This is a genomic window from Streptomyces sp. NPDC030862 (genome assembly GCF_055571835.1).
Genome location: NZ_JBVIEN010000004.1, coordinates 104,556 through 162,226 on the forward strand (window position 1 = coordinate 104,556; position 57,671 = coordinate 162,226).

The window sequence follows — 57,671 nt, forward strand, 5'->3', positions numbered from 1 at the left end:
ACGACCTGGACACCGCCCTGCCGCTGTACCGGTCGCTGCACCCGCTGCTGCGCTGGGACTCCCGACCGGAGTTCGTCCAGGCCATCAAGGCCTCCATGGACCTGGCCGGCCGCCACGGCGGACCGTGCCGCCCACCCCGTACCCCCCTCGACCAGGAGCGGTACGCCGCCGTCCGCGCGGCCACCGGCAAGGCGCTCGCGGAGGGACTCGCCTGACCATGCGCACCCGGCACGTCTACCACGCCGTCGACTCGCACACCGAGGGCATGCCGACCCGCGTCGTCACCGGCGGCGTCGGCACCATCCCCGGCGCCACCATGGCCGAGCGGCGCCGCCACTTCGCCGCCCACCTCGACCACCTCCGCACGCTGCTGATGTACGAGCCGCGCGGCCACGCCGCCATGAGCGGCGCGATCCTCCAGCCGCCGACCCGCCCCGACGCCGACTACGGCGTGCTGTACGTCGAGGTCTCCGGGCTGCTGCCGATGTGCGGCCACGGCACCATCGGCGTGGCGACCGTGCTCGTCGAGACCGGCATGGTGCCCGTCACCGAGCCCGTCACCACCGTCCGCCTCGACACCCCGGCCGGACTCGTCTCCGCCGACGTCCGCGTCGAGGACGGCGCCGCGAAGTCCGTCACCCTCACCAACGTGCCCGCCTTCTGCGCCGCCCTCGACCGCACGGTCGACGTCCCCGGGTACGGCACGGTCACCTACGACCTCGCCTACGGCGGCAACTTCTACGCCATCGTCCCGCTCGACGCGCTCGGCCTGCCCTTCGACCGCGCCCGCAAGGACGACCTCCTCGCCGCCGGACTCGCCCTCATGGACGCCGTCAACGCCGGCGACCGCCCCGTCCACCCCGAGGACCCGGAGATCGGCGGCCTCAAGCACGTGTACCTCGCCGCCCCCGGCTCCGACGCCGTACGCTCCCGGCACGCCATGGCCATCCACCCCGGATGGTTCGACCGCTCCCCGTGCGGCACCGGGACCTCCGCGCGCATGGCGCAGCTGCACGCGCGCGGCGCGCTGCCGCTCGGCCGCGACTTCGTCAACGAGTCGTTCATCGGTACGGAGTTCACGGGGCGGCTCGTCGCCGAGACGACGGTCGGCGGCCTGCCCGCCGTCGTACCGACGGTCACCGGCCGCGCCTGGATCACGGGTACGGCACAGTACTTCCTCGACCCGGAGGATCCGTTCCCGGCGGGCTTCCTGCTGTGAGCGCCGAAAGGAACACCGACACCATGACGACGACCGGACCCACAGCCGCACGTCCGACCGGACCCACGGCCGCACCTCCGACCGGACTCACGGCCGCACCCCCGACCAGACCCCCCACCGTCTCCACGGCCCTGACCACGCTGGCCGCCCACGAGCGGCTGAGCGACCGCGTCGCGCACGCCCTGCGCGCCGCCTTGATCGCCGGCGAGCTGCGCCCCGGCGAGGTCCACTCGGCGCCCGGCCTCGCCGCCCGCTTCGGCGTCTCCGCGACCCCCGTGCGCGAGGCGATGCTGGAGCTGGCCCGCGAGGGCCTGGTCGAGCCGGTACGCAACAAGGGCTTCCGGATCACCGAGGTCAGCGAGCGGGACCTGGACCAGTACACACAGCTGCGGGCGCTCATCGAGGTGCCGACCGTCGGCGCCGTCACGGGCGCGGCCACCCGGCGGCAGCTGGAGGAGCTGCGCCCGGTCGCCGAGGAGATCGTCGTCCGCGCCCGCGACCACGACCTGATCGGCTACCTCGACGCCGACCGGCGCTTCCACCTCTCGCTGCTGGGCCTCTTCGGCAACGACCGCCTCGTGGAGACCGTCGGCGACCTGCGCAAACGCTCCCGCCTCTACGGCCTGACGGCCCTGGACGAGCGCGGCCTGCTGGTCGCCTCGGCGCAGGAGCACCACGAGCTCCTCGACCTGATGCTGGCGGGCGACGCGGCGGCGGCCGAGGCGTGCATGGCCCGGCACCTGGGGCACGTGCGCTCCACGTGGGCCCGGTCGCGTACCGCAGGGCACTAGCGGTTTGCCTCGATTTGTCCACCCGTTCGGGTGTCGATAGGTTGACAGAGCGGCGGCACATCACCCGCGGAGGCTGCCATGACCACCCTCACCGACCAGACCGTCGGCTCCCTGCGCGACCGCCTCGAAGGACGGCTCGTCACCCCCGCGGACCCGGACTACGACCAGGTCCGCTCCCTGTGGAACGGAGCCATCGACCACCGGCCGGCCCTGGTCGCCCGCTGCGCGTCACCGCAGGACGTCGCCACGGCGCTGCGCTTCGCCCGCGACGAGCACCTGGAGATCTCCGTCCGCGGCGGCGGCCACAGCTTCTCCGGCGCCTCCGTCTGCCCCGACGGCCTGGTCGTCGACCTGAGCGACATGAACCGCGTCGAGGTGGACGCGGACGCGCGCACCGTGCGCTGCGGCGGCGGCGCGAAACTCGGCGACCTCGACGCCGGGACCGCCCCGTACGGCCTCGCCGTCCCGGCCGGAACGGTCAGCCACACCGGCGTCGCCGGCCTCACCCTCGGCGGCGGCATCGGCTGGCTGACCCGCAAGCACGGTCTGACCATCGACAACCTGCTCGCCGCCGACGTGGTCCTCGCGAACGGCGGCCTCGTCCGCGCGAGCGACGACGAGAACGCGGACCTCTTCTGGGCCCTGCGCGGCGGCGGCGGCAACTTCGGCGTCGTCACCACCTTCACCTTCCGCGCGCACCCCGTCGGCCCCGAGATCCAGCTGGCCCTCTTCTTCTGGGACCTCGCCGACGGCCCCGAGGCGCTGCACCTCATCGCCGACCTGGTCCCCGGCCTGCCGCGCACCGCCGGAGCCCTCATCGGCGTCGGCCTCAGCGCCCCGCCCGCGCCCTTCGTCCCGCCCGAACACCAGGGCAAGCCGGGCCACGCCCTGATCATCGCCGGCTTCGGCACGCCCGACGAGCACGCCGAAGCCCTCGCCCCGCTCGCCGACGGCCTCCCACCGCTCTTCGAGCTGCGCACCCCCATGCCGTTCACCGCGCTCCAGTGCATGCTGGACGACTCGGCGCCGACCGGCATCCTCTCGTACGACAAGGGGCTGGCCTACACCGACCTGAACGACGACGTGATCGGCCTGCTGAGCGAGTACATGCCGCGCAAGACCTCGCCGATGTCCTTCTGCCCCACCTTCCACGTGGGCGGCGCGTACACCGACCCCGACGAGGACGCCACCGCCTTCGGCGGCCTGCGCGAGCCCATGTACGTCATGAGCTGCTCCGCCATGAGCCCGGACCCCGACATCCTGACGGCCGACACGGCCTGGGCCCGCGCCCTGTGGACCGAGCTGACACCGCACGCGGCGAACACGGGCGGCTACGTCAACTTCATGGTCGAGTTCGAGGAGGACCGCGTCCGCAGGTCCTACGGGCCGGAGAAGTACGACAAGCTGTCCCGCATCAAGGCCGCCTACGACCCGGACAACGTCTTCCACCGCAACGCGAACATCGTCCCGGCGGTCGCCGCCTGAGCCTCCTCACGGCCGGACGGCGAGATGTCCTATATGTAAAGGAAGCAAAAAATCGGCCTTTATGTCTTGACCATGGCGAGCGTCGGTGAGGAGGGTGGGGAACAGAAGGACTTCCGCGAGGCCGTCCACTCCGCAAGGACGTAAGGGGTGTGCGATGTCCCTTCGCAGCGACCGGGCCCCAGCGCCCGCCCCGCCGCCGCATCCGCTGCGGCGCGCCACGGACTGGCCCGCAGCCCGCTCACCCGGCCGACGCGCGGACGGGCCGGGCCCGAGGACCCACCCGGCGCGGCGCGCCTCCGACCGGCTGACCGCCCGTCCGCCGGTACGCCGGTTCCCGGTCCTGGCGCCACGACGTCCGGCCGCCTCCGGACGGCGCAGGCGAGGACGGCCGACGGCGCCCCGCAGGCCCGGCGGCCGGCGCACGGACGACCCCGCGGGTCGCCCAGGCCACTGCGACCACCGATGCCCTGTTCCGGCCCAGTGCCGGGCAGGGCTTCTCCCGTCGTGGGGCAGGGCGTCATGAAGCGCCGCCGACGCCTCACCACGGTCTTCGTCATCCTTGCGGTGCTGGCCGCCGGCGGGGTCTACGCCGCGGTCGCCCTGATGCGCGACACCGCCACGGTCGCCTTCGCCCCGTACGTCTACGTGCCCCCGGACGAAGTGCCGTTCGACCTGCCGGGCACGGCGGAGGAAACCGGTGTCGACGAGTTCCACCTCGGTTTCGTCATATCCGCTGACGGGAGGTGCGTACCGAAGTGGGCCGGACACCAGGCCTTGGACGCCGAGCCGATAGCCCGTCAGATCGATACCCTCCGGGAGCGGGGCGGCGACGTCCGGGCTTCGTTCGGCGGACAGGCGGGCACGGAGCTGGCCCGAGCGTGCCCTTCGGTCGGTGCCCTCGAGGAGGCGTACCGCCACGTCATCGACATCTACGGGCTCACGAAGGTCGACTTCGACATCGAGGGCGAACGCACGGTCGCCGACACCGCCGCCAACACCCGGAGGGCCCAGGCCATCGCGCGGCTCCAGGCGAACTATCCCGGCCTCGACGTGAGCCTGACCTTGTCGGTGACTCCGCGCGGCATGCCGGACGACAACGTGGAACTGCTGGCCAACGCCCGCCGGAACGGTGTCTCCCCGTCAGCGGTGAACATCATGGCCATGCACTACGGCCCCGCCTACGACGGCGACATGGGCGCGTACGCCGTTCAGGCCGCGACCGCCAGCCAGAAGCAGGTGAAGCAGGCGCTGGGGATCAAGGACGACGCGACAGCCTGGCGCAGGCTCGCCCTCACCTCCATGATCGGCGTCAACGACGCCTTCACCGAGGCGTTCACCGTCGAAGACGCCGAGCAGCTGAAGAAGTTCGCCGACGAGAAGGACCTCGCCTGGCTGTCGATGTGGTCGGTCAACCGGGACCGGCCCTGTCCCGACGGAAGCAAGCTGCCGCAGCCCGCCGATACGTGTTCGGGAGTGCGACAGGACGATCTGGCCTTCACCAGGGCCTTCACCTGACCGGTTAGCCGGATTCCGATGGGTGTCCCACCATGAACGCGCAACGTGCCTCCACCCCACCGCACCCCGTCTTCGTCGACGACACGGGACGCCGCGCCCGCATCGTGTGGGTGGTGGGGACGATCGTGGCTCTCGCCTGCATCGCCTTCGCGTACCTGCTCGCGGTGACCTTCATGGCGTCCCCGGGCGGCACGGACCTGGCTCCCACCGTCGTCGTCGGCCCAGCGGCGGTCGTCCAGCACACGAGCGGGCCGTGACGCGACACAGGCACCGCCGCCATCGCCACCCGAGGCCGGGCGCAGGCCACCACGTGGTGCCCCGCCCACGTGCCGTCCTCGCCCTGTTCTGCCTGGTGGCCGTGGTCGCCATGCTGACGCTGAACACGTACCTCAGCGGCAGTCCCAAAAGCGACCCGGGACCCCTCAAGCCGGGACCCGCCGGGCAGGTGCCCACGTCTCTCAAACAAGGCGGCCCCGTGGTCCACGAGAAGGACGGCAAGCTGGTCAGCCGCAGCATGCCCAGGAAGACCGTCGTGCTGACCTTCGACGACGGCCCGGACCCGCGCTGGACGCCCAAGGTCCTCGACGTCCTGCGCAAGCAGCGCGTCCCCGGCTCGTTCTTCCTCGTCGGCCAGAACATCGTCCGGCACCAGGGCCTGATGCACCGGCTGGTGGCCGAGGGCCATGAGATCGGCCTCCACACATTCGGACACGTCAACCTCACGTACCAGAGCAAGGACCGCGTCGACCGGGAGCTGGCCGAGACCCAGCTGGCGCTGGCCGGGACAGTCGGGGTCACCACCTCCCTCATCCGCACGCCCTATTCGTCGATCGTGACCGCCATCGACAACGACACGAGGCCCGTCCTGGAGTACCTGGCCGACAAGGGCTACGTCATCGCGTTCGTGGACACCGACAGCAAGGACTGGAAGAAGCCGGGCATCAGCAAGATCATCCGCTCCGCCATCCCGCCGGACGACAAGGGCTCGGTGGTGCTGTTCCACGACGCCGGCGGTGACCGCACGCAGTCGGTCCTCGCGCTGAACGGCTACATCGCCAAACTCAAGGCGGACGGCTACACCTTCACGACCATCAGCGAGGCCCTGGGCCTGCCGAAGGCCACCCAGGAAGCGACGGGAACCACCCTGTGGAAGGGGAGAGCGCTGGTCGCCGTGGCGACCGTGACGCTCTACGCCGCACCCACCCTGATGTACCTGGTGTACGTCGTCGGCGCGCTGGTCATCCTCCGCTTCGCCATGATGCTCGTCCTCGCCCGCCGCCACTACCGCACCCGCCACCCCAGACCCCCGCACCCGCCCTTCGCCTGGGGGCCGCCCGTCGCCGCTCCGGTCTCCGTGCTGGTGCCCGCGTACAACGAGGGCAGGTGCATCGCCAAGACACTGTGGTCGCTGTCCACCACCACTCACCCCATCGAGGTGATCGTCATCGACGACGGCTCCACCGACGGCACCGCGGACATCGCCGAAGCACTCGCCCTGCCCCACGTCCGTGTCGTGCGCCAGCAGAACGCCGGCAAGGCCGCGGCGCTCAACAACGGGATCCTCCACGCGCGGTACGACCTCATCGTCATGATGGACGGCGACACCGTCTTCGAGCCGTCCACCGTCCACCGACTGGTGCAGCCCTTCGCCGATCCGCACATCGGGGCCGTCTCCGGCAACGCCAAGGTCGGCAACCGCCGCTCCGTCATCGGAGCCTGGCAGCACATCGAGTACGTGATGGGCTTCAACCTGGACCGCCGCATGTACGACGTGCTGGGCTGCATCCCCGTCATCCCGGGCGCGGTCGGCGCCTTCCGCCGCCGGGCCCTGGAGGAGGTCGGCGGAATGAGCGGCGACACCCTCGCCGAGGACACCGACATCACCGTCGCCCTGCACCGCTCCGGCTGGCGGGTCGTCTACGAGGACCAGGCCCTCGCCTGGACCGAAGCGCCGGGCAATCTGCGCCAGCTGTGGCGTCAGCGCTACCGGTGGAGCTACGGCACCATGCAGGCCCTGTGGAAGCACCGCCGTTCCCTCGTCGAACACGGGCCGTCCGGCCGCTTCGGGCGCGTCGGCATGCCCCTGATCGCGCTGTACTCCATCGCGGCTCCCCTGCTGGCGCCCCTCATCGACGTCTTCACGATCTACGGCATCATCGCCCTGTCGCCCTGGAAGTCGATCGCGGCGTGGAGCGCCGTCCTGGTCATCCAGTTCCTCAGCGCGCTGTACGCGTTCCACCTGGACAGGGAGCCGTACCGCCATCTGCTGATGCTTCCGCTCCAGCAGATCGTCTACCGCCAGCTGATGTACGCGGTGCTCCTCCACTCCTGCGTCACCGCCATCGTCGGCGGCCGGCTGCGCTGGCAGAAGATCCGGCGCACCGGCGATGTCGCCCTGCCGCCGGCCGCGGAGTCCCACACGCCCGCGGGGAGCGGCTCGGCGAGGTGAAGGGGCGTGGTTCCCGTGCACCCGGTGCTGTGGACCGGTTCCGGGCCCCCAGCTCGCCCGTTCCTTCGCCCGGGGTCGGCCACCGGTGCTAGAAAGTGACCATGAGGGAAAAGGGCCTTTTGCGCCCGAAGGGTCCGTGGTGGCGGGCGTCGCTGCACAGCGCCGCGGGGCAGGTGTTCGCTCTCCAGGTCGTGATCGTGCTGCTGCTCGCGGCGGCCGCGGTGACGGCCCTGGTCGTCCAGGCCAACCGCGGCAGTGCGCGGGAGGCCGAGCGCCTGTCGCTCGCGGCGGCCGAGATGTTCGCGAACGCCCCCGGCACGGCGGAGGCGCTCCAGAGCCCGGACCCGACGGCCGTCCTCCAGCCGCGCGCCGAAGCGGCCTGGCGGAGGGCGGGGGTGGACTTCGTCCTCGTCATGAACACCGAAGGGATCCGTCTGACCTACCCCGACCCCCGGCAGATCGGGAGGAAGTTCGTCGGCACCATCCAGCCGGCCCTGGAGGGCCGCACCGTCGTCGAGCGCGCGGGCGGCCCTCCGGTGCCCGCCGGCACGGGAACCGCCGTGCAGGCGGTGGTCCCGGTGCGAGGGGCCGACGGCTCGGTCGTCGGCCTGGTGTCCGCCGGGATCACCGAGGAGAACGTGGGGGACCTGGTCGAACGGCAGCTGCCCATCATCCTCGGCACCGGCGCCGCCGCGCTCGTCCTGTCCACCGCCGGGACCGCGCTGGTGTCCAGGCGGCTGCGGCGGCAGACGCACGGCCTGGGCCCGGCGGAGATGACGCGCATGTACGAGCACCACGACGCGGTGCTGCACGCGGTGCGCGAGGGCGTGCTGATCGCCGACGCGGAGGGGCGGGTGCTCCTGGCCAACGACGAGGCGCGCCGGCTGCTCGGCCTTCCGGCGGACGCGGACCGGCGCAGCCTCGCCGACCTGGGACTGGACGCGGGTACGGCGCGGCTGCTGGCGTCGGGGGACCCGGTCACGGACGCGGTGCGGCTGGTCGGGGACCGGCTGCTGGCGGTGAACAAGCGGCCCACCGCCCCCTACGGGGGGCAGGCCGGCAGCGTGGTGACGCTGCGGGACACCACGGAGCTGGCCGCGGTCACCGGCCGGGCGCAGCTGGCGCGGGAGCGGCTGAAGCTGCTGTACGACGCGGGGGCGCGGATGGGCTCCACGCTGGATGTCACGCGTACCGCCGAGGAACTGGCGGAGGTGTCCGTGCCGCACTTCGCCGACGTCGTCACCGTCGAACTGCTGGAGCCCGTCCTGCGGGGCGAGGAGCCACCGGAGGTGCGCCCGGGAGCGCCCTCGGAGGCGGGCATCGAGATGCGCCGCACCGCCTGCGCGGGCCTGGAGGGGAACCACTCCCTCCACCCGGTCGGCGAGCCGGTCCGGTTCTCTCCCACGGGCCCCGTCGCGACCGCCGTGACCAGCGGCCGAGCGGTCCTGGATACGGCTCCGAACACCGCGGACGCCCCGGACCCGGGCTTCCACTCGCTCCTGACGGTGCCGATCCGGGCACGCGGGGCCCTGCTGGGCGTGGCCGCCTTCCGGCGGGCGGGCGCCTCCCCGCCGTTCGAGGAGCAGGACAAGGCGTTCGCCGAGGAGCTGGCGACCCGGGCGGCGGTCGCGATCGACAACGCCCGCCGCTACACCCGCGAGCACTCCATGACCGTCACCCTCCAGCGCAGCCTCCTGCCCCGGGGCGTGCCCGAGCAGAACGCGCTGGACGTGGCGTACCGCTACCTGCCGGCCCAGGCCGGAGTGGGAGGCGACTGGTTCGACGTCATCCCTCTCTCCGGCGCCCGCGTGGCGCTCGTGGTCGGCGACGTCGTCGGCCACGGCGTGCACGCCGCGGCCACCATGGGCCGGCTGCGTACCGCCGTGCACAACTTCTCCACCCTCGACCTGCCGCCGGACGAACTGCTGACCCGCCTGGACGAGCTCGTCGCCCACATCGACGCCAACGAGACCGCGGGTGATGTACGCGCCGGCGACGTGCGCGACGGCGACGTGCGCGACGGGGACGGGATCACCGGGGCCACCTGTCTGTACGCCGTCTACGACCCGGTCTCCGGGCGGGTGGCCGCCGCCACCGCCGGCCACCTCGGACCGGCCGTGGTCCACCCCGACGGAACCGTGGACTTCCCCGAGCTGCCGGTCTCGCCTCCCCTCGGCCTGAGCGCGAGCCTGCCGTTCGAGAGCCGGGAACTCGTCCTGCCCGAGGGCTCCCGCCTGGTGCTCTACACCGACGGGCTCGTCGAGGACCGCGGCAGGGACCTCGACACCGGCCTGGACATCCTGCGCGACGCCCTGACCGGGACCGGCCGCACGCCCGAGGACACCTGCGCCGCGGCCATCGAGGCCCTGGTGCCCGCACGACCCAGGGACGACATCGCGCTCCTCGTGGCCCGTACGCGCCGGCTCGACCCCGCGAACGTCGCCCACTGGGAGGTGGACCGCGACCCCTCGGCGGTGGCCCCGGTCCGCGCCGCCTGCGCCCGCCGCCTGGCGGAGTGGGGCCTGGAGGACATCGGCTTCGCCACCGAACTGGTCCTCAGCGAACTCCTCACCAACGCCATCCGCTACGGCGCCGAGCCCATCACCGTCCGGCTGCTCCGCGACCGGACCCTGATCTGCGAGGTCGCCGACGCCAGCAGCACCTCCCCCCATCTCCGCCGCGCCAAGACGACGGACGAGGGCGGCCGCGGCCTGTTCCTCGTCGCCCAGTACACCGAACGCTGGGGCACCCGCTACACCCCCGCCGGCAAGGTCATCTGGGCCGAGCAGTCCCTCCACGGCGCCCCGGAAGCCGCGGGGCCCTCGGCGGACGCCCTCCTCGACCAGTGGAGCGACGACCCGCTTTGACGGGCTGACAGGGATCTGGCCCGAACGGTTGCACATGCCCTGCACCGCGGGCTGCGCGTTGTCGAAGTACCGAGCAGTGAAGCTCGTGGTAAGTCGAAGACGCCGCGGCACACACCGCAAGACGGGGTCCGTATCTCCGCCCTTCTCTGGCGAGGGCGTCCCTGTAACACGCTGCCTCGCCTCTGGGGGGCGCCGGGTACCGCGCTCCTGACTGTATTGACGGAGTTTGCATCCCCGTGCTAGGTGTGGAGAAGAAGGGCTACACCGCGTATCGCGAGCGGGAGGAGGTCTCGTGTACCCCTCCACTACCTCCTCTGCGGCCCCTGTTTCGTACCCATTGCGGCGGGCGACGGATTGGCCTGCCGCAGGGTCGCGTTCGAGCTACGCACCATTCCGTTACCGCGCGCACCCGGCCCGGCGTGCGTCTGACCGTATTCGCCGCCCGGCTCATTCGACGGTGCCCGCCTTCAGTAGGCGACAGCGGCCGCCCCGTCGGTCGTCCCGTACGTCTCGGGTGCGCATCGGTGTAGGTCGGCGCCGGAGCGGCCGCTCGGACCCAGGCCCTTCCGGCGACGACGCATGTGGACCTCGACCGTCCGCGACCCAAACCATCGCGCCATGTGACCGAACGAGTACACGCGGCCCGGCTCCCCCGGTGAAGGAGGCGGGTCTCGATGATGCCCGCACGATCAGCGCCTTCGCGTAAAGCACTCCGCAGAACGGCTATGCCGCCGGCCTCCCTGTCGGGGGACGTGCCTCCCGTATTGCTGCGCCGACCCGTGGACCTCGAAGTCATCATCCCGGCGTACAACGAAGAACGACGGCTTCCCGACACACTTGCCGCCACGGTCCGCTACCTCGGCGGTAAGGATTGGTCCTCCGCTGTGGTCGTTGTCGACAACGACAGCGCTGACGGCACTCTCGCCGTAACGTCACGCTTCGGTGACGCACGCGTTCCCGTGCACGTCATCGGGTGCAGTGATCGCGGCAAGGGCGCAGCTGTGAGGCGTGGCATCGTCACGTCCAGAGCTCGCTTCCTCGGCTTCGTCGACGCCGACAACGCAACCCCCGTGGAAACACTCGACAGGATCATGCCGCTCTTGCGCGGTGGCCGTGCAGCAGCGGTGATCGCCTCCCGACGTGCGAGGGGAGCGCGCTACGAAACGGAACAGCCCCTTGCGCGTCGCTGCGGTAGCTGGCTGTTCCACCATCTCGCTCCGCCGGAGGTGCGCGACATCGCGGATACCCAATGCGGCTTCAAATTCTTCGACGGACCGCTCATCCGCGAGATCGCTCGGACATGCCGCGTGGACGGTTTCGCATTCGATGTGGAGTTGCTGTGTCGCCTCGCGCAGCGGCAGCTGCCCATCGTGGAGCTGCCCGTCATGTGGTCCGATATGCCCGGCTCCACCTTTTCCGCCCGTCGCGACGGCCTGCGGTCGATGGCCGACCTCCTACGCCTGTCGTTCTCCCGGTGATTCCCCATGGCTGCTCACGTCCTCGACCAACTGGCCCGCACGGATTTGCTGTTCCTGAACTGGCGCGATCCCTCGCACCCGCAGGCGGGGGGTGCCGAAGCGTACTGCTTCGAGATCGCGAGCCGGTTCGCCGAGGCCGATGCGAACGTCACGCTGTTCACTGCTCGGTACCCCGGCGGGGCGGCGGCCGAAATCGTGAACGGTGTGCGCGTTCTCCGCCACGGCAGCCTCTATGGCGTATACGCGGCAGCGGCGCGTCATCTGCTGCGCCACCCGCACGCGTACGACGCGGTCGTCGACTTCCAGAACGGCATCCCCTTCTTCTCCCCCCTGTTCGTCCCGCGATGGACCGCTGATATCTGCGTCATCCACCACGTGCACCAACGGCAGTTCGACCTCCGTTTCCGGTGGCCCCTCAACGCGTTCGGGCGCGTGCTGGAGAAGCAGGTCAGCCGGGCCGTGTACCGGGGCCGTCCAGTGGTCGTCGTATCACCGTCGACCAGGGAGGGCACGCGGCGCGAACTCGGCCTGCACAACCCGGTGCACATCGTCCCCAACGGAGGCCCCCGAAACGGCGCGCTCCCCCCTGTGCTCCGCAGCACCACCCCGCACATCACGCTGGTGAGCCGACTCGTGCCGCACAAGCGCGTCGACTTGGTCGTGCGTGCCGTGCCCGCGGTGCTGCGGCGGGTGCCTGAGCTGCGGGTCGACATCTGCGGCGACGGCCCTGACATGGAAGCACTGCGCGCCCTGGCGAACCGGCTGGGGGTCTGCCATGCCGTCACCTTCCGCGGCCATGTCACGGACGAGCTCAAGCAGGAACTGCTCTCCCGCGCCTGGCTCACGGTCGTACCGTCCGTGGCCGAGGGGTGGGGCCTGACGGTGATCGAGGCGAACGCAGTCGGTACGCCCGCCCTCGTCTATGACGTGCCGGGACTGCGCGACTCCGTGGAGCACCTGTGCAACGGCTGGCTACTCCCGCCGGACGCTGCCCTCGCGGACGGTATCCTCGCGGCCCTTGGCGCCCTGAGCGAAGCCGATGTCAGGGAGCACTTCGCCTCGGCATGCCGTCGATGGGCGCGACAGTTCTCCTGGGACGACAGCGCCGCCCGACTCGCCGCGGTCATCTCGGAGGAGATGCGCCGGGTGCACCGGCGGGTGCACTCACGCAGACAGCCCGGAAACCTCTCGGCCCACGGGCGCTTCCACAGCACCGACCCGGACGCCATGGAACACACCATCGCCCACGGCCTGAGGCTGACCGACAACTGCGCGCGGCACGGTGACTCCTTCGACCTTCTCCTTCACGACTGCGACGAGTTCCGTGCCCACGCGGTGCTGCGGCGGCTCGGCGTGACGGAGGCATCGGTGAGCCTGGCGACGCCCCGCGACATCCTGCTGGGGCATGCGGAGCCCGGGACATGACCGCGCCTCCGCCCAGCAGTTCGGCACCGGCCCGCCGACGGGGCCGACACCCGCTCGGCCGGCGGCCGCCCGGCGAGGAGAGGCGTACCGGCGGACCGGCGAGCGCGGACACGGCCGAGGAACGGCACCCCGTGGGGTCGGCACGGCCGGATCATGTCACCGCCGTCAGCGGGGCGCGCTGGATCACCGCTGCGTCCATCGCGATGGGAGCCCTCAACTACGGCTATGCACTGCTCCTGACACGCGTTCTGGACGCCGACTCCTACGCCGTGTTCGCGGCCGGTGCCAGCCTGGTGCAGTGCGCGACCACCATCGCCATCGTGGCCGTCCCGTGGGTGCTGGCCCAAGCCCTGGTCCGTGCCGCCTCCCAGGTTGAACGGGCGAACGCGATCCGATTCGCCGTGAAGATCGCCGTGATCGGCGGTGTACTGGCCGGAGGCATCGTGGCGGCCGTCGCGGCGCAGTTCGCCGGAGGAGCGACCACGATGGTGCTGGCGGGTGCCACCGTGCTCATCTTCGTCACGCGCGTGACCAACGGATGGCTTCAAGGCACGGAGCGCATGCTGACCCTCGCCGGAGTCCTCGCTGCCGAAGCGGTACTGAAGCTCGTCATCGGACTCATCATGGTGTCGGCGCTGGGCTGGGGTGACACCGGGGCACTGGCCGCCTTCGGAATCGCGGTCCTGCCGTTCTTCCTGTGGTGGCCCTTCCGGGCGTCCCGCGGTGGTGACCGGCGCTGGCTGGATGTGACGGCCCAGCGCGATCTGTGGCGTCGCGCGATGGAACTGTGCTCTGTCCAGGGCATGGTGGCGCTGATGGCGACCGTGGACGTGGTCCTCGTGGCTCTGCTACCCGTCGGCGGTGTGGAAGCCGCCAGCTTCCAGGCAAGCGTGATGATGGGCCGCGCGCCGCTGTTCGTGGCCGGAGCCGTCGCCGTGGCGTTCTTCCCCGCTCTGTCCCGCCGCCGAGCGGGCAGTCCGCTGGCCACCAGCGCCGTGCGGATGTACCTCAGCGTCGCCCTGCCGTTGACGGCCATCTGTGCCACGATCCCCGACGCTGTCATCGGCCGCGTCTTCCCGTCCGAGTACTCGATGATGGGCTCGCTGCTCGTCTTCGCGGCTGTGTCCGGGTTCGCCATCGGCGGCATCCACCTCATCTCGATGTTCTTCCAGGCCGTCAACGACCGCACCTGCGTGCGTGTCCAGGCTGTCGGCCTCCTGCTGTTCGTGGCGGGCCTGCTCGCCGGATGGCGTACCGGAGGCGTACACGGGCTGGCGATGGGCGGGGCGATCGGGGCAGTGGCGGCGATGCTTCTCCTCGGGTACCGGCTGGCCCGTGCCCACGGGTTCTACCTCCACTCCCACCTGCCGCTGATGGAGCCCGTCATCATCATCGGCGTGCTGTTCTTGCTCCGCCCCCTGCCCGTGGTATGGCTCGTCGCCACCACGCTCTGCGGCACGATCGCCGTCAGGCGGTTCCTACGCGAACGCGCGGTGGCCCCGCAGACGGATTCCGGTACGGCGGCGACCCGGCGCAGGCGCGTGGTGATCTCGACGTACGACGACACGGACAACGACACCTATCGAGGCGGCGGTGCCCTCGTCATGGAGAAGGTGGCGCGCAGGCTCTCGGAGGAGTTCGACGTGACGGTACTGTCCGCGGCCCGCCGCCGTGGTACCCAGGTGCGCGACGGAATCCGCCACCGGTCCGTCGCGGTGGCCCGGGCCGGGCCCCGGGCCGGGCAGGTGCTGTTCCAGCTGGCGCTGCCCCTCATGGCCCGCCGTATACCGCACGACGTCTGGCTGGAGAGCTTCGCCCCGCCCTTCGGCACCAGCTTCCTGCCGTTGTTCACGGACGCGCCAGTGGTCGGACTCGCCCATTGCCGCAGCGGTGACCTGATGTGGCGCAAGTATCACGTTCCGGCCTTCCTCGTCGAGCGCCTGGGCCTTCGCCTCTATCGGCACCTGGTCGCCCCCAACGAGACAGACGCCGCCGAACTGCGCCGGTTGAGCACCAGAGCCGACGTACACCTGATCGAGAACGGCGTGGACCGGCAGAACGTCGACGAAGCCGACTTCGGCCGTGGCTCGTACATCGTCTGCCTGGGCCGCATCGAGATGGAGATGAAGGGCCTCGCGCTCCTGCTCTCCGCCTACAAGCAGGCGACCACGACCATGCCACTGCTCATCGCCGGGTGTGGAACACCGGCAGAGGAACGCAAGCTGACCGGACTACTGGCCACGGGGACCGGCGACGTCCGCTGGATCGGCTACGCCGACCCCGCGCGCAAGCACCGGCTGCTGTCACAGTGCGCCTTCATGGTGATGCCCTCACGCCAGGAGACCTTCGGCCTGGTCGCGCTTGAGGCGATGTCGTACGGCAAACCGGTGGTGCACTTCGACCTGCCCTGTCTGCGATGGATGTCGGGAAACGGGGATGTCACCGTGCCGCCCTTCGACGTGACGCGACTCGCCGAACGGATCGACGAGCTCGCCTCTGACGGGCGGGCCCGTAGCAAGCTGGGCAGGCACGCCTACGACACGGCGCAGTGCTACACCTGGGACGAGATGACCGGCCACTACCTGCGGCTGACGCGACAGCTGCTGTCGAGGGGAGGGCCTCCGTGACCGCTGATCCGTTGACTGCCGCGATGGCCCATGGCACACCGCTCGTCGTGCTGTCCCCTCATCTCGACGATGGGATTCTGTCGTGCGGTGCCCTGCTGCGCCATGCTCGGCGTTACGTCCCCGTCACCGTGGCCACGGTGTTCACGGAGGGCTCCCCGCCGCCCTACACCCTCTCGGCGCGGCGCCACCTGCACCTGCTGGGGGCGCGCGACGCGCGGGAGCTGTATGCCGCCAGACGCGCGGAGGACCGCGACGTACTGGAGGACGCGGGCATCACCTGGCGGCACGCCGGCCTGATCGACGGGCTTTTCCGGCGCAAGCCGGGATGGGCACCCGCCGGCCCTCGGCCGGTCAGCACGCTGTTGCCCGAGTTGGCCCACGTCTATCCCGTCTATCGCACCCACCTCATCGCGGGCCGTCTCTCGCCACACGACCGCGACGTGTTGGGGCACGTGGTCCGGTTCATGGACGAAGAGGCTCTGAGCGAGCGGCATCCGCTCTTCCTCGCTCCAGTGGCGGTCGGTGGACACGCCGACCACCTGCTGGTCCGCACAGCCGCCGAGCTGAGCCGCCGCCCCGTTGTTTACTACATCGACTTCCCCTACAACCAGAACCATGCGGTATGCGCCGATTTCTCCCGCCGCCACACACTGGTGCCGATGAGCTGGCGACAGGGCCTGGACGCCAAGGCCGCCATGATCCAGGGATACCGGACGCAGGCCGATGCCCTGTTCCCGGACGGGCGTGTCCCGCTCGTACCCGAGACCTATCTGTACCCGGGAGACCGGTGATGACCGAGGCCATGCCCCGCACCACGGCGGCGCCCGCCCGGGTTCCCGTCCACCGGCGGCCGCGCCGACGGGTGCCGACCGTCCCCGCCGTCGCCGTCGCCGCGTTCATCGTGACCGCGGCGCTGCGCCTCGTCCACATCGGCAGTTCGGCCGACATCTTCACCGACGAGGTGCTCTACCGCGATCTCGGCCACAGCACCGCCCTCCTCGGCTACCCGAACGAGACGGGGCACCCCTTCTTCCTGCATCCCCCTGGATACTTCTACCTGCTCGCCGGCTGGGAGTTCCTGTCCGGACACGAAAGCGACCCGGTCGCTTCCGTCCACGACATGAGGATCCTCAACGCCCTCCTGGCCGGAGCGACAGCCGCGGCTCTGACCGTCCTGGTGGCCCGCGCCTCGCGTTCCTGGCGGGCAGCGGCAGCGGCCGGCGTCCTGTTCGCTCTGGACGCCTTCCTCATCCGGCAGAACGGCCGTGTGCTGCTGGAGACGTCCATGATGCTCCCCGTGGTAGCCGGACTGGCTGTGCTGCTCCCGCTGTTCACCCGCCCGTTGCCCCGCCGGGCGAGCCTGCGGGCCGCGAGCGCCGGCCTCCTCTTCGGGCTCGCCATCCTCATCAAGGACTGGGCCGTGCTGATCACGGTCATGCCGGTGCTCATCACCACGGTCATCGGCAGGCACCCGCCTCGCGTGTTGCTGCTGCGCACGGTCGCCATGAGCGCCGTGCCGTACGCCGTCTATGTGAGCGCGGTGGCCCTGAGCGGACAGCTGGGCTGGTTCCTGGAGGTGAAGGGGCAGGGCGTCCAGCGGTTGCTTGGCGCTGTCCAGGCCACCGGATTCAACTCGGTCGACTCACCATCTGTGGTGACCCGGCTGGTCGAGGAGGCGCCGACCTTCGCCGGCACGTACCTGCTTCTCATCGTGGGCGTGGTCGCGCTCGCGATCCTGCTGTTCCGCGGCAATCCCGTAGAGCGCATGGTCGGGGTGTGGCAGCTGTCGGGCGCCTGCGCCCTCACCTACGCCGTGCTCTTCGGGACGCTGGAGGAGCATTACCTGTATCTGCTGTCCGTACCCAGTGTGGTTGCCGTGGCGGTCGCCGTTCCCCTCGTGCTGCGGTGGCACAAGGGGCGTGGCGCGAGGGTTCGGCGCACCATTGCCACGGCCATGCTGGTGCTGATCACCGGGTTGTCCGGCACGTCCTACGCCGTCGGCAGAACAGAACCGGATGACGGGTACGCGCGGCTGAGAGCCTATGTGACCGAGCACGTTCCGGCGGGTAGCGCCATCACCGTCGTCGACGGAACACCCTCCCTGTCCCCGAGGAGGGACGGCCGGACCAGCGTCCTGGAAGACCGCTACCGCATCGGCCGGTGGACCACGCCGCAGGCGCGGACCGCGGCGATGGTCCAGTACGTGATCGTCCCCTGGAAGGAGGTCCGGGAGGGTTACGCCTACCTCACGGAGGGGGAGACCCGGAGACTCGTCGCGCAGGGCGAGCGTGTTTTCTCGTTCGACGGACGGACGTACGGCACCCTCGCCCTCTACCGCATGCCCCTGCCGGTCCCAGCGGCCACCGATGAGCGCACGCAGCAGCGGCCATGAGTGTCCAGTCCGCTCGTGAGGGGCGCCACATGAAGCAGGTCGGCATCGTGGTCGCTGTCTTGGTCTTCCTGACGTCGATGGCGCTTCTCCTTCAGCCGGTCAAGGACGCCAACTACCATTTCGGTACGCTGCTGACGGATCCGGCGACAGCGCACAAGGAAGCCGACCGAGGTGTGCGAGTGGCGCATCTCGAAGTGCGCTGGGACCGCTTCGAGCCACAGGACGACGTTTTTGACACCCGTTACATCAGCACGCTCGACGAGAGGGCCGACACCTTCGTGGAGGCGGGCATGGCGGTGGAGGTCGGCATCACGATCCATTCGCCGCCCCAGTGGATCCAGGAACGAGAGGAAGCCGACTTCGTCGATCAGCGCGGCAACCACTTCACGGGCGTTCCGAACGTGGTCTTCAGCCAGTCCGTCCGGATGGAGGTCAAGGAGTACGTCGACACGTTCGCCCGGGCACTGTCCCTGGACCGGTTCTGGGCCGTCCGGATCGGTGTGAGCGAGACGGGTGAGTTCAGCTATCCGCCGGCCTCCGCCGGCAAGGGTCGGCAGAATTCCTTCTGGGCGTTCGACACCCGCGCCCAGAGCGCTGCGGGTACTTCCGGTCGGCCCCCCGATCTGCCGTCCAACCCGCTCCCTGGCTGGAAACCCGGTGAACGGACCGTTGCCGGGGAAACCGTGACGAGAGCGGAGGTCACTGCCTGGTTCGACTGGTACCACCACGCCCTCACCCAGGCGGTGAACTGGCAGATCGATCTCTACAAGAATCTCGGCTACGAGGGCCGGATCAAGGTTCTTGTGCCGGGCACCGGTATTCGCCCGCACGAGTACGAAAAGGCCATCGGCAGCTACCTCGACGGCTCCGTGCTGCCGGATCTGGCGGGCCGGGGAGTGGGCTACTTCAGAAGTCTCGCGAACATTCGCCACAGCGAGAACGTCGAGATCGTCTCGACCTCGCTCGTGGACGGATCGGGGAAGCCGGGCAACAACGGCTGTACCCCCTCCGACCAGGACTACGACCTGCTGGACCCCTCGAACAGCGAGATCATCGGCAACTGGTCGTCCACGCGCTGGGTCGCCAATCTTGCCCGTTCCTACGGGCTTGCGCTCAACGGAGAGAGCGCCGGGCCTCGGATCAGCCCGTACTACGACGGGGTGATGGAGGACGCCGTCCACCAGATGACTTCCTGCGGGCTGAGCGGCCTCATGTGGGCCTTCGACGAGAACCTTTACGACGGCACCGAAGGATCGTCGCTCCAGGACTACGCAGAGGCCATCGAGCAGCTGAACTGAGGAGCTGAGCCATGGATGTCACGGTCATCCACCCACGGGAACTCGGTGCGGCCGAGGTCACGGCTTGGCGGAGCATGCAGAACGCAACACCGGACCTGGGCAGTCCTTTTCTCTCTCCCGAGTTCACCCGAGCCGTGGGCAACTGGCGGCCAGCCGCCCGGGTAGCGGTCCTGTCCGAAGCAACCGGGCCCGTTGGTTTTTTCCCTTTCGAGCGGCGGCCCTTCGGTCTGGGGCTGCCGATCGGCAGCGGCGTGTGCGACTGCCAGGGCCTGATCCACCTCCCCGGTCTCGACTGGGATGCCGCCGATCTGCTCCGCTCCTGCGGACTCGACCTGTGGCATTACGACCACCTGGCACAAGGTCAGGCGCCGTTCGAGACCGACGTCGTCGTACATACCTCGTCTCCCGTTATCGACATCGGGCAGGGTTACGAGGCCTATGTCGACGGCCACGCCTCGTCAACGGCCAGGTCCAAGAGCTTGCGGCGCGCCGAACGGAAACTGGCGCGGCGGACGGGTGACGTGCGGTTGGTTTTCGACGACCACCGCCCCGAGGCACTGGAGGAGCTCATCCGATACAAATCCGCCAATTACCGGGCCAAGGGGCAGTTGGACATCTTCTCCCGGCCCGGTCCGGTCGCCTTGATCCGGGAGCTGGGCTCGTGCAGGCAACCGACCTGCACAGGCGTCATCTCGGTGCTGTATGCGGGCGACCGGCCGGTGGCCTGGCTCTTCGGAATGCGGTCCCAGCGCCTGTTCCACGGTTGGTTCGCCGCCTATGACCCGGCTGTGGCGTCCTTCTCACCAGGCATACTCCTGCACACGAAATTCGTGAAGGCCGCGGCATCCGCGGGCATCGCGCTCATCGACCTCGGCAAGGGTCCGGAGCCGTACAAGGACACCTTCAAGACCTCCGATGTGCCCCTCGCAGAAGGCTGGGTGGAGCGCGCCACGGTCCCCGCCAAGGTCCGCCGGACGCAGCTGGAAGCAGCAGCTCGACTGCGTGCGGCGATAGCCGGTCGTCCTGCCCTGCGTCGAGCCGCGCTGAAGACCATCGACGCACTCCCACGGATTCAGCGCCTTGTCTCGCACTGACGTACCGACGCAGCCGCGCTGCCCAGGGCGCACAGTCCGAGAGACGTCCCACGGGTGCCGCCGCACCCGGTGGCCAGCAGTCATGCAGGCCACGCGGGGTGCGGCGGCATCCGTGACTCAGATGTCCCGGAAGATCTCGATCTGCGCGCCCACCGAGTTGAGCCGCTCCGCCAGGTCCTCGTAACCGCGGTTGATGACGTAGACGTTGCGCAGGACCGACGTGCCCTCCGCCGCCATCATCGCCAGCAGCACCACCACCGCCGGGCGCAGGGCGGGCGGGCACATCATCTCGGCCGCGCGCCAGCGGGTGGGGCCCTCGACCAGGACGCGGTGCGGGTCGAGGAGCTGGAGGCGGCCGCCGAGGCGGTTGAGGTCCGTCAGGTAGATGGCGCGGTTGTCGTAGACCCAGTCGTGGATGAGGGTCTGGCCCTGGGCCGTCGCCGCGATGGCCGCGAAGAACGGCACGTTGTCGATGTTCAGGCCCGGGAACGGCATCGGATGGATCTTGTCGATCGGCGCCTCCAGCTTGGAGGGGCGTACGGTCAGGTCCACGAGCCGCGTGCGGCCGTTGTCCGCGGTGTACTCCGCCGAGCGGTCGTGGTCGAGGCCCATCTCCTCCAGCACCGCGAGCTCGATCTCCAGGAACTCGATCGGTACGCGACGGATCGTCAGCTCCGACTCGGTGACCACCGCGGCGGCCAGCAGGCTCATCGCCTCGACCGGATCCTCGGAGGGGGAGTAGTCGACGTCCACGTCGATGGCCGGCACGCCGTGCACCGTGAGCGTCGTCGTACCGATGCCCTCCACCCGTACGCCCAGGGCCTCCAGGAAGAAGCACAGGTCCTGGACCATGTAGTTGGAGGAGGCGTTGCGGATGACGGTGACGCCGTCGTGGCGGGCGGCCGCCAGCAGGGCGTTCTCGGTCACCGTGTCGCCGCGCTCGGTCAGCACGATCGGGCGGTCCGGCGCGATGGAGCGGTCCACCTGTGCGTGGTAGAGGCCCTCGGTGGCGGTGATGTCCAGGCCGAAGCGGCGCAGCGCGATCATGTGCGGCTCGATGGTGCGCGTACCGAGGTCGCACCCGCCGGCGTACGGGAGCTTGAACTGCCGCAGCCGGTGCAGCAGCGGGCCCAGGAACATGATGATGGAGCGGGTGCGGCGCGCGGCGTCCGCGTCGATGGCCTCCATGTCCAGGTGCGCCGGCGGGACGATCTCCAGGTCCATCCCGTCGTTGATCCACCGGGTGCGTACGCCGATGGAGTTCAGCACCTCCAGGAGGCGGTACACCTCCTCGATGCGGGCGACGCGCCGCAGGACCGTGCGGCCCTTGTTGAGGAGGGAGGCGCACAGCAGCGCCACGCAGGCGTTCTTGGAGGTCTTGACGTCGATGGAGCCGGACAGCCGGCGCCCGCCGACCACCCTCAGGTGCATGGGTCCGGCGTAACCGAGCGACACGATCTCGCTGTCGAGCGCCTCGCCGATGCGGGCAATCATCTCAAGGCTGATGTTCTGGTTTCCGCGCTCGATGCGATTGACCGCGCTCTGGCTGGTGGCCAGGGCTTCGGCGAGCTGCGTCTGCGTCCAGCCGCGGTGCTGACGGGCGTCACGGATGAGCTTGCCGATGCGTACGAGGTAGTCGTCTGCCATGGCGGCAGGTTATCTCAGATATGAGATGGTGCTCGCGGTGGGGTAGGCCATTAGGGTGACACGCTGTGAGCTGTGGGGTGGCGCGGCTCGTACAGCGGCAGTTCGGCGCCGCTCGGCAGCCGCACGGCTGCGAGCAGACCCCACCCCTGGTCGCTGACCGGGCGCGCGAGCTCCGCCCCACGTTCCGTCAGCTTGCGCAGCACGCTCTCGATGTCGTCGCACATCAGGTAGAACTCCTGCCGGGGCTCGCCCGACGACGGGTGTACGGCGACCTCGGCGGGCGGCAGCTTGAAGATGAGCCACCCGCGCCCCGCGTCGACATGCGGAAACCCCAGCACATCGCGGACGAAGGCCCGGTCCGCGTCGGCGTCGTGGGTGTACATGATGACGTGCGCGCCGCTGAACATGCCTCAATGCTCGATACGGTACGAAACCGGCGCAAGCGGGGGGCGGCTGGGTGGGTGAATACCCGGATAAGCCGGGAATGTCGGGTAGCCCTGCGGCGGGACCCGTCACGCCGAGCGGGTCACCTCCGCCCACCTCCGCCCGCCTCCCGCCCTCCGCCAGGCGGCCGGCTGAGGCTAGGCCGCCGCCGAGGCTCCGGCTCCGGCCGAGGCTCCGGCTCCGGCTTCCGACGCCGCGACGATCACCTCGTCCAGCACCTCCCGCGACCGCACCAGATCGCCGATCATCCGGTCGATGCGCTCCCGCTCCTCGGTGAGCTCCGCGACCAGCCGCGCGGTGGCGACCTCGGACGGGCCGCCGTCCGCGTCCCGCATGCACGGCAGCAGTCGCGCGATCTTCGTGCTGTGCAGGCCGGCGGCGTAGAGCGCCTGGATGCGGATGACCCGGTCGACGGCCCAGTCGCCGTACTCGCGGTGGCCGCCCGGCGTGCGCTCGGACGTCAGGAGGCCCTGCTTCTCGTAGTAGCGCAGCGAGCGCTCGCTCACTCCCGTGCGCTGCGCCAGTTCACCGATCCGCATGCCCCACCCCGTCCGCGTAGCAAGCGACTTGAATCTGACACTGGTGTCAACTTCTACCGTACCGGCATGACGCAGACACCCGCGGCCTCGCCGCTCCTCGAACCCGCCCGCCTCGGCCCCTTCCACCTGCCGAACCGCCTGGTGATGGCCCCGCTGACGCGCAACCGCGCGGGCGCCGACGGCGTCCCCGGGCCGATGATGGCCACCTACTACGCGCAGCGCGCCTCCGCCGGGCTGATCATCGCCGAGGGGACCACGCCCAACGCCGTCGGGCAGACCTACCCCCACATCCCCGCGATCCACAACGACGCCCACGTGGCCGGCTGGCGGCAGGTCACCGACGCGGTCGGTGCCGCGGGCGGCCGGATGTTCCTCCAGCTCCAGCACGGCGGCCGGGTCGGCCACCCCGACAACAGCGGGCTGCTGCCGCTCGCCCCCTCGCCGATCCCGCTGCCGGAGACCATCCACACCCCCGGCGGGCGGAAGGGCGCCGTCGTGCCGCGCGAGATGACGCTCGACGACATCCGCTCCACCGTGGTTGACTTCGCCACCGCCGCCCGCAACGCGCTCGACGCCGGGTTCGCCGGGGTCGAGGTGCACGCCGCCAACGGCCACCTCCTGCACCAGTTCATGGCACGCAACACCAACCACCGCACCGACGCCTACGGCGGCTCCGTCACCGGCCGGATCCGGTTCGCCGTGGAGGTGGTCCAGGCCGTCGCCGCGGCCATCGGACCGGAGCGCGTGGGGGTGCGCGTTTCCCCGGGGGTCACCGTCAACGGCATCGACGAGGGCGACACCGAGGTCCTCCACCCGGCGCTCGCCGCCGCCCTGGCGCCCCTGGACCTGGCCTATCTGCACGTCGTGTTCGCCGACCCCGACCAGCCCCTGTTCCACACGCTCCGCAGGGCATGGCCCAGCACGCTGATCGCCAACCCCGCCCTGCCGTACCCGGGCCCCCTCCCCGCCGACGGCGGACGCCGCGAGGGCGAGCGGCTGCTCGCCGCCGGAGCGGACCTGGTCTCCCTCGGCCGGGCCTTCCTGGCCAACCCCGACCTGGTCGAACGCCTGCGCCTCAGCGCCCCGCTCAACCCGGTCCGCGACGACGGCCTGATGTACGTCGGAGGGGAGGCGGGCTACACCGACTACCCGGTGCTGGCGGCGTGACGCCGCGGGCCGACGCCGCCGGCCCTCCTCCGGACCCGACCCGATCGGGCACAGGATGTCGGGTCCGGCAGGGGGCGCGCTGCCTAGCGTGGTGAGCGTCGAAAGGAAGGAAAACCGGGCATGCTGGAGCGGCTGAACCAGGCCATGGAGCACATCGAGCGGCGTCTCGACCAGGACATCGAGGTCGAGGAGCTGGCACGCATCGCGGCCACGTCGGAGTACCACCTGCGTCGGATGTTCTCCGCGCTCGCCGGCATACCGCTGTCGGAGTACATCCGGCGCCGGCGGCTCACCCTCGCGGGCGCCGAGGTGCTCGCGGACCGGGAGACGCTGCTGGAGATCGCGGTGCGCTACGGCTACGGCTCCGGCGAGGCGTTCGCGCGGGCGTTCCGCGCCATGCACGGCATCGGACCGGGCGAGGCCCGGCGTACCGGCGCCGCGCTCAGCTCCCAGCCCCGGATGACCTTCCGCCTCACCATCGAGGGGAGAAGCAGTATGCGATACCGCGTTGTGGACAAGGCGGACTTCACCGTCGTCGGGCTCAAGACCCGGGTACCGCTGGTGCACGCGGGGCCGAACCAGGCGGTCATCGACTTCGTCCGCGGGATCGACCCGCAGACGCTGGAGAGCCTGGAGAAGCTGTCGGACCAGGAGCCGCACGGCATCGTCGCCGTCTGCGACGACCTGGACCCCAGTCGTGCCGAGGGCACCGAACTCGACTACTACCACGGCGTGATCACCTCCGCGGCCGCTCCCGAGGGCACGGCCACGCTGACGGTCCCGGCCGGTACGTGGGCGGTCTTCACCGCCTCCGGGCCGGTGCCGCAGGCCATCCAGGAACTGTGGCGGGACGTCTTCACCGAGTGGTTCCCGTCGAACCCGTACCGCAGCCGCACCGGTCCCGAGATCCTGCGCACCCGACTGTCGCCGGACAAGACGGAGGCCGACGCCGAGCTGTGGCTCCCGGTGGAGCCCGAGCACGGCTGACGGCCGCGTGTGAGCGCTCCGGCCGGCCTTTCGGCCCGGCCGGAGCGCTCAGCCGCCTGCCGCCACCCCTTCCGCCGGCGACCGCACGGCGCGCGGACGGAGGACCATGAGCGAGTCCTCCACGGTCGCCACCATGGCGAAGGGGAACCGGTCGAGCTCCAGGCAGAGCGCGACGTCATCGGGGTGGACTCCTTGACGCAACCCCTCCGTCAGCTCGGCGGCGGCCCGCGACGCGCCGGCGCGGTGGAGGAACTCGGCCGCATCCGTCTCGGCTTCGGTGGTCCTCCGGGCGATGTACTGAGCGCACGCCAGATCCTCGTCGGCCCGCCCGTCCTCGCCGGTGACCACGAACGTGACCGCGTCGCAGGCGTGGGTCCGCAATACCCGGGCCGTCGCCTCCGCCACCACGAAACCGGCGCACAGCACCAGCGACGCGTCCTTGACCGCGAGGGCACCGACCGTCCCCGCCGTGGTCTTCTGCACGACGGTCCGTCCGCCCAGGTCCCGGGAGCGCAGCAGGCCCGGCGAGTTGACGGCGTCGAACCCGGGCGCCGACGGCCCGTCCTTGAGCGCCACCCAGTCCGGGTGGCGCGTCTTGAGCGCGAGGGCCTCGTCCAGCGACTCGGCGAGGACGATCTTCTCCGCTCCCTGGGCGAAGGCCCAGGCGGCCACCGTGAAAGCCCGCATGACGTCGACCACGACCGCCACGGACGGAGCTTCGACCAACTCGTCGATACCAAGGAAGCGAGCGTCCATCCGGTCATGATCGCCCAGGCCCGGCCCGAAACCCTCCGCTGGTGACGCGCATCACAGCGGCGGGCGACGGAACGCAACGCGCGCACGCGCGCGTCCGGCCCTGGAGTCCGCCCCGGGGTCGACGGGCGTGGGCCTCGACATCAACGCCGAAGACCTGGCCGGGGGCAGGGAGCTCGCGAAGCGGCGGGGGCTCGCCGAGCGGGTGGAGTTCGCGGAGGAGTCGGCCCTCGGCACGTCGCGCGGGCCCGTGGACGCGGTGCTCCGCCTGGGGGCCGGCCAGGCGCTGTGCGACCCCGGGCAGCCGTACGATCCCGGTGCCGTCCTCCGTGAGCTGCGCCGCCTGGTCCGCCGGGCGGGCGCGTCGTCCTCGGCGAGGGCTTCTGGGAGCGCTCCCCGACGGACGCGGAACTGGCCGCCATGTGGCCCGGTGCGCACGCGGGCGACCACCTGGGGCTGGGCCGCCGAGATCCGCGAACGGGTCGACCACCAGCGGTCGACGTGGTTCAACGGCTACCGCGACGTCCTCGGCATCGCGTACTCACGCTCGAACCGGTCGCCTGAGCCCGGACACGGCCGGCCCCGCCCACTGCGCCCAGGGGGCCGAAGGAAGTCCGGTGCGGCAGGTCACGCGGCGCGCGCATGACCCGGCAGCCCTCATGTACTAGAGTTATCTCGACATCGAGATATCTGCCGAAAAGACGCACCGCAGCCGCGCCAGCCGGTAAGGGTTACCTAACTAAGTCTTACCTTAGCGGATCGGCGAGGAGCCATCACGGCAGGATGCGGTAAGAACGCGCACATTGATGAAGGAGACTGTCGTGTCGGCGAACAGCTTCGACGCCCGCAGCACGCTGCGCGTGGGCGACGAGTCGTACGAGATCTTCAGGCTGGACAAGGTCGAGGGCTCCGCGCGCCTCCCCTACAGCCTCAAGGTGCTCCTGGAGAACCTCCTCCGCACCGAGGACGGCGCGAACATCACCGCCGACCACATCCGAGCCCTCGGCGGCTGGGACTCCCAGGCGCAGCCCAGCCAGGAGATCCAGTTCACGCCGGCCCGCGTGATCATGCAGGACTTCACCGGTGTGCCCTGCGTCGTCGACCTCGCCACCATGCGCGAGGCCGTCAAGGAGCTCGGCGGCGACCCGGCGAAGATCAACCCGCTCGCGCCCGCCGAGCTGGTCATCGACCACTCCGTCATCGCCGACAAGTTCGGCACCAACGACGCGTTCAAGCAGAACGTCGAGCTGGAGTACGGCCGCAACAAGGAGCGCTACCAGTTCCTGCGCTGGGGCCAGACCGCCTTCGACGAGTTCAAGGTCGTCCCGCCCGGCACCGGCATCGTCCACCAGGTGAACATCGAGCACCTGGCCCGTACGGTCATGGTCCGCGACGGCCAGGCGTACCCCGACACCCTCGTCGGCACCGACTCGCACACCACCATGGTCAACGGCCTCGGCGTGCTGGGCTGGGGCGTCGGCGGCATCGAGGCCGAGGCCGCCATGCTCGGCCAGCCGGTCTCCATGCTCATCCCGCGCGTCGTCGGCTTCAAGCTCACCGGCGAGCTGCCCACCGGCACCACCGCCACCGACCTGGTGCTCACCATCACCGAGATGCTGCGCAAGCACGGCGTCGTCGGCAAGTTCGTCGAGTTCTACGGCGAGGGCGTGGCGGCGACCAGCCTCGCGAACCGCGCCACCATCGGCAACATGTCGCCCGAGTTCGGCTCCACCGCCGCGATCTTCCCGATCGACGACGAGACCCTGAACTACCTCAAGCTCACCGGCCGCTCCGAGCAGCAGGTCGCGCTCGTCGAGGCGTACGCCAAGGAGCAGGGCCTCTGGCTGGACCCGGCCGCCGAGCCGGACTTCTCCGAGAAGCTGGAGCTCGACCTCTCCACGGTCGTCCCCTCCATCGCCGGCCCGAAGCGCCCGCAGGACCGCATCGTCCTCGCCGAGGCCGCCCAGCAGTTCAACAGCGACGTCCTCAACTACGTCCAGGCCCCGCAGGGCGGCCAGGACCTGACCTCCCCGGTCGACGAGGCGAGCGACGAGTCCTTCCCGGCCTCCGACGCCCCGGCCTACGGCCACGAGGACAACGGCGCCGGCGCCCCGCAGCACTCCGCCGTCGTGCCCGGCCCCGGCCCGTCCAACCCGGTCACCGTCACCGGCGCCGACGGCGTCTCGTACGAGCTGGACCACGGCGCCGTCACCGTCGCCGCCATCACCTCCTGCACCAACACCTCGAACCCGTACGTCATGGTCGCCGCCGCGCTGGTGGCCAAGAAGGCGGTCGAGAAGGGCCTCACCCGCAAGCCGTGGGTGAAGACCACCCTCGCCCCGGGCTCCAAGGTCGTCACCGACTACTTCGACAAGGCGGGCCTGACCCCGTACCTGGACAAGGTCGGCTTCAACCTCGTCGGCTACGGCTGCACCACCTGCATCGGCAACTCCGGCCCGCTGCCGGAGGAGGTCTCCAAGGCCGTCAACGACAACGACCTCGCCGTCGTCTCGGTGCTCTCCGGCAACCGCAACTTCGAGGGCCGGATCAACCCCGACGTCAAGATGAACTACCTGGCGTCCCCGCCGCTGGTCGTCGCGTACGCCCTCGCCGGCTCCATGAAGGTGGACGTCACCAAGGACGCCCTCGGCACCGACCAGGACGGCAACCCGGTCTTCCTCAAGGACATCTGGCCGTCGGAGTCCGAGGTCAACGACGTCGTCGCCAACGCCATCGGCGAGGACATGTTCTCCAAGTCCTACAGCGACGTCTTCGCGGGCGACGCCCAGTGGCAGGCGCTGCCGATCCCGACCGGCAACACCTTCGAGTGGGACCCGCAGTCCACCTACGTCCGCAAGCCCCCGTACTTCGAGGGCATGACGATGGAGACGACGCCGGTCACCGACATCACCGGTGCCCGCGTCCTGGCCAAGCTGGGCGACTCGGTCACCACCGACCACATCTCCCCGGCCGGCGCCATCAAGGCCGACACCCCGGCCGGCAAGTACCTCACGGAGCACGGCGTCGAGCGCCGCGACTTCAACAGCTACGGCTCGCGCCGCGGCAACCACGAGGTCATGATCCGCGGTACGTTCGCCAACATCCGCCTGCGCAACCAGATCGCGCCGGGCACCGAGGGCGGCTACACCCGCGACTTCACCCAGCCCGACGCCCCCGTGTCGTTCATCTACGACGCCTCCCGCAACTACATCGAGCAGGGCATCCCGCTCGTCGTCCTCGCGGGCAAGGAGTACGGCTCCGGTTCGTCGCGCGACTGGGCCGCCAAGGGCACCGCGCTGCTCGGCGTCAAGGCCGTCATCGCCGAGTCGTACGAGCGCATCCACCGCTCGAACCTCATCGGCATGGGCGTCCTGCCGCTGCAGTTCCCGGAGGGCCAGTCGGCCGAGTCCCTCGGTCTGACCGGCGAGGAGACCTTCTCCATCGCCGGCGTGACGGAGCTCAACGAGGGCCGTACGCCGCGCACGGTCAAGGTCACCACCGACACGGGCGTGGAGTTCGACGCGGTCGTCCGCATCGACACCCCCGGTGAGGCCGACTACTACCGCAACGGCGGCATCATGCAGTACGTGCTGCGCTCGCTGATCCGCAAGTAAGCGGATCCGGCCCGGCCGGTACGCGAAAGGGCCGCACCCCTCGGGGTGCGGCCCTCTTCGTGCTCTCACGCCGGTGGGAGCACCGGTGGGAGCACCGGTCAGAACATCATCGGGTAGCCGTTCCAGCCGGAAGTACCGATCTTGGTCGGCTTCGCGAACGGGGCGGCGGCGTTGCCCGTCCCGTTGTAGCGCCACAGGGCGCCCGCGCCGTCGCGTGCGATCAGGTCGGTGCGGCCGTCCATGTTCAGGTCGCCCGTCGACATCAGGTGGTTGAAGGAGTTCCAGCCCCCACCGACCTTGGTGCCCTTGGCAAACGGGGCCGCGGCGTTGCCGGTGCCCTTGTAGAGCCACAGGACACCGGACTTGTCGCGGGTCACGACGTCGGCCCGCCCGTCGCCGGACAGGTCGCCCTGGCCCGCGATCTGGTTGAAGGCCTGCCACCCCGAGCCGACCTTCGTCCGCGCGGACAGGGTGCCGTCGCCCTTGCCCTTGTAGAACCAGAGCACGCCGGCCTTGTCGCGGGCCAGCACGTCGGCCGGGGTGGTCCCACCGAGGTTGCCCGCGACGACGATCTTGTCGTAGGCGTCCCAGCCGCGGCCCAGCTCGAGGGTCTCGCCTTCGCCGGTGTAGTACAGGTAGCCCTGCTTGTCCCAGGTGTACAGGCCGTCGGCGTTGCCGTCGGCGTCCTGGTCGGCCTGGGCGGCGCCCCGGAAGGCGTCCCAGCCGCTCGTGACGTACTCGCGGGCGCCGAGCCCGCCCCGGCCGTTGGGCCCGTACGCGTAGAGGTCGCCGTACTTGTCCATCGCGAACAGCGCGAAGACGGGGGCCGCCGCGCTGGCGGCGATCGTGCCGTTCTGCGGGACCGGCTGGGTGAAGCCGTCCTGGTTGATGCTCTTCAGCGGTGCGGGGGCCGGCGTGTCCGCCACCGCGGAACCGGCGGAGGCGCCGACCAGGGTGGCGGCTATGGCCGATACGGCGAGACGCGACAGCGCGCGCCCGCGCTTGAGGCCGGAGAATTTGGCCACGTATGTTCTCCATGAGAAAAGGGGTGCGACGGTCTCGGGTGGTGGTACGCCCCAGTCGCCGCGGGATCATGGAGATCCTTGCACAACACCTTTACGAGGCAACCGGTTTAAGCCCGGGAAGCAGCCCGGGAAACCAGCTCCAATCGGGACGAAAAGACTGACGCGTCAGGGGCCGCCGCCCTGACGCGCCGTCAATCTGTGACGAACTGGTGACGATTCAACCGTCGTCGCCGGAGCGCGCGCCCGGCCTCACGCCCACGGCGCCATCGGGTACCAGATGAGGTCCCGGCGGGCGAGGATCCGCACGTCCCAGTACAGGATCATGAACACGCCCGCGGCGATGAACGCCCCCGCCATCACGGCGGACGCCCGCCGCGGGTCGGCGGCGAACCAGGCGCCCAGCCGCTCACCGGCCACCAGGGCCATCACCACGAACAACACCGCCATGACCAGCACGTTCCCGAGCGCCTGGAGCCCGAACGCCACCGCTCCGTACAGGACGTTGTGGCTCTCGGCCGCATCCCGGAACAGCTGCCGGAACAGCGGGAAGGGCCGCCCGATGAGGAACGCGCCGATGAGCGCGCCCATCACGAACATCGGCGCGCCGGGAAAGCGCGCCGAGATGCGCGCCAGCGGGTCACGGACCAGCCCCAGCGCGGCCAGCCCGAACACCACCATGACGAGCCCGATGACGCCGAACACCACCATGGCCTGGATCAGCCGGGGAGACAGACCGGCCGACGCCCCGCCCGGCGCGCTCTCCTGGAACTGCGGCATGCCCGTACCGACGAGCGCGACCACCACGCCGTAGGCCGCCGACACCACCACCGCCCCGGCGGCCAGCGGTCCCAGCGGCCTCAGCACCCGCCCCATCCGGCCGCGCCGGGTGCGTACGGTGCCCGCGCCCGCCAGCGGCGCGATGGCGCTGAACGCGGCGACGTTGCAGGCGGTGAAGGTACCCGCCACCCCGGTCGCGAGCGCGAAGGCGATACCGGCCAGGGCGCCGCCGATCGGTGCGTCGTGCGCCTCGTGACCGAGGAGCGCGGCGGCGACGTTCCCGCCGATGGTCCGGTCGACGAACTCCGCGGACCACACCACCGTCAGGGCGAAGCCGAACAGGGCGCTGACGAGGATGACGAGGGCCCTGCGCCGTGGGAAGTGGCCGTTGACGAAGAGCGAGGTCGCCGGCGTGGCGGTCGTGGTCGTGGTCGTTCCGGTGGAGGTCTTCGAGGAGGCGTACGTCATCAGGCGTCCTTTCGCGAAGGCGTCGAGGGCGTCCCGCGTCGGTCGGGCCGTCAACGTACTCGCGGAGTCCCGCCCCGGATATCCGGCGTACGGGGGCGCGTGGCCGCACACGGAGGCCGGACCGGAGCGCGGGCCGGCCTCCGTGCGCCGCTCGTTGTCCCTGGTCAGCCCAGCAGTTCCAGCTCCGCCAGCACGCCACCGGAACCGGCGGACGGGACCAGCCGGTAGTGCCGGTACGAGCCCGGCCGGGCCACCGTGAACACCCGCGTCTGCCGGTCCCACGCGAAGCGCTCGCCCGTACGCCGGTCCAGCTCCGTCCACGTCGCCCCGTCCGCCGACCCCTGCAGGGCCCAGCCCGTCGGGGCCGCGGCCCGGTCCGACGACGTCAGCGTGTACTGCACCGCACGCGCCGGGCCCTGGACGCGCAGCTCCAGCGGCGCCGTGAGCTCCGCCGCCGTGGCCGAGGTGTCGTCGAGGAGCGCGCCCCCGCCGCTCGCCAGGTCGCGGCGCGGCGACGGCACCTCGTCGCCCCGGGTGATCGAGACCGGCGCCGCGCCCGGCCCGGTGCCCCACGCCGACGGCTTCGGCCCCATGGCGAACTCCAGGGTGCCGCCGCGCGCGAGGAGGTCGTGCGGCAGCGCCGTCGACGTCCAGCGCTCGCCGTTGACCCGCACGCCCTGCACGTAGACGTTCCGAGCGCTGTTCTCCGGCGCCTTGACCACCAGCGTGCGGCCGTTGTCCATCCGTACCGTCGCCTTGGTGAACAGCGGCGAGCCGATCGCGTACTCCCCGGCGCCCATCACCAGCGGGTAGAAGCCGAGCGCCGAGAAGAGCCACCAGGCGGACTGCTCGCCGTTGTCCTCGTCGCCGTGGTAACCCTGGCCGATCTCGCTGCCCGTGTAGAGCCGCGACAGCACCTCGCGCACCTTCTCCTGCGTCTTCCAGGGCTGACCGGCCGCGTTGTACATGTACGTGACGTGGTGCGCGACCTGGTTGGAGTGCCCGTACATGCCCATCCGCACGTCGCGCGCCTCCGTCATCTCGTGGATGACGGAGCCGTACGAGCCCGTGAACTCCGGGGAGGCCGTCTCGGGCGTCGAGAAGTAGGTGTCGAGCTTCTTCGCCAGACCCGCCCGACCGCCGTACAGGTTGGCCAGGCCCCGGCTGTCCTGCGGCGCGGTGAAGGCGTACCCCCAGCCGTTCGTCTCGGTGTAGTCGTACCCCCAGATCCTCGGGTCGTACGCCTCCGACGGCACGCGCCACTCGCCCTTGAGGTTCCGGCCCTGGAAGAAGCCGGCCCGGGAGTCGAAGAGCGTGACGTAGTTGCGGGCCCGGTTGAGGAAGTACGCCGACTCGTCCTTGTACCGGGCCTTGCCGGTCTTCTCGAAGAGCGCGTCCGCCATCCTCGCCAGGCCGTAGTCGTTGAGGTAGCCCTCCAGGGACCACGACAGCCCCTCGTGCGTCTCGGTCGAGGCGTAGCCGAGGAAGGGGGAGGTCTCCATGCCCTTGCGGCCCACGCCCTTGCCGGGCGGCACGACGGTCGCGTTCTTCAGCGCCGCCTCGTACGCCGCCTCCGCGTCGAAGTCCACGCCCTTGACGTAGGCGTCGGCGAAGGCGACGTCCGACGACGTGCCGGTCATCAGGTCGGCGTAGCCGGGGGAGGACCAGCGGGAGATCCAGCCGCCGTCCTTGTACTGCTGCACGAAGCCGTCCACCAGGTCGCCCGCCTTGCGTGGCGTGAGGAGCGCGTAGGCGGGCCAGGTGGTGCGGTAGGTGTCCCAGAAACCGTTGTTGACGTAGACCCGGCCGTCGACGATCTTGGCGCCGGTGTGCGTCGGAGTGTCGGGGCCGGTCTGCGGCGAGAAGGGGCTGGCGTAGCGGTCCTTACCGTCGACGCGCTCGAATCCCGAGTTGGGGTAGAGGTACAGCCGGTAGAGGTTGGAGTAGAGCGTGACCAGCTGGTCGTGGGTCGCGCCCTCCACGCGGACCCGCCCGAGGATCCGGTCCCAGGCGGCCTGCGCCCGCTCGCGGACCCGCTCGAAGCCGGTGCCCGCCGGGATCTCGGCCGCGAGGTTGCGCTGCGCCTGCTCCACGCTGATCAGCGATGTCGCCATGCGCAGGGTCACCGTGCGGTCCGCGCCGGCGGCGAAGCGCAGGTGGCCCGTGACGCCGGCCGAGGCGGAGTCCGTGACCGGCGCGTCGAAGACGCCGTACACGAACATGCGCGTGGCGCCGGTCGACAGGCCGCTCTTGACGTCGGAGAAGCCGGTGAAGGAGCCGTTCGCCGGGTCGAGGGTCAGCCCGCCCTCCTCCGTCACGTTGTCGAAGACGACGGAGGCGTCGGCACCCGGATAGGTGAACCGCATCATCGCGGCGTGGTCGGCGGGCGCGATCTCGGCCTTCAGCCCGTTCTCGAACGTCACCGCGTAGTGGTGCGGCCTGGCCGTCTCCCGCTCGTGGCGGAAGGGGAGCGCGCGAGCGGTACGCGCGGTGGGCGGGGCGCCGGGCGCGGCCGACGGCATCAGCTGGAAGGTCTGCCGGTCGCCCATCCAGGGGCTCGGCTCATGGCTGGCGCTGAACGCCTGCACGGTGGGCAGGTTGTCGGCGTTGTTGCCGCGCGCGTACTCGTACAGCCAGCTCTTGGAGGCGGCGTTGGTCACCGGCGTCCAGAAGTTGAAGCCGTGCGGGACGGCCGTCGCGGGGAAGGTGTTGCCCCGGGAGAAGGAGGAGCTGGAGTTGGTGCCGCGTACGGTCGAGGCGTAGTCGGACACGCGGGGCAGCGGTTTCACGGGGGCCGCGCGCCCGAGGGTGATGTCGTCGATCCAGCCCTGGAACTTCGCCGGGCCCTTCGGCGCGTCGTACGCCACCAGGATCCGGTCCACCGTCCTGCCCGCGGCCACCGTGCCGATGGAGGCCCGCACCTGGTTCCACTGGTTGACGTAGAGCCGCTTGGCGGCGCCCTGGCCCTGGGGGCTGAGGCGCCCGCCGTGGCTGTCGAGCGCCCCGAGCTCGCTCAGGTGGGTACCGTCGGTGAAGGCGAGGTCGACGGAGACGTTCGTCGCCGGGTAGCCGAGGTCCGTCTCCGGCATGGAGGGGAAGATCCGGTACGACAGCTCGGTGTCGCGGGCGACGCGCGTGTCGACGTCGAAGACCTTGTTGTAGGCGTACGCGCGCCCCGCCGGATGGTGCGTACCGGCGTAGCGCAGCGCCCGCTTGCCGGTGAACCCGGCGTTCGCCTTGGCGGTGGGGGAGCCGCCCGGGCCCCGGTCGACATGGCTGCGCATGTCGGGCGGCACGGGAGCGGAGGTGTCGCCGTTCGAGAACTGGACGTCGGCGAGCTGGGTGATGCCGGTGGCGCCGTTGTTCCGGCTGATCTCCAGTCGGTAGTGCGCGTACGGCGCCGCGCGGCCCGCGTCGATGTCGTACGTCCGCGTCTCGAAGCGCTGGGCGAACGCCTCGCCCTCGCGGGTGTCCAGGACCGTCCACTCCTTGCCGTCCGCGGAGCCCTTGAGGGTCCAGTCCCGGGGGTCGCGGGGGGCGGCGTCGTTGGCGGAGGTCAGGGCGTACGTCACCACCTTGACCGGTTCGTCGAGGTCGAACTCGACCCAGGCGGTGGGGGCGAAGGTGAGCCATTTGGTGCTGGGCTGGAGGTCGACCAGGTTCTCCTTGGTCTCCCCGGCGGCACTGTTCTCGCCGCTGGCGCGCAGCTCCGTCACCTTCTCGGTGACGTCGCCCGGTAAGCCCGCGGAGTAGCCGCCGTCGACGCCGGCCGACCGCTTGCGGCCCTCGGCGTCCAGGTCGACGGTGTCGCGCCAGGTGGGCGGCGGTTCACCGGCTTCGAAGGAGGTCGTGAAGGAGGTGCCGGACTCCGTGGCGGCGGCCGCGGCCTGGTGCGGGAGTGCCAGCGCGGCCGACTGACCTGCCGTCACGGTCTGGGAGACCACCAGGGAGGCGGTCACGGTGGCGGCCGCCACGAGGGCGGCCGTACGTCGCTTGAGCGATCGTGGTCTGGGCTGCATGCCGCGTCGTGCCTCCTGCTCCCGCCGAAGCGCGTCGGACGTCCGTCGGTGGTGCGTCGGTTGGCCGCCGGTCGTGCGGCGGACAACGTTGTCAGCTGATCTGCGCAGCACCCAGTAGGAGGTAAGTGGCGTGTGGTGTCAAGGGTGTTGGCGCGGCCGGACGGCTGAAAAAACTTCCGGGCGCCGCGCTCTTTCCGGCAGGTCTCAACTCGGAGAAGACTGCTGCCGAAAGTCCGCCTCGATCTTGCTCAGGCGACGCGAAGTGGACTATACCTGTCGGCAACCCAGCACTGTAGCACGACCCACCTGCACAAGACCGCGCGGTGGCGGGGGCCCTTCGCCTGAGGCGAGAAGCGGTTCGGGGCGACCGGCACACCGCCTGAGTCCTGGAGAAGGCGAGTACTTGAGCATGGGATCCACCTCCGCCCGCCATGACCACGAGGGCCCCGGCCGCCGCGAGCTGATCAAGCGGTCCGCCGCGCTCGGGCTGATCAGCGTGCCGACGATGAGCTTCCTGTCCGCCTGCGCCACCGGTGGCGGCGGTAGCGAGAAGGAGACGAAGGCGCCCGCCGGCGAGAAGTCGGCCAAGAACCCGCTCGGCGTGGCGCAGGGCGCCCCGCTGGAGGCGTTCATCTTCAAGGGCGGCCTGGGCGACCAGTACGCCAAGGACGCGGAGGCCGACTACAAGGCCACCTACGGCGCCGAGGTCAAGCACACCGGCACCCAGCAGGTCGGGCCCAAGCTCACCCCGCGCTTCGCGGGCGGCAACCCGCCGGACGTCATCGACAACTCCGGCGCCGACCACCTCGACATGAACAAGCTCTCCACCCAGGGCCAGCTCCAGGACCTCGCCCCGCTGCTGGACGCGCCCTCGCTGGACGACCCGGCCAAGAAGGTCCGCGACACCCTCCACCCCAGCACCCTGGAGAAGGGCAAGCACGGCGACAAGGTCGACGTGCTCTACTACGCCTTCACCATCTACGGCACCTGGTACTCCCAGAAGCTGCTGGCCGACCGCGGCTGGACGTACCCGAAGACCCTCTCCGAGATGGTCGGCCTCTGCGGCGAGATCAAGAAGGCCGGCATCGCCCCCTGGACGTACGCCGGAAAGTATCCGTACTACGTCCACTTCAACCTCTTCGCCCAGATCGCCAAGATCGGCGGCATGGAGAAGTGGATCGCCATCGACAACCTGGAGCCGAACGCCTGGACCTCGAACGACGCGGTCAAGGAGGTCGTCGAGCACTACGAGGAGCTCGCCGCCAAGAAGTACTTCCTGGAAGGCAGCCAGGGCCTCACCCACATCCAGTCCCAGACCGCCTGGAACCGGGGCAAGGCCGTCTTCATCCCCAACGGCTCCTGGGTCGAGAACGAAGCCGCCCCCACCACGCCGAAGGACTTCGGCATGGCGGTCGGCGCCCTCTTCGACGGCACCGGCGACAAGATGCCGCACGGCACCCTGCGCGGCGAGCCGAGCGAGCCGTACCTCGTCGCCAGCAAGGGCAAGAACCCGGCGGGCGGCATGGAGCTGCTGCGCATCATGCTCTCGAAGAAGCACGCCCAGAACTTCGCCACCAAGGTGAAGTCGCTGACCTGCGTCATGGACGCCACCGAGGGCATGACCCTCTCGCCCGGCCTCGCCTCCGCCAGCAAGGCCTTCAAGGAGGCGGGCGACAACCTGATCAGCCTTCAGCTGCAGGAGTGGTACCCGGCGCTCACCGACGAGAAGATCGGCGGTCTGACCGGTCAGCTGCTCACGGGCGAGCTCAAAGCCGCCGATTGGATCAAGAAGACCCAGCAGGAGTGCGACCGGGTCGCCAAGGACGACTCCGTGACCAAGTTCAAGCGCACGGCCTGACGCCGGGAGCGCACCGCCCGACGTCACCAGCTACGCACCGCCTGACGCCACCAGCGACGCACCGCCTGACCGACCGCCGGGCGGACACCCAGAGGGGAAGGGCCGGGGAGCCCATGCAACACGGCAAATACCGATTCATCGTGGGCTTCCTGGCCCTGCCTCTGCTCATCTACGGCGTCTTCGTGATCTCGCCCTTCGTCCAGGCCTTCCAGATCTCGATGACGGACTGGTCCGGACTCGTCGGCTCCGCGAAGTTCGTCGGCCTCGACAACTTCGGGAGACTCTGGGAGAACGACGACTTCTGGAACGCCCTGCGCCACAACGTCTACATGCTGGCCCTGGTCCCGGTGGTCACGCTCGCCCTCGGGCTGTTCTTCGCCTTCATGCTCAACGTGGGCGGCCGCCGCCGGAAGAACGAAGTCGTCACCGGGGTCGCCGGGTCCCGCTTCTACAAGTTCGTCTTCTTCTTCCCGCAGGTCATCTCGGTCACCATCGTCGCCGTCATCTGGTTCAACATCTACAACCCCGACCCGGACGACGGCATGCTCAACTCCCTCCTCGGCGCCGTCGGCCTGGACGCCCTGCAGAACTCCTGGCTGGGGGAGAAGAGCCTCGCCCTCTGGTGCATCAGCGCGGTGATGGTCTGGAGCCACGTCGGCTTCTACGTGGTGCTGTTCTCCGCCGCCATGGCCTCCATCCCCCGCGACATCTACGAGGCGGCGCTGCTCGACGGGGCCGGCCGCTTCCACACCTTCTTCCGGATCACCCTCCCGCTGCTGTGGGACACCGTCCAGACCGGCTGGGTGTACATGGGCATCATCGCGCTGGACGCCTTCGCGCTCGTCCAGATCATGTCGGTGAACATGGGCGGCCCGGACGGAGCCACGGACGTGATGCCGCTGAGGCTGTACCTGACGGCCTTCCGCGACAGCCAGTTCGGCTACGCCGCCGCCATGGGCGTCGCGATGCTCATCGTCACCATGACGTTCGCCGTGCTCACGATGCGCTTCGCGCGCCGTGAGCGGATCGAGTACTAGGGGGAGGGGTGCGCCGGATGACGACCGACGAGATCCGGGACGAGAACGACGCGGTGGGCAAGGAGCAGGCCCCGCCGCCCGCCGAGGCCGCACGGCGGCTCGGCCCGACGGCCGGCCGCGCACGCCGCACCGGCGGCACCGGCCGCATTAGCGGCGCGGGCCGCGCCGGCCGCGCGGCCGAGGGCGGCGTACTGAACGTCTTCTCGCACGGCATCCTCATCGTGTGGGCCCTGATGGTCGGCGTGCCGCTGCTGTGGGTGCTGTGGAGCGCCTTCAAGGACAGCAACGGCATCCTCACCGACCCGTGGGGCCTGCCGACCGCGCTGCGGTGGGAGAACTGGTCCAACGCGTGGGACGACGCGAACATGGGCCAGTACTTCGTCAACACCGCGATCGTGGTGGGCGGCTCGGTCGTCGGCACGATGGTGCTCGGTTCGATGGCCGCGTACGTCCTGGCCCGCTTCACCTTCCCCGGCAACCGGTTCATCTACTACCTCTTCGTGGCCGGCATGTCCTTCCCGGTCTTCATGCTCGTCATCCCGCTCTTCTTCGTCCTGCGGGACTTCCCCGGCAGCTCGCTGCTGGCCACGTACCACGGGCTGATCCTCGTCTACATCGCCTACTCGCTGCCCTTCACCGTCTTCTTCATGACGGCGTTCTTCCGTACGCTGCCGGCGTCGGTCGCGGAGGCGGCGATGATCGACGGCGCCTCGCACACCCGCACCTTCTTCCAGGTCATGCTGCCGATGGCGAAGCCGGGCCTGATCAGCATCGGGATCTTCAACTTCCTGGGGCAGTGGAACCAGTACCTGCTGCCGATGGTGCTCAACCAGCAGGAGGACAAGTACGTCCTCACCCAGGGCCTGGCGATGATCGCGCTCCAGCAGGGGTACGAGAACGACTGGGGCGCCCTGATGGCCGGCATGATGATCGCGATGCTGCCGGTGCTCGTCGTCTACTCGGTCTTCCAGCGGCAGGTCCAGTCCGGCCTCACGGCGGGCGCGCTGAAGTAGTCCGTCACTCCCACGGCCCCGCGCCCTCCGCGTTTTCCCCGAACCGCCCGCCGACGGCCCACCCGCTGTCGGCGGGCGCTTTTCTTCCCGCGTGAGCGCTTACGCCCGCTTTGTACCCCTGTCGTTCGCTCATCCGAGGCCCGGAACGCTCAAGGTCTTGACGGGGAGCAACCCGAAAGGCTCAGCTTAGAGTTCACATGTTGGAGAAAACGGCAGGAGTGAGAGAGTCGATGGAGACTCCGGGGTCGCAGACATCTCTGCATCGGGCCAACCTCGAGCGCGTCGTACGCGCCGTCCGCATGGCCGGGTCTCTGACCCAGGCGGAGATCGCCAGGACCACCGGCCTCTCCGCCGCCACGGTCTCCAACATCGTCCGGGAGCTCAAGGACGGCGGCACCGTCGAGGTCACCCCCACGTCGGCGGGCGGCCGCCGGGCCCGCAGCGTCTCGCTCAGCGGGGACGCCGGCATCGTCATCGGGGTCGACTTCGGCCACACCCACCTGCGGGTCGCCGTGGGCAACCTCGCCCACCAGGTGCTCGCCGAGGAGGCGGAGCCGCTGGACGTCGACGCCTCCTCGGCCGAGGGCTTCGACCGGGCGGAACAGCTGGTCAAGCGGCTGATCGCGGCGACCGGCATCGGCCAGGACAAGGTGATCGGGGTCGGCCTCGGCGTCCCCGGCCCCATCGACGTCTCCTCCGGAACCCTCGGCTCCACGTCCATCCTGCCGGGCTGGACCGGCATCAACCCGAGCCAGGAGCTCTCCGGCCGCCTCGGCGTCCCGGTGTACGTCGACAACGACGCCAACCTCGGCGCCCTCGGCGAGCTGGTCTGGGGCGGCGGCCGGGGGGTCAAGGACCTCGCGTACATCAAGGTGGCCAGCGGTGTGGGCGCCGGCCTGGTGATCGACGGCCAGATCTACCGGGGCCCGGGCGGCACCGCCGGCGAGATCGGCCACATCACGCTGGACGAGTCGGGCCCGGTCTGCCGCTGCGGAAACCGCGGCTGCCTGGAGACCTTCACGGCCGCGCGCTACGTCCTGCCGCTGCTCCAGCCCAGCCACGGCGCCGATCTCACCATGGAGCGGGTCGTGCAGCTGGCGCGCGAGGGCGACCCGGGCTGCCGCCGCGTCATCGCGGACGTCGGCCGCCACATCGGCAGCGGTGTCGCCAACCTCTGCAACCTGCTCAACCCCAGCCGCGTGGTGCTGGGCGGCGACCTCGCGGAGGCCGGCGAGCTGGTCCTCGCGCCCATCCGGGAGTCGGTCTCGCGGTACGCCATCCCCAGCGCCGCGCGCCAGTTGTCGGTCGCTCCCGGAGCCCTCGGCGGCCGCGCGGAAGTGCTCGGCGCCCTCGCCCTCGTACTGAGCGAAATGGGGGATTCGACCCTTCTGCAGAGTGCGCTGCCGGGGTCGGCTCCTGCGTTCACTTAGATAACGAATGGCACCGTTGTCATCTCGTTGTCAATTTACTCCTTGACGACGGAGTGACGGCCGAGTTGACTTCCAGCCACCTCGGCCGCAACGTCGCGGCCTCGTCAGGGAGGCAACCCACATGAACGCATTGACGCGACGCCTTGTCATAGGCACCGCCGCGGTGTCCATGGCCGCGACCCTCGCCGCCTGTGGCAAGGCCGGCGACGGTGACGCCGCGGGTGGCGGCGGCGGCGACGGCAAGACCATCGGTCTGCTGCTGCCGGAGAACAAGACGACCCGTTACGAGACGTTCGACCGCCCGATCATCGAGGCGAAGATCAAGCAGCTCTGCTCCGACTGCGAGGTCAAGTACAACAACGCCGCGCAGGACACCGAGACCCAGAAGAAGCAGTTCGACGCGCTGGTCACGCAGGGCGTCAAGGTGATCATCCTCGACTCGGTCGACTACAAGGCCACCAAGAAGTGGGTCCAGAGCGCCGAGAAGCAGGGCGTCAAGGTCGTCGCGTACGACCGCCTCGCCGAGGGCCCGATCTCCGCCTACGTCAGCTACGACAACGAGAAGATCGGCCGCCTCCAGGGCGAGGCCCTGGTCAAGGCGCTCGGCGCCCAGGCCAAGGACGCCAACGTCGTCATGATCAACGGCTCGCCGACCGACCCGAACGCCCCGCTCTTCAAGAAGGGCGCCCACAGCGTCCTCGACAAGCAGGTCAAGAAGGTCGTCTACGAGCAGGACATCCCGGACTGGTCGCCGGACGAGGCCAACAAGAAGATGGGCGCCGCCATCGACTCCCTGGGCAAGGACGGCTTCCAGGGCGTCTACTCCGCCAACGACGGCATGGCGGGCGGCATCATCACCGCCCTCGCCAAGCAGGGCATCAAGGTCCCGGTCGGCGGCCAGGACGCCGAGCTCGCCGGTCTGCAGCGCATCCTGAAGGGCGACCAGGCCTTCACGATCTACAAGCAGATCAAGCCGGAGGCCGAGACCACCGCCGCGATCGCCGTCCGCCTGCTGAAGGGCGACAAGATCGACGACCTGGTGAGCGCCAAGGTCACCAGCCTGACCGGCGAGTTCAAGGACATCCCGGCCAAGCTGTACGACGCCGAGATCGTGACCAAGGACAACATCGCCTCCACGATCCTCGCCGACAAGGTCTACACCGCCGCGGACATCTGCACCGCCGAGTACAAGGCGGCCTGCGAGGCGGCCGGCATCAAGTAACCGCCGGCACCCCACCCCCTCCACGCGAGCATCCCCACACGCGAGACCCCTCGCACGCGAGACTCCTCGCACGCGAGACCCCTCGCATGCGAGCACCCCGCCCCCCACGCGCGAAGGCCGCACACGCGGCCTCCCCACGCCGGTCCGGCGCCCCGCCCCGTCCATGCCCCGCAAGCACCTGGGGCGGGCGCCGGACCCGCTCTCGCCCCCCACGCTCGCACCCCTCGCACGCTTCCTCAGCTCATCGCACCACCATCCCCGCCGGACAGGCGGCGAAGGAGATGATTCACGTGTTCGCTACGCCCGTGCTGGCGTTGCGCGGAGTCTCCAAGCGGTTCGGCGCCGTCCAGGCGCTCACCGACGTAGACCTGGAGATCCACGCCGGTGAGGTGGTCGCCCTGGTCGGCGACAACGGCGCCGGCAAGTCGACGCTCGTCAAGACGATCTCGGGTGTCCACCCCATCGATGAAGGCGCCATCGAGTGGGAGGGCCGGCCCGTCCGCATCACGAAGCCGAACGAGGCCTCCGACCTCGGAGTCGCCACCGTCTACCAGGACCTGGCGCTCTGCGACAACCTCGACGTCGTCGCCAACCTCTTCCTCGGCAACGAGCTGCGCCGCGGCTCCGTCCTCGACGAGATCGCCATGGAGAAGCGGGCCAAGGAGCTGCTGGACACCCTGTCCATCCGCATCCCGAGCGTCCGCATCCCCGTCGCCGCCCTCTCCGGCGGCCAGCGCCAGGTCGTGGCCATCGCCCGCGCCCTGATCGGCGACCCCAAGATCGTCATCCTGGACGAGCCGACCGCGGCCCTCGGCGTCGAGCAGACCGCCCAGGTGCTCGACCTCGTCGAGCGGCTGCGGGAGCGCGGCCACGGCGTCATCCTCATCAGCCACAACATGGCCGACGTCCGCGCCGTCGCCGACAAGGTCGCCGTCCTGCGGCTGGGCCGCAACAACGGTGTCTTCAACGTGAAGGACACCACGCACGAAGAGATCATCGCCGCCATCACCGGCGCCACGGACAACGCCGTGACCCGCCGCCAGGCGCGTACGGCCACGAAGGGGGACGCGAAGTGAGCGACCTCACCAAGACCCCTGCAAGCGAGAACGCGGAGTCCGCCGCCCCCGTCCCGGCCGTCGACCCCCGCCTGCTCGTACGCGAAGAGGGCCTCAAGGGCTACTGGACCGAGTTCACCCGCAAGGTGCGCGGCGGTGAGCTGGGCTCGCTCCCGGTCTTCATCGGCCTGATCGTCATCGCGATCGTCTTCCAGTCGCAGAACGCGAACTTCCTCTCCGCGAGCTCCGTCGCCAACATCGCCGTCTACACCTCCGGCCTCGGCATCATGGCCGTCGGCATCGTCTTCGTCCTGATCCTGGGCGAGATCGACCTGTCGGTCGGCTCGGTCGCGGGCGTCGGCGCCGCCGTGTGGGCCGTGCTCAACGTGAGCAACGGCATGAACGACTGGCTCGCCGTCGGCATCGCCGTCCTCTGCGGCCTCGCGCTCGGCCTGCTCCACGGTTTCTTCTTCGCCAAGATCGGCGTCCCGGCCTTCGTCGTCACCCTCGCCGGCTTCCTCGGCTGGAGCGGCCTGCAGATCTGGCTGATGGGCAAAGAAGGCTCCATCAACGCGCCGACCGGCTCCATCGTCGAGCACCTGACCGGCTACTACTTCGAGGACAAGGCGGCCGCGTACGGCCTCGCCCTGATCGCCGTCCTCGCGTACGCCGCGTCCCTGCTCCTGGACAGCCGGCGCCGCAAGGCGGCCGGCCTCCTCGCCCGCCCCACCAGCGAGGTCGTCCTGCGCACGGCCGTCGTCGCGGTGCTGTGCTTCGTCGTCGCGTACGTGCTCAACGAGCCCGCCGGCGCCCGCGGCCTGCCGCTCGCGCTGGTGCTCTTCCTGGTCGTCCTGGTCGTCGCCGACTTCGTCGCCCGCCGCACCACCTTCGGCCGCCAGGTCTTCGCGGTCGGCGGCAACGCCGAGGCCGCGCGCCGCGCCGGCATCAACGTCGACCGGATCCGGATCACCGTCTTCGGCCTCTCCGGCCTGCTCGCCGCCTTCGGCGGCCTCTTCGTGGCCAGCCTCTCCGGCGGCGCCACCAAGAGCCTCGGCGGCGGCAACACCCTGATGCTCGTCATCGCGGCGGCCGTCATCGGCGGCACCAGCCTCTTCGGCGGCCGCGGCAAGGTATGGTCCGCCCTGCTCGGCATGATCGTCATCCAGGCGATCCAGCAGGGCCTGAACATGCTCGGCATGGCCTCCGAGATCCAGTACATGATCACCGGCGCGGTGCTCCTCGCCGCCGTCGTGATCGACTCGGTCTCCCGCCGCACGCAGAAGACCGCGGGCCGCGCCTAGCCTCACGGGTGAGATGCGCCGCAGTGCCCGGCACCGCTGAACCGGTGCCGGGCACCGCTGCGTCTGCGCCAATGTGATGACGTAGGGGGACCCGCCCGATGATGATGATCGGGAGCGGAACATTAGACTCGACAAAATCGGCAGCTCGACCAGCTCAACACGCAAGGAGGCACGGGTGGCTCTGCTGACCCGTATCACGGGCCCGCGCGATCTCGACCGGCTCTCCCCGGAGCAGCTGGAGCAGCTGGCCGCGGAGATCCGGTCCTTCCTCGTGGACGCCGTGTCCAAGACAGGCGGCCACCTCGGCCCCAACCTCGGTGTGGTCGAGCTGACCATCGCCCTGCACCGGGTCTTCGAGTCGCCCAAGGACAAGATCCTGTGGGACACCGGCCACCAGTCCTACGTCCACAAGCTGCTCACCGGCCGACAGGACTTCTCGCGGCTGAAGATGAAGGGCGGCCTGTCCGGCTACCCGGCCCGGGCCGAGTCCGAGCACGACGTCATCGAGAACAGCCACGCCTCCACGGTCCTCGGCTGGGCCGACGGCCTCGCCAAGGCGAACGAGGTGCTGAAGAAGGACGACCACGTCGTCGCCGTCATCGGCGACGGCGCGCTCACCGGCGGCATGGCCTGGGAGGCCCTGAACAACATCGCCGAGGCCAAGGACCGCCCGCTCGTCATCGTCGTCAACGACAACGAGCGCTCCTACGCCCCGACCATCGGCGGCCTCGCCAACCACCTCGCCACGCTCCGCACCACCGACGGCTACGAGCGTTTCCTCGCCCGTACGAAGGAGATCCTCGACCGCACGCCGGTCGTCGGGAAGCCGCTGTACGAGACGCTGCACGGCGCCAAGAAGGGCCTGAAGGACTTCATCGCCCCGCAGGGCATGTTCGAGGACCTCGGCCTGAAGTACGTCGGCCCCATCGACGGCCACGACATCGAGGCGCTGGAGTCCGCCCTCTCCCGCGCCAAGCGGTTCGGCGGCCCGGTGATCGTGCACTGCCTCACCGAGAAGGGCCGCGGCTACCAGCCCGCCCTGGCGGACGAGGCCGACCGCTTCCACGCCGTCGGCAAGATCCACCCGGACACCGGCCTGCCGATCTCCACCTCCGGCGCCGACTGGACCGGGGTCTTCGCCGACGAGATGGTCAAGCTCGGCCACGAGCGCGAGGACATCGTCGCCATCACCGCCGCGATGCTCCAGCCGGTGGGCCTCGACAAGTTCGCCAAGGCCTTCCCGGACCGGGTGTACGACGTCGGCATCGCCGAGCAGCACGCCGCCGTGTCCGCGGCCGGCCTCGCCACCGGCGGCCTCCACCCGGTCGTCGCCGTGTACGCGACCTTCCTCAACCGCGCCTTCGACCAGGTCCTGATGGACGTCGCCCTGCACAACTGCGGCGTGACCTTCGTCCTGGACCGGGCCGGCGTCACCGGCACCGACGGCGCCTCCCACAACGGCATGTGGGACATGTCGATCCTCCAGGTCGTCCCGGGCATCAGGATCGCCGCCCCGCGCGACGCCGACCAGGTCCGCGCCCAGCTGCGCGAGGCCGTCGAGGTCAAGGACGCGCCGACCGTCGTGCGCTACTCCAAGGGCGCGGTCGGTCCGGCCGTCCAGGCCGTGGGGCGCGTCGGCTCCATGGACGTGCTGCGCGAGGCCGGCACCGACTCCCCGGACGTGCTGCTGGTCTCGGTCGGCGCGCTGGCGCCGATGTGCCTGGAGATCGCCGGGCTGCTCGACCAGCAGGGCATCTCCACCACCGTCGTCGACCCGCGCTGGGTCAAGCCGGTCGACGAGGCCATGGCGCCGCTCGCCGCCCGGCACCGCGTGATCGTCACCGTCGAGGACAACGGCCGCGTCGGCGGCGTCGGCTGTGCGGTCGCCCAGGCCCTGCGCGACGCGGGCGTCGACGTACCGCTGCGCGACTTCGGCATCCCGCCGCGCTTCCTGGACCACGCCTCGCGCGCGGAGATCCTGGCCGAGATCGGCCTGACGGCCCCGGACATCGCCCGCCAGGTCACCGGGCTGGTCTCCACGCTCGACGGCCGGTACGACGAGGCCGAGATCCAGGCCGCACGCGACTGACGCCGCCGCGGCCGCCACCGCCACCGCCGCGCACCTGATTGGACCGGTCGGAGTACCCGAGGGGTTTCCGGCCGGTCCATTGGTGTGAAACGGCCCCTCACGGCGGGCGCCGCCCCGTACCCCTCCCGATCATGGCCTTAGGGGCCGATGGGTACGTACGGAGGTACGCCGGTGAGCACAGGCCAGCAATCACGCGATACCGGGCTGTTCCGGACGAAGAGCGTGGAGCAGTCGATCCAGGACACCGAGGAGCCGGAGCACGCGCTCAAGAAGTCCCTCTCCGCCTGGGACCTGACCGTGTTCGGCGTCGGCGTCATCATCGGCACCGGCATCTTCGTCCTCACCGGCAAGGTGGCCAAGGAGACCGCCGGACCCGCCACCGCGCTCGCGTTCGTCGCGGCGGGCGTCGTCTGCGCCCTCGCCGCCCTCTGCTACGCCGAGTTCGCCTCCACCGTCCCCGTGGCCGGATCGGCGTACACCTTCGCGTACGCCTCCCTCGGCGAGCTGCCCGCGTGGATCATCGGGTGGGACCTGGTCCTCGAGTTCGCCCTCGGCACGGCCGTGGTGGCCGTCGGCTGGTCGGGCTACGTGCGCTCGCTGATGGACAACGTGGACTGGCACCTTCCGGCGGCGCTGCAGGGACCGGACGTGGCGGACGGCACCTTCGACCTCCTCGCCTTCCTGCTGGTCCTGGTCCTGACCGCGATCCTCGTGCTCGGCATGAAGCTGTCCGCCAACATCACCGCGCTGGTCGTGGCCATCAAGGTGACCGTGGTCATGATCGTGATCATCGCGGGTCTGTTCTTCATCGTGGGGGACAACTACTCGCCGTTCATCCCCGACCCGGTGACCCCGCCGACGTCCTCCGGCTGGGACGCGCCACTCGTGCAGACGATCTTCGGTTACGAGCCGACCAACTTCGGCGTCATGGGCATCTTCACCGCCGCGTCCGTCGTCTTCTTCGCCTTCATCGGCTTCGACGTGGTGGCCACCGCCGCCGAGGAGACCAAGCTCCCGCAGCGCGACATGCCGCGCGGCATCCTCGGCTCGCTGCTCATCTGCACCGTGCTCTACGTCGCCGTCTCGCTCGTCGTCACCGGCATGCAGCATTACAGCCGGCTGTCGGTGAGCGCCCCGCTCGCCGACGCCTTCAAGGCGACCGGACACCCCTTCTACGCCGGTGTCATCAGCTTCGGCGCCGCCGTCGGCCTCACCACCGTGTGCCTGATCCTGCTCCTCGGCCAGACCCGGGTCTTCTTCGCCATGAGCCGCGACGGCCTGCTGCCACGGTTCTTCTCCGTCACGCACCCGAAGTTCCGCACCCCGTACCGCCCGACCATCCTCCTCGGCGTGCTCATCGCGATCATCGCCGGTTTCACCAGCATCAACGAGCTGGCGACCCTGGTGAACATCGGCACGCTCTTCGCCTTCGTCGTGGTCGCGCTCGGCGTGATCATCCTGCGCCGCACCCGGCCCGACCTGCACCGGGCGTTCCGCACGCCGTGGGTCCCCTTCATCCCGATCCTGTCGGTCGCGGCGTCGGTGTGGCTGATGCTCAACCTGCCGGGGGAGACGTGGTTCCGGTTCGCCGTCTGGATGGCGTTCGGCATCGTCGTGTACTTCCTGTACGGCCGCTCCCACAGCCGGCTCGGCGGGCGCCGGGTCCCGCTGGGCACCCGCGACGCCTAGGGGTTTCAGGAGGGCGGGCCGTGCACCGCCCGGGGCCCGGCGCACTCGGCGCCGTACGCCTCCACCCGCCGCCGCAGCTCCCGGTCGGCCGTGACCACCAGGCACGGCCGGCCTGCTGCTTCCCGGGCCTCGCGCGCCAGCTCGGCGATGAGGTCGTCCCCGCTGCCGGGCGCCGACTCCACCCGCACCCCCGGTACGGACTCCACGCCGCGCGCCCGCCCCTCCACGACCAGCACGACCTCGACCGGCCCCGGGCGCCCGGCCACGCCCTCCGCCGCGTACGGCACCAGCCGGTCCCGCAGCCGCTCGGCGGCGGCGCGCCGGTCGCGCCACCAGCCGTCCGGGACGGAGCCCACCACGTTCGCCGCGTCGACGACCACCAAGACGCTCATGGCCCCAGCCTCCCATCCGGCGCCGACAACGCCACCGCCCCGGCACCGCGAGCGCGCGGTGCCGGGGCGGTGAGGCATGACAGACGGGTTACGCCGGGACGCTCGCCACGCCCTGCGGCAGGAACCGCTTGCCGTTGACGCGCTCCGAGACGCCCTCACGGTCCAGGTACGGCGTGATGCCGCCCAGGTGGAAGGGCCAGCCGGCACCGGTGATCAGGCACAGGTCGATGTCCTGCGCCTCGGCGACGACACCCTCCTCCAGCATCAGGCCGATCTCCTGCGCCACCGCGTCCAGGACGCGGGCGCGGACCTGCTCCTCGGTCAGGACGACGTCGCCCTGCTTGAGCAGCGCGGCGACCTCGGGGTCCAGCTCCGGCTTGCCGGAGTCGTAGACGTAGAAGCCGCGCTTGCCGGCCTCGACGACCGCCTTGAGGTTCGGGGAGACCGTGAAGCGGTCCGGGAAGGCGCGGTTGAGCGTCTCCGAGACGTGCAGACCGATCGCCGGGCCGACCAGCTCCAGCAGCACCAGCGGGGACATCGGCAGACCAAGCGGCTCGATGGCCTTCTCGGCGGTGGCGACCGGGGTGCCCTCGTCGATGACGTTCTGGATCTCGCCCATGAAGCGGGTGAGGATGCGGTTGACGACGAACGCCGGGGCGTCCTTCGTCAGCACGGCCGTCTTCTTCAGCTTCTTCGCGACACCGAAGGCGGTGGCGAGCGACGCGTCGTCCGTCTTCTCGCCGCGCACGATCTCCAGCAGCGGGAGGATCGCGACCGGGTTGAAGAAGTGGAAGCCGACGACCCGCTCCGGGTGCTGGAGCTTCGACGCCATCTCCGACACGGACAGCGAGGAGGTGTTGGTGGCGAGGATCGCGTGCGCCGGGGCGACCGCCTCGACCTCCGCGAACACCTTCTGCTTGACCGACATCTCCTCGAACACGGCCTCGATGATGAAGTCCGCGTCCGCGAAGCCCTCGGCCTTGTCCAGGACACCGGAGACCAGGCCCTTGAGGCGGTTGGCCTTGTCCTGGTTGATGCGGCCCTTGCCGAGCAGCTTGTCGATCTCGCCGTGGACGTAGCCCACGCCCTTGTCGACGCGCTCCTGGTCGATGTCGGTCAGCACGACCGGCACCTCCAGGCGGCGCAGGAAGAGCAGCGCCAGCTGGGAGGCCATCAGACCGGCGCCGACGACGCCGACCTTGGTGACCGGGCGGGCCAGGCTCTTGTCCGGCGCGCCGGCCGGGCGCTTGGCGCGCTTCTGCACCAGGTTGAAGGCGTAGATGCCGGAGCGCAGCTCACCGCCCATGATGAGGTCGGCGAGCGCCGTGTCCTCGGCGTCGAAGCCCTTCTGGAGGTCGCCGTCCTTGGCCGCCTCGATGATGTCCAGGGCGCGGTACGCGGCCGGGGCCGCGCCGTGCACCTTGGAGTCGGCGATGAACCGGCCGCGGGCGACGGCCTGGTCCCAGCCCTCGCCGCGGTCGACGTCCGCGCGCTCGACGACGATCTCGCCCTTGAGGACGGAGGCCGTCCACAGCAGGGACTGCTCCAGGAAGTCCGCGCCCTCGAAGATCGCGTCGGCGATGCCGAGCTCGTAGACCTGAGCGCCCTTGAGCTGCTTGTTCTGGTTGAGCGAGTTCTCGATGATGACCGAGACCGCGCGGTCCGCGCCGATCAGGTTCGGCAGGATGGTGCAGCCGCCCCAGCCCGGGACGAGGCCCAGGAAGACCTCGGGCAGCGAGAACGCCGGCACGGCCGCCGACACGGTGCGGTAGGTGCAGTGCAGACCGACCTCGACACCGCCGCCCATCGCCGCGCCGTTGTAGTAGGCGAACGTCGGCACGGCCAGGCCGGACAGCCGCTTGAAGACGTCGTGGCCGCCCTTGCCGATGGCGAGCGCGTCCTCGTGGCGCTTCAGCAGCTCGACGCCCTTGAGGTCGGCGCCGACGGCGAAGATGAACGGCTTGCCGGTGATGCCGACACCGACGATGGCGCCCTCGGACGCCTCCTTCTCGACCTGGTCGATCGCCGCGTTCAGGTTGGCGAGCGACTGCGGGCCGAAGGTGGTCGGCTTGGTGTGGTCGAAGCCGTTGTCCAGCGTGATCAGCGCGAACTTCCCCGCGCCGAACGGCAGGTCGAAGTGGCGTACGTGCGCGCTCGTGACGACCTCGTCCGGGAACAGCTCGGCCGCACCTTTCAGGAGCTCAGCGGTGGTGCTCACTTCTCGCCTCCGGCGTCCTTGTGGTTCGGGTTCTCCCAGATGACCGTGGCGCCCATGCCGAAGCCGACGCACATGGTGGTGAGGCCGTAACGGACCTCGGGCTGCTCCTCGAACTGCCGCGCCAGCTGCGTCATCAGGCGTACGCCGGAGGAGGCGAGCGGGTGGCCGAACGCGATGGCGCCGCCGTACTGGTTGACGCGGGCGTCGTCGTCGGCGATGCCGTAGTGGTCGAGGAAGGCCAGGACCTGGACGGCGAAGGCCTCGTTGATCTCGAACAGGCCGATGTCACCGATGGTCAGACCGGCCTTGCCCAGTGCCTTCTCGGTGGCCGGGATCGGGCCGTAGCCCATGACCTCGGGCTCGACGCCGGCGAAGGCGTAGGAGACCAGGCGCATCTTGACCGGCAGGCCGTTCTCGCGGGCGAAGTCCTCGGACGCGATGATCGACGCGGTGGCGCCGTCGTTGAGGCCCGCGGCGTTACCGGCGGTGACGCGCCCGTGGGTACGGAACGGCGTCTTCAGGCCGGCCAGGTTCTCCAGCGTGGTGCCCGGGCGCATCGGCTCGTCGGCGGTGACCAGGCCCCAGCCGGTCTCGCCGGCCTCGGCGTTGGTGCGGCGCACCGAGATCGGCACCAGGTCGGCCTGGATCTTGCCGTCGGCGTACGCCTTGGCGGCCTTCTCCTGCGAGCGCACGGCGTACTCGTCGGCGCGCAGCTTGGTGATGTGCGGGTACCGGTCGTGCAGGTTCTCCGCGGTCATGCCCATGAAGAGGGCCGACTCGTCGACCAGCTTCTCGCTGACGAAGCGCGGGTTCGGGTCGACGCCCTCACCCATGGGGTGGCGGCCCATGTGCTCGACGCCACCGGCGATGGCGACGTCGTACGCGCCGAAGGCCACGCTGCCCGCGACCGCGGTCACGGCGGTCAGGGCGCCCGCGCACATGCGGTCGATGGAGTACCCGGGCACGGACTGCGGCAGACCCGCCAGGATGCCGGCCGTACGGCCGATGGTCAGGCCCTGGTCACCGATCTGGGTGGTCGCGGCGATGGCGACCTCGTCGATCGACGCGGGGTCCAGGTCCGGGTTGCGGCGCAGCAGCTCCCGGATCGCCTTCACGACGAGATCGTCGGCACGGGTCTCGTGGTAGATGCCCTTCGGGCCCGCCTTGCCGAACGGGGTGCGGACGCCGTCGACGAAGACGACGTCCCTGACGGTACGAGGCACGATGGCTCTCCTCCAGGGTGCGGGATGGCACTGCACTGCTGCGGACGCGGCTAAGCGTGCGCTTGCAGCCCCCATGCTACTTACGAGTAACCAGGCTGCACAGTCCCCCCGCCCGGAGCGGTGAACGTCACACTGCGTGGTCACAACAGAAGGGTGCCCCCTCCGCCGGAGGGGGCACCCTTTTCCGCTGCTCCTACGCCTACTGCTGCTGCTCGTTCGCGCCGGCCAGCGCCGTCACCAGCGCCGGCGTCACCTGCTCGACCTGCCAGGGCCGCGCGCCGTATCCGGCGAGCACGGCCGCGACCGCGTCCGGCGTCGGTTCCTTCGGCGGCTCCCAGCAGACCCGGCGGACCGTGTCCGGGGTGATCAGGTTCTCCGGAGGCAGGTTCAGCTGCTCCGCGAGGGCCGAGACCGCCGCGCGGGCGGCCGAGAGGCGGGCCGCGGCCGCCGGGTCCTTCTCCGCCCAGGCGCGCGGCGGCGGCGGGCCCGCCACCTGCTGACCGGGCTGCGGGAGCTCGGCGTCCGGCAGGGCCTTGGCCCGGTCGACGGCCGCCTGCCACTGCTCCAGCTGGCGGCGGCCCATGCGGTGGCCGAAACCGCTCAGCGCGGTGAGCGCGTGGACGTTCGCCGGCAGGGCGAGGGCGGCCTCCACGATCGCGGCGTCGCTGAGCACCTTGCCCGGCGACACGTCGCGCCGCTGGGCGATCCGGTCCCGGGCCGTCCACAGCTCCCGGACGACCGCCATCTGGCGGCGGCGCCGCACCTTGTGCATCCCGGACGTACGGCGCCAGGGGTCCTTGCGGGGCGGGGGCGGCGGGGCCGAGGCGATCGCGTGGAACTCCTGGTGCGCCCAGTCCAGCTTGCCCTGCCGGTCCAGCTCCTTCTCCAGTGCGTCACGCAGGTCGACGAGGAGCTCGACGTCCAGCGCGGCGTACCGGAGCCAGGGGTCGGGCAGCGGGCGGGTGGACCAGTCCACCGCCGAGTGCCCCTTCTCCAGGGCGTAGCCCAGTACGACCTCGACCATCGCGCCGAGGCCGACGCGCGGGAAGCCCGCGAGCCGCCCGGCGAGCTCGGTGTCGAAGAGCCGGGTCGGGACCATGCCTATTTCGCGCAGGCATGGCAGGTCCTGCGTCGCGGCGTGCAGGATCCACTCGGCGTCGGCGAGCGCCTCGCCGAGCGCGGACAGGTCCGGGCAGCCCACCGGGTCGATCAGCGCGGTGCCCGCGCCCTCGCGGCGCAGCTGCACCAGATAGGCGCGCTGCCCGTAGCGGTAGCCGGAGGCGCGCTCCGCGTCCACGGCCACGGGTCCGGTGCCCTCGGCGAAGGCGGCGATCACCTGCGCGAGGGCATGCTCGTCGGCCACCACGGGCGGCACCCCTTCACGGGGCGCCAGCAAGGGGATCGGCGTCCCGTCGACTGCGCCGTCTGCGACGCCGTCGTCCGGAGGGCCGCCCCCGGTGATGCGCAGTACGGTCTCTGCTGCGGTCTCTTGGGCGTCGGTCACCTGTCAAGGGTATCTGTGAACGGCAAGCGCCCGCCGACGGAACGTTCCGTCGACGGGCGTGGATGTGGTGTGAACCGGTCAGTGGATGATTCCCGTACGAAGTGCCACGGCGACCATCCCGGCCCGGTCGCCGGTGCCGAGCTTGCGGGCGATGCGGGCGAGGTGGCTCTTGACGGTCAGCGCGGACAGGCCCATCGAGACGCCGATGGCCTTGTTCGACTGCCCCTCCGCCACGAGGCGGAGCACCTCCACCTCACGGCCGGAGAGCTCGCGGTAGCCGCCCGGGTGGCTCGGGGCGCCGGGGGGACGGCGGTGCATCCGGGCGGCGGCGCCGATGGGGGCGGCGCCGGGTCGGGTCGGGTGGCCGATGTTGGTGCGCGTACCGGTGACGACATAGCCCTTGACTCCGCCCGCGAGGGCGTTGCGCACGGCGCCGATGTCGTCCGCCGCCGAGAGGGCCAGGCCGTTGGGCCAGCCGGCGGCGCGGGTCTCGGACAGCAGGGTCAGCCCGGAACCGTCGGGCAGGTGGACGTCGGCAACGCAGATGTCGCGCGGGTTGCCGATTCTGGGACGAGCCTCCGCGATGGACGACGCCTCGATGACGTCACGCACGCCGAGTGCCCACAAGTGGCGGGTCACGGTCGAGCGGACGCGCGGGTCGGCCACGACGACCATGGCCGTCGGCTTGTTCGGGCGGTAGGCGACCAGGCTTGCGGGCTGCTCGAGGAGAACGGACACCAGGCCTCCTGGGAAGGTGCGGGACACAGCCGGCTCGGGGAAAAGCCGGGGCGAACCGTGTTTGAAGGGTCACAGACCTCTTCGGCAGCCCACCCGTCCGCCTTTAGGGGAAGATCACGATTTGGTGAGTAACAATTGGGGCAATTCGGACGGGCGATCGATCATCTTACGAGCGCCCCCCTGCGATCGGGGCCACGCGCCCCCGCACTCCGGCGGCGCCGGACCCGTACGCGGCCGTCGCCCGGTCGTCGCATCGTAGGGCTCGTACGGCGCGCGCGAGCGTTCCCGTGGACCGTCAGGGGCGCTGCGGACCACGCCGCTGCGGCAGCGACACCACGCCCGCCCCCGGCGACCCCGCGCCCCCGTCCAGCGGTCCGGGAGCCGACGGCGGGAGCCCCGCGATCTGGCACAGCAGGTCGCACCAGGCCGTCAGGTGCCCCGCCGCGTCCGGCACGCCGCCCCGCCCCTCGCGCGGCGTCCAGGAGGCGCGGATCTCGATCTGCGTCGCCGGACGGCGTTCCGCGAGTCCACCGAAGTAGTGAGACCCCGCACGGGTGACGGTCCCGCTCGCCTCCCCGTACGCGAGCCCCCGCGCCTCCAGCGCACCCGTCAGCCACGACCAGCACACCTCCGGCAGCAGCGGATCGGCGGCCATCTCCGGCTCCAGCTCCGCGCGCACCAGCGTCACCAGCCGGAAGGTGCCCTTCCAGGCGTCGTGCCCCGCCGGATCGTGCAGCAGCACCAGCCGCCCGTCCGCCAGGTCCTCCTCGCCCTCGACGACCGCAGCCTCCAGGGCGTACGCGTACGGGGCCAGCCGCTGCGGCGGGCGCGTCGGTTCCGCCTCGACCTCCGGCCGGACGCGCGCCGTGCGCAGGGCGTCGACCGCCAGCGCGAAGGCGGGCGGCACGCCCTCGGGGCCCTCGGAGTGGGCGGGGTGATCGGAGAACTGTCCCTGAGCCGCAGCCATGCGGGGAAGAGTAGGCGGAAGGAGCCCCTCGCGCAGGGAGGGACACCCTCACCGGCGAAGCGGCTTGCGCCCGCATGCGAAGATTCTGGGCGTGAGTGCCATCGACAGCCCCTCGGGCCAGCAGCCGCAGACCAACGCCGTCGCAGATTCCGCCTTCCTCAAGGCGTGCCGGCGCGAACCCGTGCCCCACACCCCGGTGTGGTTCATGCGCCAGGCGGGTCGCTCGCTGCCCGAGTACCTGAAGGTGCGCGAGGGCATCCCGATGCTCGAGTCCTGCATGCGGCCCGAGCTCGTCACCGAGATCACCCTCCAGCCGGTCCGCCGCCACAAGGTCGACGCCGCGATCTACTTCAGCGACATCGTCGTCCCCCTCAAGGCCATCGGCATCGACCTCGACATCAAGCCCGGTGTCGGCCCGGTCGTCGCGGAACCGATCCGCCGCCGCGAGGACCTCGCCCGGCTGCGCGACCTCACCCCGGACGACGTCGCGTACGTCACCGAGGCCATCGGCATGCTCACCGGCGAGCTCGGCGCCACCCCGCTGATCGGCTTCGCGGGCGCGCCCTTCACCCTCGCGAGCTACCTCGTTGAGGGCGGACCGTCGCGCAACCACGAGCACACCAAGGCGCTCATGTACGGCGACCCCGAGCTGTGGGCCGACCTGCTGGACCGGCTCGCGGAGATCACCGCCGCCTTCCTCAAGGTGCAGATCGAGGCCGGCGCCTCCGCCGTCCAGCTCTTCGACTCCTGGGTCGGCGCCCTCGCCCCCGCCGACTACCGCCGCTCGGTGATGCCCGCCTCCACCAAGGTCTTCGACGCCGTCGCCTCCTACGGCGTGCCGCGCATCCACTTCGGCGTCGGCACCGGCGAGCTCCTCGGCCTCATGGGCGAGGCGGGCGCCGACGTCGTCGGCGTCGACTGGCGCGTCCCGCTGGACGAGGCGGCCCGCCGCGTCGGCCCCGGCAAGGCGCTCCAGGGCAACCTCGACCCGGCGGTCCTGTTCTCCACCCCCGAGGCCGTCGAGGCGAAGACCCGCGAGGTGCTGGACGCCGCGGCCGGCCTGGAGGGCCACGTCTTCAACCTCGGCCACGGCGTCCTGCCGACGACCGACCCGGACGCCCTGACGCGCCTGGTCGAGTACGTCCACACGCAGACCGCGCGCTGACTCACCCCGCCGCCCGCACCGCCGCCACGGCCTTGCGGGCGGCGACCTGCACCGGGTCCCACACCGGGGAGAACGGCGGGGCGTAGCCCAGGTCCAGGGCGGCGACCTGCTCCACGGTCATGCGGGCGGTCAGCGCCACCGCCGCGATGTCCACCCGCTTCGCGGCGCCCTCGCGGCCGACGATCTGGACGCCGAGGAGCCGGCCCGTGCGGCGCTCGGCGAGCATCTTCACCGTCATCGGGGCCGCGCCGGGGTAGTACCCGGCGCGGCTCGTCGACTCGACCGTCACCGCCACGAACCGCAGCCCCACCGCCTCCGCGTCCCGCTCGCGCAGGCCCGTGCGGGCGATCTCCAGCGAGCAGACCTTGCTCACCGCCGTACCGACGACGCCCGGGAAGGTGCCGTAGCCGCCCGCCACGTTTGAGCCGATGACCTGGCCGTGCTTGTTGGCGTGGGTGCCGAGCGCGATGTGCCGCTCGCGGCCGGAGACCAGGTCCAGGACCTCCACGCAGTCGCCGCCCGCCCAGATGTCGTCCCGGCCGCGCACCCGCATCGACAGGTCGGTCAGCAGCCCGCCGTACGCGCCGAGCGGCAGCCCCGCCGCCCGCGCGAGGCCCGTCTCCGGCTCCACGCCCATGCCGAGGACGACGACGTCCGCCGGGTACTCGGCGTCCTCGGTCGCCACGGCCC

42 protein-coding genes and 1 pseudogene (2 of these 43 cut by a window edge) are annotated in these 57,671 nt (G+C 70.6%); 29 read left to right on the forward strand and 14 right to left on the reverse strand.

What is annotated here, in order from left to right; translation table 11 throughout:
- The 15 genes from ACZ42X_RS12355 to ACZ42X_RS12425 all read left to right on the forward strand — a co-directional run.
- On the forward strand, nt 1-215 hold the final stretch of the coding sequence (locus ACZ42X_RS12355) for a dihydrodipicolinate synthase family protein (RefSeq protein ID WP_468287692.1). Its footprint begins 682 nt before the window's first position; 215 of the gene's 897 nt are visible here — the last part of the coding sequence; its start codon lies off the left edge, out of view; it ends in the stop codon at nt 213-215.
- 2 nt (nt 216-217) lie between these two features.
- Nucleotides 218-1,219, forward strand: a complete 1,002-nt coding sequence (locus tag ACZ42X_RS12360; RefSeq protein WP_361424537.1) for a proline racemase family protein — start codon at nt 218-220, stop codon at nt 1,217-1,219.
- A gap of 23 nt (nt 1,220-1,242) precedes the next feature.
- Nucleotides 1,243-2,010 carry a GntR family transcriptional regulator gene (locus tag ACZ42X_RS12365; RefSeq protein ID WP_468287695.1) on the forward strand — a complete coding sequence of 256 codons (768 nt, stop codon included), beginning with the start codon at nt 1,243-1,245 and terminating at the stop codon, nt 2,008-2,010.
- A gap of 78 nt (nt 2,011-2,088) precedes the next feature.
- Nucleotides 2,089-3,495, forward strand: a complete 1,407-nt coding sequence (locus ACZ42X_RS12370) for an FAD-binding oxidoreductase (RefSeq protein ID WP_468287698.1) — start codon at nt 2,089-2,091, stop codon at nt 3,493-3,495.
- 519 nt (nt 3,496-4,014) lie between these two features.
- Complete coding sequence (locus ACZ42X_RS12375) at nt 4,015-5,010, forward strand: chitinase (RefSeq protein ID WP_468287701.1); 996 nt, start codon at nt 4,015-4,017, stop codon at nt 5,008-5,010.
- Nucleotides 5,011-5,042: 32 nt separating this feature from the next.
- Nucleotides 5,043-5,267, forward strand: coding sequence for a hypothetical protein (locus ACZ42X_RS12380; RefSeq protein ID WP_468287704.1), 225 nt, complete (start codon nt 5,043-5,045; stop codon nt 5,265-5,267).
- Between the two features lie 56 nt (nt 5,268-5,323).
- Nucleotides 5,324-7,459: a bifunctional polysaccharide deacetylase/glycosyltransferase family 2 protein gene (locus ACZ42X_RS12385; RefSeq protein ID WP_468287707.1), complete on the forward strand. Its 2,136-nt coding sequence runs from the start codon at nt 5,324-5,326 to the stop codon at nt 7,457-7,459.
- Nucleotides 7,460-7,560: 101 nt separating this feature from the next.
- Entirely contained in the window at nt 7,561-10,326 is a 2,766-nt protein-coding gene (locus ACZ42X_RS12390; protein WP_468287710.1) for a SpoIIE family protein phosphatase, read from the forward strand.
- Nucleotides 10,327-11,105: 779 nt separating this feature from the next.
- Nucleotides 11,106-11,804 (forward strand): glycosyltransferase, encoded by a 699-nt coding sequence (locus ACZ42X_RS12395; RefSeq protein WP_468287713.1) that lies wholly within the window; start codon nt 11,106-11,108, stop codon nt 11,802-11,804.
- A gap of 6 nt (nt 11,805-11,810) precedes the next feature.
- Nucleotides 11,811-13,229, forward strand: a complete 1,419-nt coding sequence (locus ACZ42X_RS12400) for a glycosyltransferase family 4 protein (RefSeq protein WP_468287716.1) — start codon at nt 11,811-11,813, stop codon at nt 13,227-13,229.
- A 131-nt stretch (nt 13,230-13,360) separates the two neighbouring features.
- Nucleotides 13,361-15,856 (forward strand): glycosyltransferase, encoded by a 2,496-nt coding sequence (locus ACZ42X_RS12405; protein WP_468287718.1) that lies wholly within the window; start codon nt 13,361-13,363, stop codon nt 15,854-15,856.
- Nucleotides 15,853-16,647: a PIG-L deacetylase family protein gene (locus tag ACZ42X_RS12410; protein ID WP_468287721.1), complete on the forward strand. Its 795-nt coding sequence runs from the start codon at nt 15,853-15,855 to the stop codon at nt 16,645-16,647. The genes ACZ42X_RS12405 and ACZ42X_RS12410 overlap by 4 nt, the downstream gene beginning before the upstream one ends.
- Nucleotides 16,647-18,248, forward strand: coding sequence for a phospholipid carrier-dependent glycosyltransferase (locus ACZ42X_RS12415; protein ID WP_468287725.1), 1,602 nt, complete (start codon nt 16,647-16,649; stop codon nt 18,246-18,248). Before ACZ42X_RS12410 ends, ACZ42X_RS12415 begins: the two co-directional genes overlap by 1 nt.
- Nucleotides 18,249-18,277: 29 nt before the next feature.
- Nucleotides 18,278-19,546, forward strand: coding sequence for a hypothetical protein (locus tag ACZ42X_RS12420; protein WP_468287728.1), 1,269 nt, complete (start codon nt 18,278-18,280; stop codon nt 19,544-19,546).
- An 11-nt stretch (nt 19,547-19,557) separates the two neighbouring features.
- Entirely contained in the window at nt 19,558-20,640 is a 1,083-nt protein-coding gene (locus tag ACZ42X_RS12425; protein ID WP_468287731.1) for a GNAT family N-acetyltransferase, read from the forward strand.
- A gap of 117 nt (nt 20,641-20,757) precedes the next feature.
- Here ACZ42X_RS12425 and ACZ42X_RS12430 read toward each other — a convergent pair whose 3' ends face one another.
- The 3 genes from ACZ42X_RS12430 to ACZ42X_RS12440 all read right to left on the reverse strand — a co-directional run bounded on the left by ACZ42X_RS12430 (nt 20,758) and on the right by ACZ42X_RS12440 (nt 23,270).
- Nucleotides 20,758-22,287: a helix-turn-helix domain-containing protein gene (locus ACZ42X_RS12430; protein ID WP_468287733.1), complete on the reverse strand. Its 1,530-nt coding sequence runs from the start codon at nt 22,285-22,287 to the stop codon at nt 20,758-20,760.
- A gap of 50 nt (nt 22,288-22,337) precedes the next feature.
- Entirely contained in the window at nt 22,338-22,694 is a 357-nt protein-coding gene (locus ACZ42X_RS12435) for a VOC family protein (protein ID WP_361424599.1), read from the reverse strand.
- 174 nt (nt 22,695-22,868) lie between these two features.
- The gene (locus ACZ42X_RS12440) at nt 22,869-23,270 is read right to left on the reverse strand and encodes a MerR family transcriptional regulator (protein WP_468287736.1); all 402 of its coding nucleotides are present in this window, start codon (nt 23,268-23,270) and stop codon (nt 22,869-22,871) included.
- A gap of 66 nt (nt 23,271-23,336) precedes the next feature.
- Between ACZ42X_RS12440 and ACZ42X_RS12445 the strand changes: the two genes are divergently transcribed.
- Together ACZ42X_RS12445 and ACZ42X_RS12450 are read left to right on the forward strand one after the other, a co-directional pair.
- The gene (locus ACZ42X_RS12445) at nt 23,337-24,437 is read left to right on the forward strand and encodes an alkene reductase (protein WP_468287739.1); all 1,101 of its coding nucleotides are present in this window, start codon (nt 23,337-23,339) and stop codon (nt 24,435-24,437) included.
- Nucleotides 24,438-24,557: 120 nt separating this feature from the next.
- Nucleotides 24,558-25,424 carry an AraC family transcriptional regulator gene (locus ACZ42X_RS12450; RefSeq protein ID WP_468287741.1) on the forward strand — a complete coding sequence of 289 codons (867 nt, stop codon included), beginning with the start codon at nt 24,558-24,560 and terminating at the stop codon, nt 25,422-25,424.
- Between the two features lie 48 nt (nt 25,425-25,472).
- Here the strand turns inward: ACZ42X_RS12450 and ACZ42X_RS12455 are convergent, their stop codons facing one another.
- On the reverse strand, nt 25,473-26,180 hold the full coding sequence (locus ACZ42X_RS12455; protein ID WP_468287743.1) for a 2-phosphosulfolactate phosphatase: 708 nt from the start codon (nt 26,178-26,180) through the stop codon (nt 25,473-25,475).
- A 100-nt stretch (nt 26,181-26,280) separates the two neighbouring features.
- Here ACZ42X_RS12455 and ACZ42X_RS12460 point away from each other — a divergent pair.
- Together ACZ42X_RS12460 and ACZ42X_RS12465 are read left to right on the forward strand one after the other, a co-directional pair.
- A pseudogene (locus ACZ42X_RS12460) lies at nt 26,281-26,718 on the forward strand (SAM-dependent methyltransferase); the annotation flags it as partial.
- 280 nt (nt 26,719-26,998) lie between these two features.
- Nucleotides 26,999-29,791: an aconitate hydratase gene (locus ACZ42X_RS12465; protein WP_468287745.1), complete on the forward strand. Its 2,793-nt coding sequence runs from the start codon at nt 26,999-27,001 to the stop codon at nt 29,789-29,791.
- 98 nt (nt 29,792-29,889) lie between these two features.
- Here ACZ42X_RS12465 and ACZ42X_RS12470 read toward each other — a convergent pair whose 3' ends face one another.
- The 3 genes from ACZ42X_RS12470 to ACZ42X_RS12480 all read right to left on the reverse strand — a co-directional run bounded on the left by ACZ42X_RS12470 (nt 29,890) and on the right by ACZ42X_RS12480 (nt 36,080).
- The gene (locus ACZ42X_RS12470; RefSeq protein WP_468287747.1) at nt 29,890-30,816 is read right to left on the reverse strand and encodes an FG-GAP repeat domain-containing protein; all 927 of its coding nucleotides are present in this window, start codon (nt 30,814-30,816) and stop codon (nt 29,890-29,892) included.
- Between the two features lie 249 nt (nt 30,817-31,065).
- A complete protein-coding gene (locus tag ACZ42X_RS12475) occupies nt 31,066-32,061 on the reverse strand; it encodes a hypothetical protein (protein ID WP_468287750.1) in 996 nt (331 codons plus the stop codon).
- Nucleotides 32,062-32,225: 164 nt separating this feature from the next.
- Nucleotides 32,226-36,080: a GH92 family glycosyl hydrolase gene (locus tag ACZ42X_RS12480; protein WP_468287754.1), complete on the reverse strand. Its 3,855-nt coding sequence runs from the start codon at nt 36,078-36,080 to the stop codon at nt 32,226-32,228.
- A gap of 409 nt (nt 36,081-36,489) precedes the next feature.
- On the opposite strand from ACZ42X_RS12480, the gene ngcE reads away from it, so the two are divergent.
- The 9 genes from ngcE (at nt 36,490) to ACZ42X_RS12525 (ending at nt 48,774) form a co-directional block, all read left to right on the forward strand.
- The gene (gene ngcE / locus ACZ42X_RS12485) at nt 36,490-37,938 is read left to right on the forward strand and encodes an N-acetylglucosamine/diacetylchitobiose ABC transporter substrate-binding protein (RefSeq protein ID WP_468287757.1); all 1,449 of its coding nucleotides are present in this window, start codon (nt 36,490-36,492) and stop codon (nt 37,936-37,938) included.
- 113 nt (nt 37,939-38,051) lie between these two features.
- Nucleotides 38,052-38,975 (forward strand): carbohydrate ABC transporter permease, encoded by a 924-nt coding sequence (locus ACZ42X_RS12490; RefSeq protein ID WP_468287760.1) that lies wholly within the window; start codon nt 38,052-38,054, stop codon nt 38,973-38,975.
- A gap of 17 nt (nt 38,976-38,992) precedes the next feature.
- A complete protein-coding gene (locus tag ACZ42X_RS12495; protein ID WP_468287763.1) occupies nt 38,993-39,988 on the forward strand; it encodes a carbohydrate ABC transporter permease in 996 nt (331 codons plus the stop codon).
- Between the two features lie 230 nt (nt 39,989-40,218).
- Nucleotides 40,219-41,418: an ROK family transcriptional regulator gene (locus ACZ42X_RS12500; protein ID WP_468287767.1), complete on the forward strand. Its 1,200-nt coding sequence runs from the start codon at nt 40,219-40,221 to the stop codon at nt 41,416-41,418.
- Between the two features lie 121 nt (nt 41,419-41,539).
- The gene (locus tag ACZ42X_RS12505) at nt 41,540-42,640 is read left to right on the forward strand and encodes a substrate-binding domain-containing protein (protein WP_468287770.1); all 1,101 of its coding nucleotides are present in this window, start codon (nt 41,540-41,542) and stop codon (nt 42,638-42,640) included.
- A 281-nt stretch (nt 42,641-42,921) separates the two neighbouring features.
- Nucleotides 42,922-43,716, forward strand: coding sequence for an ATP-binding cassette domain-containing protein (locus tag ACZ42X_RS12510; protein ID WP_403552665.1), 795 nt, complete (start codon nt 42,922-42,924; stop codon nt 43,714-43,716).
- Nucleotides 43,713-44,996, forward strand: a complete 1,284-nt coding sequence (locus ACZ42X_RS12515; protein ID WP_468287773.1) for a sugar ABC transporter permease — start codon at nt 43,713-43,715, stop codon at nt 44,994-44,996. The genes ACZ42X_RS12510 and ACZ42X_RS12515 overlap by 4 nt, the downstream gene beginning before the upstream one ends.
- 175 nt (nt 44,997-45,171) lie before the next feature.
- A complete protein-coding gene (gene dxs, locus ACZ42X_RS12520) occupies nt 45,172-47,085 on the forward strand; it encodes a 1-deoxy-D-xylulose-5-phosphate synthase (protein ID WP_468287776.1) in 1,914 nt (637 codons plus the stop codon).
- Between the two features lie 171 nt (nt 47,086-47,256).
- The gene (locus tag ACZ42X_RS12525) at nt 47,257-48,774 is read left to right on the forward strand and encodes an amino acid permease (RefSeq protein WP_468287779.1); all 1,518 of its coding nucleotides are present in this window, start codon (nt 47,257-47,259) and stop codon (nt 48,772-48,774) included.
- Nucleotides 48,775-48,779: 5 nt separating this feature from the next.
- On the opposite strand, the gene ACZ42X_RS12530 is transcribed toward ACZ42X_RS12525, so the two are convergent.
- The 6 genes from ACZ42X_RS12530 to ACZ42X_RS12555 form a co-directional block, all read right to left on the reverse strand.
- Entirely contained in the window at nt 48,780-49,166 is a 387-nt protein-coding gene (locus ACZ42X_RS12530) for an NYN domain-containing protein (protein ID WP_468287782.1), read from the reverse strand.
- Between the two features lie 88 nt (nt 49,167-49,254).
- Complete coding sequence (locus tag ACZ42X_RS12535) at nt 49,255-51,384, reverse strand: 3-hydroxyacyl-CoA dehydrogenase NAD-binding domain-containing protein (RefSeq protein WP_468287785.1); 2,130 nt, start codon at nt 51,382-51,384, stop codon at nt 49,255-49,257.
- Nucleotides 51,381-52,607, reverse strand: a complete 1,227-nt coding sequence (locus ACZ42X_RS12540; protein ID WP_468287788.1) for a thiolase family protein — start codon at nt 52,605-52,607, stop codon at nt 51,381-51,383. The genes ACZ42X_RS12535 and ACZ42X_RS12540 overlap by 4 nt, the downstream gene beginning before the upstream one ends.
- Nucleotides 52,608-52,806: 199 nt before the next feature.
- A complete protein-coding gene (locus ACZ42X_RS12545; RefSeq protein ID WP_468287791.1) occupies nt 52,807-54,111 on the reverse strand; it encodes an HRDC domain-containing protein in 1,305 nt (434 codons plus the stop codon).
- 78 nt (nt 54,112-54,189) lie between these two features.
- A complete protein-coding gene (locus tag ACZ42X_RS12550; protein ID WP_355364634.1) occupies nt 54,190-54,849 on the reverse strand; it encodes a response regulator transcription factor in 660 nt (219 codons plus the stop codon).
- A gap of 295 nt (nt 54,850-55,144) precedes the next feature.
- Nucleotides 55,145-55,816 carry a DUF3000 domain-containing protein gene (locus ACZ42X_RS12555; RefSeq protein ID WP_468287796.1) on the reverse strand — a complete coding sequence of 224 codons (672 nt, stop codon included), beginning with the start codon at nt 55,814-55,816 and terminating at the stop codon, nt 55,145-55,147.
- 91 nt (nt 55,817-55,907) lie between these two features.
- On the opposite strand from ACZ42X_RS12555, the gene hemE reads away from it, so the two are divergent.
- Complete coding sequence (gene hemE, locus ACZ42X_RS12560) at nt 55,908-56,981, forward strand: uroporphyrinogen decarboxylase (RefSeq protein WP_361424668.1); 1,074 nt, start codon at nt 55,908-55,910, stop codon at nt 56,979-56,981.
- 1 nt (nt 56,982) lies between these two features.
- Here the strand turns inward: hemE and ACZ42X_RS12565 are convergent, their stop codons facing one another.
- Nucleotides 56,983-57,671, reverse strand: partial view of an FAD-dependent oxidoreductase gene (locus ACZ42X_RS12565; RefSeq protein ID WP_468287799.1) — the 3' end only. 700 nt of this gene lie beyond the right edge of the window; only the last 689 of its 1,389 coding nucleotides appear in the window; its start codon lies beyond the right edge, outside the window — the gene reads right to left on this strand; the stop codon is at nt 56,983-56,985.

What these genes read in the sequence shown, in the direction of transcription:
- ACZ42X_RS12360 (WP_361424537.1), top strand. Translation starts at nt 218, where the DNA reads ATGCGCACCCGGCACGTCTACCACGCCGTCGACTCGCACACCGAGGGC.
- ACZ42X_RS12365 (WP_468287695.1), top strand. Translation starts at nt 1,243, where the DNA reads ATGACGACGACCGGACCCACAGCCGCACGTCCGACCGGACCCACGGCC.
- ACZ42X_RS12370 (WP_468287698.1), top strand. Translation starts at nt 2,089, where the DNA reads ATGACCACCCTCACCGACCAGACCGTCGGCTCCCTGCGCGACCGCCTC.
- ACZ42X_RS12375 (WP_468287701.1), top strand. Translation starts at nt 4,015, where the DNA reads ATGAAGCGCCGCCGACGCCTCACCACGGTCTTCGTCATCCTTGCGGTG.
- ACZ42X_RS12380 (WP_468287704.1), top strand. Translation starts at nt 5,043, where the DNA reads ATGAACGCGCAACGTGCCTCCACCCCACCGCACCCCGTCTTCGTCGAC.
- ACZ42X_RS12390 (WP_468287710.1), top strand. Translation starts at nt 7,561, where the DNA reads ATGAGGGAAAAGGGCCTTTTGCGCCCGAAGGGTCCGTGGTGGCGGGCG.
- ACZ42X_RS12400 (WP_468287716.1), top strand. Translation starts at nt 11,811, where the DNA reads ATGGCTGCTCACGTCCTCGACCAACTGGCCCGCACGGATTTGCTGTTC.
- ACZ42X_RS12415 (WP_468287725.1), top strand. Translation starts at nt 16,647, where the DNA reads ATGACCGAGGCCATGCCCCGCACCACGGCGGCGCCCGCCCGGGTTCCC.
- ACZ42X_RS12420 (WP_468287728.1), top strand. Translation starts at nt 18,278, where the DNA reads ATGAAGCAGGTCGGCATCGTGGTCGCTGTCTTGGTCTTCCTGACGTCG.
- ACZ42X_RS12425 (WP_468287731.1), top strand. Translation starts at nt 19,558, where the DNA reads ATGGATGTCACGGTCATCCACCCACGGGAACTCGGTGCGGCCGAGGTC.
- ACZ42X_RS12430 (WP_468287733.1), bottom strand. Translation starts at nt 22,287, where the DNA reads ATGGCAGACGACTACCTCGTACGCATCGGCAAGCTCATCCGTGACGCC.
- ACZ42X_RS12435 (WP_361424599.1), bottom strand. Translation starts at nt 22,694, where the DNA reads ATGTTCAGCGGCGCGCACGTCATCATGTACACCCACGACGCCGACGCG.
- ACZ42X_RS12440 (WP_468287736.1), bottom strand. Translation starts at nt 23,270, where the DNA reads ATGCGGATCGGTGAACTGGCGCAGCGCACGGGAGTGAGCGAGCGCTCG.
- ACZ42X_RS12445 (WP_468287739.1), top strand. Translation starts at nt 23,337, where the DNA reads ATGACGCAGACACCCGCGGCCTCGCCGCTCCTCGAACCCGCCCGCCTC.
- ACZ42X_RS12450 (WP_468287741.1), top strand. Translation starts at nt 24,558, where the DNA reads ATGCTGGAGCGGCTGAACCAGGCCATGGAGCACATCGAGCGGCGTCTC.
- ACZ42X_RS12455 (WP_468287743.1), bottom strand. Translation starts at nt 26,180, where the DNA reads ATGGACGCTCGCTTCCTTGGTATCGACGAGTTGGTCGAAGCTCCGTCC.
- ACZ42X_RS12475 (WP_468287750.1), bottom strand. Translation starts at nt 32,061, where the DNA reads ATGACGTACGCCTCCTCGAAGACCTCCACCGGAACGACCACGACCACG.
- ACZ42X_RS12480 (WP_468287754.1), bottom strand. Translation starts at nt 36,080, where the DNA reads ATGCAGCCCAGACCACGATCGCTCAAGCGACGTACGGCCGCCCTCGTG.
- ngcE (WP_468287757.1), top strand. Translation starts at nt 36,490, where the DNA reads ATGGGATCCACCTCCGCCCGCCATGACCACGAGGGCCCCGGCCGCCGC.
- ACZ42X_RS12490 (WP_468287760.1), top strand. Translation starts at nt 38,052, where the DNA reads ATGCAACACGGCAAATACCGATTCATCGTGGGCTTCCTGGCCCTGCCT.
- ACZ42X_RS12495 (WP_468287763.1), top strand. Translation starts at nt 38,993, where the DNA reads ATGACGACCGACGAGATCCGGGACGAGAACGACGCGGTGGGCAAGGAG.
- ACZ42X_RS12500 (WP_468287767.1), top strand. Translation starts at nt 40,219, where the DNA reads ATGGAGACTCCGGGGTCGCAGACATCTCTGCATCGGGCCAACCTCGAG.
- ACZ42X_RS12505 (WP_468287770.1), top strand. Translation starts at nt 41,540, where the DNA reads ATGAACGCATTGACGCGACGCCTTGTCATAGGCACCGCCGCGGTGTCC.
- ACZ42X_RS12510 (WP_403552665.1), top strand. Translation starts at nt 42,922, where the DNA reads ATGATTCACGTGTTCGCTACGCCCGTGCTGGCGTTGCGCGGAGTCTCC.
- ACZ42X_RS12530 (WP_468287782.1), bottom strand. Translation starts at nt 49,166, where the DNA reads ATGAGCGTCTTGGTGGTCGTCGACGCGGCGAACGTGGTGGGCTCCGTC.
- ACZ42X_RS12555 (WP_468287796.1), bottom strand. Translation starts at nt 55,816, where the DNA reads ATGGCTGCGGCTCAGGGACAGTTCTCCGATCACCCCGCCCACTCCGAG.